Here is a 54,079-nt window from a genome sequence, read left to right on the forward strand (position 1 = left end):
TCATCACCGTGGTGACACCGATCTCCTTGAGACGTGCAATCAGCCTGAAGATCTCCCGACGTACAACAAAGACGGCGTCGTACTGCTGAAACACCGCCGTGATCGAGTCGATCGCGACCCGTTTGGCCTTGTATTTGCGGATGGCGTAGTTGATCCGCTCGATCAGGCCTGAGAGATCAAAACTTCCCGCCACATCCTGACCATCCGGATCCGGCGAGGCGTCGAGAATGAACAGCTTGTCCTGCTCAACCATGTCCTGCAGGTTCCAGCCGAAGCTGGCGGCATTGCGAAGGATGTCGAGGGGAGACTCCTCGAAGGTGACGAAGATGCCGGGCTCGTCGAAATGCTTGATTCCATTGTGAAGGAAATGCAGCGAGAACACGGTCTTGCCGGTGCCGGACGTTCCGCTGATCAGCGTGCTGCGTCCAATCGGCAAACCGCCCTGACAGACGTCATCAAAGCCCTCGATCCCGGTCGGGAGCTTTTGTACCTGCATCTGAGCAGGGCCACTGGCGGGGGGGAACTGCATGCCTACACGCTCACGATCAGACGCTAGTGAGAAGTCCACAACGGGAGCTATTGATCACCATCTCGCTTAAGAATCACCGGGAGATGTGTCGTCCTCGTCATCAACGGTGTCGATCAAACCGGAGTTGAGCGGGCTATCCGCCAGTTCGTCGTAAAGCAGATCAAGACCGATCAGCACCCGTTCCCGGTCGGAAAGATCGCCGATGATGCGACGCACAGGTGGCGGGAGAATCTTGGAAAGCGTTGGCGTGGCCAGGATTTTGTCCTCCTCCGCCAGCTGCGGATTCTTCAGCACGTCGATCACCTTGAGGGCATAAACGCCGCGAAACTCGGTTTCAAGGATGTTGCGCAGGGTTTTCAGCGCCCGCATCGAGTTGGGCGTGTTCCCTGCCACGTAGAGCTTGAGGATGTAGGTCTTGCGGGGGCTCATAACGACATCTCCGGGGCATCGGGGGGCTCGATCTCCCGGCGGGTGCGGCCAGAGGCTGACCCGGACAGGGGGATGTCCGGCGGAATTGAACGCCGGTACATCTCACACAGATGGGCCATTACATCGAGAAGCGCAAGGCGGTAATCCTGAAGAAAGTCGTTCTTATGCCCCTCAAGGCGAAGCTGTTTCCAGAACTCGTCGATCAGATCAACGTGGATTTCCACGGTTCGCGTGATCGGCAGATCACTGAAGAAGGCCGTGTTCACGAAACTCTCCAAGGCCTGGTTGGCAGCAGCCGGATCTCGGAAATAGCTGATCAGCAGATCGCGGTAGGTGCGCTGCAACGACTGAAGCAATTCCTTGCGTTCATCCGGCGAAAGGCTGCCCAGGAATCGCGATGGATCACGTTTGTAGAAAACCCCCAGATAACCGAGCCGTTCCTGGAGGCGACTGGAAAGCTTCCAGACCTCACCGGTCCCATTGTCGTCCTGACGGCCATCCATCCGCCCCTGGCGCAGGAACCGGGAAATCGATGCATCGATGTTGTAACCCAGCTGTTCCAGCTGATCGGCCGGTAAATGCAGTTCCTCGGAGTGGTAGTCCACATGGCCCTTCACCTCACCCACCACCACGGCGGGGAAGAGCAAGCCGGAGCTGACGAGCTGCTCACGGGTGACTGGGTCCAGCAGAGGCTGTTCCACCACCACCGCGTCGATGTACTCCTGCCGTCGCTCGATCAGTGCCGCCAGACCTCCCTCCTCGGCAAGGTCAACGACGATCGGCTTGTAGCGGTTTCCCGGCAACCACTGACAACAGGTCTGGACCAGCTCAGGGGTCCTCAGCAACAGAGCAACGGTTAGGGCCGGCCGGGCCATCCTTGGGCGGAGTTCGACTCAATACGTGAATCTTGACGAAGGGGCGCTCGAGGACCGAAGATCTTTGTTTGTCTTTCGATTGCGGCTCAGGCCAAATCGGTTCCCTCCGAGCCTGACCGCGTCTCCTAACCATGGCCGACACCAAGCCCTCTGCTGAGGACACCAACGCTGCAAAGGCTTCTTCCAAAGCAGCTGCCAAGACTGAATCAACAGCCGCTGGAGAATCAGCCGACGCTTACGCGATCGTTGAAGCATCCGGCACCCAGATGTGGCTTCAGCCCAACCGGTACTACGACCTCGACAGGATCCATGCCGAGGTTGATGACACGGTCACCCTGGAGAACGTGCTGCTGGTGAAGAACAGCAAGGGCACAACCCTCGGTCAGCCTTACGTCAAGGACGCCAGCGTCTCCCTGAAGGTGATGGCCCATCGTCGTGGCGCCAAGATCATCGTTTACAAAATGCGCCCCAAGAAGAAAACCAGGCGCAAGAATGGTCACCGGCAGGAACTCACCCGTGTGATGGTGGAGTCCATCACCGTGGGCGGTAAGTCGATCAGCTGACGCTCCCAACATCTGTTTCTCCTTCCTCTCAATCCCTTCCTCCCCATGGCACACAAGAAAGGCACAGGCTCCACACGCAACGGCCGCGATTCCAACTCCAAGCGCTTGGGAGTGAAGGCCTATGGCGGTGAAACGGTCTCTGCCGGCTCAATTTTGATTCGTCAGCGCGGCACATCCGTGCTGCCTGGGGTCAACGTTGGCAAGGGCAAGGACGACACCCTGTTTGCCCTCACCGATGGCGTGGTGAAGTTTGAAAGCATTCGCCGCGGCCTGCGCAACCGCAAGCGCATCAACATCACTCAGGCTGTCTGAGCCAGCGCCTCAGATCCCTGGCAATGCCTTGTGTCCATGACGCCTTGCCCGCGTCAGCACAATCCACAAACCGATCAGATTGAGCCCCAGCACGATGGCGTCGCTGGGGCTTTGTTGTGTGATCAGTTCGAAGACTTCATAGGGCAGGGGCAGCGCCATCAACACCACCAGCAACCAGTCACCCCAACGTCGCTCATTCCAGGCCGCCCAAGCTGCCAGATACACCAGCAAGGCATAGGTGCCGGTGATTAAAGCAATCGCCCGCAAAGAATCCGGCCCAAGATTCAGTGCTCGCTGAGCAAGGTGGGCCAGCACCATGCGATCACCATCCACCAGATCATCAGCAAGCAGTGCCAGTCGACCCATGTCCTGACTGCTGATCGCGGCCGCCACACTCACCAGCAGCAAAAGCGTGGCCACCACCACCTTCTTGATCACGATCAAACGGATGAGAAGGCCCTGCAGTTTCATCTCATCCAATCGGCTGGTACGTGCGGGTCGTGATCAACAGCGGATGGAAGATCTCCAGGAATCGACTCTGCAGGGTTTGAAAGAACTGCTCCACAAGCCCTGGATCATCGAAATGGAAGGGGTACTGACCGAGATGCCCCTTGAAGAAATACCAGTTCAGCAAGGCCACTGATCCCGTCTGCATGCGGCTGTGGAACTCCAGGAGTTGCGCAGAGGGGTCGGGCAGATGTTCCAGCACATCCAGACAAACCAACGTGTCGAAACGAACGGCCGCCGTCTCGGCAAGGTCGCGATGGGTAGAGAGTTTGTGGCTGATCCCCAGGGCATCCGCCCGTTGTTGCACAAAGGACCGGTTATGGGGATTGAGATCCACAAACCAGACATGGTCCACCTGCGGCAGCAACGCAGCTGACAGCGCATGGGTGCCGATCCCCCCGCCGAAATCAAGAACCTGTCCCCGCGCGAACATGCCTTGCAGGCGAAGGGTATCGGCGATGTAGTCAGCACTGCTCAGGTGCCAGGCGGCCAGCTCGAGCAAATGCCCGGTCCCGACGGTGTCCTCGTAAAAAGCCGTGGCGTCCTCGGCGCGGAAGGCACCGGGATGCAGATCCGCCAACTCCTCCGTGCTGCTGGGCAGCCGCTGATCGACATCCTCGATCGACAAATTCAGATAGCTGCCGAGGTGCGCCTTGAGATTCAGGCCGTCATCAAGAAAGGCTGAAACATCCACCTCACGACTGCTGCACAGCTGCGGCATGGCATCACGACAACCAGCGCGTCACTGTCGCATCCGGCCGGGTGCAACAGTCGACATGACGACTCATCAGCGGACGTGAACGGTCCTTTCGGCTTTGTGGTGATCGACAAACCCGCTGGAATGACATCCCACGACTGCGTCAGCCGCCTGCGGCGCAGCTATGGGCTCAGACGCGTCGGCCATGGTGGGACCTTGGATCCATCGGTCACCGGTGTCCTGCCGATCGCCCTTGGGCAGGCAACCCGTTTGCTGCCCTACCTGCCAGGGGAGAAGACTTATCGCGGAGTGCTCCAGCTGGGCACCATCACCAGCAGCGACGACCTCGATGGAGAGATCCTGAGCAAGGCTCCTTGGCCCCGTATGAACGGCAGCGAACTCAATCACGCGCTGGACGGATTTCGCGGAGACATTGAGCAGAAGCCGCCTCAGGTGTCGGCGGTTCACGTGAATGGCGAACGAGCCCACAGAAGAGCCCGCCGTGGTGAGCAGATGGACCTTGTGGCCAGACCGGTGACCATTCATGACCTCAACCTGCTCGATTGGGATCCAAGCAGCGGGCAACTCTCCATTGAGGTTCACTGCTCGGCTGGGACCTACATCCGGGCCCTGGCCCGGGACCTGGGGGAGGCCCTCGGTTGTGGTGGTTGCCTCCGCCATCTGCGCCGAACCCAGGCCCTCGGCTTTCACGACCATCAGGCGGTTCCGCTTCCGGAGAAGGACAGCGACCCGCCACCACCCCTTTCACCGGCAATGGCACTGACACATCTGCCGTGCCGCCAGCTCAGCGCAACCGAAGAAACAGACTGGCGCTGTGGCCGTCGGGTGTCGATCGCCGAAGGAAGCGAGAGCGTCCTACTGGTTCTCAATCACGACCGAAGCCTGGCAGGGATCGGCCTGCGGGACTCCGAGGACCTTCTGAGGCCGAAAGTGGTCTTCAATGCCATCGGATGAGCGCATCACGCTGATACTCCCCTAAAGCATGTAGGTCAGAGAGACGAGCGCAGAAGCGGGGCGATCAATGAACAACCCATTTCACAACCATTGATCAACAACAGGCGATAAATCCAAGCAGGAGCGATTCAAACACCTTGAAAGGTCCGGCCTCAGACGCACAGCAAAAAGAAGATCATCAGCGAACAAGCCCATCGCTCAACAACATGAATTCCCAAAAATGAAATACTGCTGCGACTGAATGCGCTGCCGACGACCGAGAAAATTCACCACAGGTGGCCTCAACCTCTGAAAAAACGTTGATTCAGCCAACATTGACGAACAAGAGATGATTATGAACCTGGCAGCCAAGAGACAGCCAGGGCAAATATGCCCACAAACAAACACCATCAATCAGCGATAACGGTGTGAAGATCACATCATCATCGCTGAAACATTTCCTGAAGAAACGGCGTCAAGGTATCAGATTTTTGATCCGATACCTTGACGGCCAAATTCGATTGATTCGGTAGCCTTCAATCTCATGTTGACTGTGACGCTCTTCGATGGCTGGCCACAGCAAATGGGCCCAGATCAAACGCACAAAAGCGGTGGTCGACGCCAAACGTGGTGCCGTGTTCACACGCCTGGCCCGTGAAATCAGCGTGGCGGCTCGCGCTGGGGCGGATCCAGCCGGCAATTTTCAATTAAAAACAGCGATCACCAGGGCCAAGGCCGCCGGGGTGCCAGCGTCGAATATCGAGCGCGCCATCGCCAAGGGATCCGGCCAGGGGGGCGAAGGCAGCCAGCTGGAAGAGGTGCGTTACGAGGGGTATGGCCCGGGTGGTGTGGCAATCCTGGTGGAGGCTCTCACCGACAATCGAAATCGCACCGCAGCGGACCTGCGACTGGCCTTCAGCAAAAACGGAGGCAATCTCGGTGAATCGGGGTGCGTCGCCTACCTGTTTGAACATCGCAGCGAGGTCCTGATCTGTACAGATGCCGCCCAAGAAGAGCAGCTGCTCGAAAGCCTTCTCGATCTGAACGCGGATGGCTACGAGCTGGTCGACGAGACGTCTGAAGCCATCGTCTTTGGGTCCTACACAGCCCTGGAGGCTCTCCAGGATGGCTTGCGGCAGCAGGGATGGACGATCAGCGAGTGGTCACACTGCTGGCATCCACTCAGCAACATCGACATCGAGGATCCGGATGTCTCCGAGCAATGCCTGAAGCTACTCGCGGTACTGGAAGGTCTTGATGACGTTCGCAGCGTCAACGCCAACCTCGGCGTCTTTCTCGAGCCATGATGCCGGTACGTGGGTCCATATCATGCGCAGTCTTCTTCTAGCCGTTGCGATTGGCGCGTCCGCAGCATTGGCAGGCTGTCAGAGCTCGTCGAACGATCTCTCCTCGAACTCCGCGACACAGACGGACGGAGAGCCAATGCTTCGCATCACGCTGGACGTCGAGGAACCGGTGAAGAGCATGGGAGTGCTGCAGACACCCTCAAGCAATCACGCCTTCAATGTTGGTTACGGCAAATACGGCATCGCCTGCGAAGGGAGCACGTTCACCGAAGGCGTCACTCCAATTGGGCGTTTTCGCGTCAATGCAATCCTCACGGACGACAACTTCGCCATGGATCCGGAGCTGATCGAGCAATCCGGAAAAAGCGAGGAGTTTTTGAAAACGACTCTGTTCAGCAACATGAGCAGCATCGACTTCAAAGGGGATGGTGAAACCGGTGAATACGGCAGCGGCTACATCAGCCTGGCGCCGGTTCCCGAGACGCCTCAGCCGTTCGAATTCAACGAGTACGCCGGCACGTTTCGCTGGTACAGCTTTGCCATTCACGGAACCAACAACGACATACGCGTGGGCCGGAAAGTGACCGGGGGATGTCTCAACGTGAAAGCGTCAGACCTGGAGGTCCTGCTGGACAGCGTTGAACTTGGCGATTTGGTCGAGATTACAGCCAATGGTCCCTGCCAGCCCGGCTGAACAGCATTGGAGATTTCAGCAGAATTCCTGCCAGACCGCTCGTAGGTCGTCGGGTTCCAAGGTGAGGAAGTGAATCTTGGCCTCGTTCAACGCCGCCTTGAGTCGGTATTCCTGCCGGCAGGGAAGAAGCTCCTCCACGCGATCGAGAAGTTGCATGTACATCGCCAGTGTTGAGACATTCACGGCAGTCGTCGGCTGATTCCTGCAATGTGACGCTGAAGAACCAACGACACATCACCCGAATAGGGATTCATGATTCCTCCTGATCGGGCCGGCGGATCATCTTTGCCAGCATTTCCAGACGGGCGTTCTCGGATTCGGAGGCCCGACTGGCCATCCAATTGCTGGCCGCCTTCTGCTGGGCAATCTGTTGAACCAGAAAAAGAGCGGTCTGACGAAGTTCGTCGATGTCCTGACAGTCGCGGATAAAACGACTCAGACGTTCCGTCTCGAAGCTCTGTTCGAGGCCTCGTTCGAGGGGATCGATACTCAGGAGTCGAAAGCGATTGCAGCGACGTTAAGGATGCTGAAGTGCCTCTGCGTCCGCCCACAGACAGACCTGGCGATGGCTTCCCAGCCAACTTGCTGGCAGGCGGTCGTCCGGGTGCTCCAACGCCAGCAGCGCATGAAGAACAGGCGCCTTCGAAGCACCGGTTACTACGAGGTGAATGTCCTCCGCCATCAGGATTTCATCAAGCCCGAGGGTGATCGCGCGCATTGGAACTGTGGCTGAATCGCCCCCGAACATTCCGGCGTTCTGCTCCCGCGTGGAACCTGAGAGTGTCACGACGCGACAACGGGTTCGGGGACCGCAGGGGGGCTCGTTGAAGCCGACATGGCCATTGCTCCCCAAGCCCAGCAATTGCAGACCAATCCCGCCGGCAGCCTGCAGGGCCATGCGGTAATCCTCTGCTGCCGTCTCCCCATCCTCTGCTGTGCCATCGGGCAAACGCAGCGATGGTGCTGGAAGCTGTAACGGCCCGCCCAGATGCGTCTCCATGAAGCGCCGATAACTGCGTGAATCAGCTGCCGGGAGCCCCTGGTATTCATCCAGATTGAAACTGCTCCAGCCTGCTCGCAGGGTAGCCAGATCGGTTGGATCCCAGGCGGACAGCCGCTGCACCAGGGCTGCATAAAGCGGTTCCATCGTCCGGCCGGTGGCCAGTCCCAATGGCTTGCAACGCCCAGGCGACGCCAACCGCTGGCGGAGCTTGCTCTCCAGATGGGACGACAGGGCCTCGATCAATGCAGCTTTCGTCGGCCGCTGCTCCAGCCGGTGGGGGAAACCCTGCACGTGCCCTGGCGGCTCAACCTCTCCAGAGTGGCGCGATAGGAGGCTGCTGCGCCATAGATGGGTCGTGAGACGTCCTGAACGGAACAACTTCAGCACCCCGGTAGTAGTGCTGAAGAATCGAGCGGAAATCGGCTCCCTGCTCCGCCAGACCGTGGGCACCCCACTGACTCATGCCAACGCCATGGCCATAGCCCTGGCCGCGTACGAGCAGCTGATAGCCAGCCGTAGATCCGCGCTGGATCCTCATCGGCAGCAACGATGGTGCAGCCGATCGCAGCACCGGGGTGGTGGCAGCCCCCTTTAATGAGCCCTTCAAAGCCACCGACGTGGTGATCCGATCAATCCGGGAGCCAGCAGATGCTGACGCCGTTGCCGGTGGAGCAATCGCTGGAAGAGGCTGCAAACCAGGCAGCTCCTGATCGCTCACCATCTCAAAGTTCACCAGGGTGCTCTTGAGACCGAGCCGACGTCTCAGTTCCGGGCCTGTCAACAAAAGAACGCCACGGGGGCCAAGGATGCGCGCCTGACGAACCCGACCGCTGCCGCTGCGACTCAGCACCTCAACTGAATCAAGACCACCGGTTTCAGGGAGGCGTCGGCGAAGGCTGACGGCATCGAAACGCTCCTGCCAGCGATGCACAGGACTGTGCTGGTCGTGATCGGGAACACTGACCAAATACGGCAGCTGTTGGCGCCACACCATGGCGCTCGACTCCGTGACACCACCGGCGCTGCTGTGAAACACCGCATCGATCAGCCGTCCTCGATGCACCAACACAAGGGACCGTGTGCTCCGCACCGCTTCCCGGGTGCTGTCGGTTTCGGACTCCACGCCGCGATACACCTGACTGGCCACCGTGGCCTTCACATCCCAGCCCTTGCCACTGCCGCGCTGCCGGAGGGCGTAGGTCCGCGCCGCAACAGCCTGGGCCTGCAGAGCTGCCAGCGGCCACTGATGCGGCATCTCGCTGCCGACGACACTGGCGAGATAGGTCTCAACCCCCAGCTGATTCACAACCTGCAGCTGGCCGGCGTGCGCCTGAATCAGCAGGGTTCCCCGATAGCGGCGCTGACCAAGCCAGATGCCACGAGGGTCATCGTTCTCCACACGCACCACAGCACCTGGGGCGAGCCGGCGGTGATCCAGCTCCAGACGTTGCAAGCGCTGCTCGGCGCCGCTGAGACCACGCACCCGCATCGGCTCGCCACCATCCGCACGCAGCATCAGCCGGGGGGCCTGCTTGAGCAAGACCCGCATTTGCGGTTCTCTCAAGGCGGTGACGGCCACCCCCGGCAGCATCACCACGGCAGCGAAACCCGCAACAGCAGCGGCACCGAATAAAGGAGCGGAACGCACAGCGATGAACTCGACGCACCAGTGTGACGTGATCGCCACGGGTCAGCCAGGTGGCAGCATGAACACTGAGGGTCAGCGGCCGTGCAGGTCACTTTTCTCGGCACCAGCTCCGGCGTCCCCACTCGGGCCCGCAACGTTTCTGCGGTAGCGCTGCGTCTTCCGCAGCGGGCCGAGATGTGGCTGTTCGACTGCGGCGAAGGCACCCAGCACCAGTTCCTACGCAGTGATCTGCGGCTCTCCCAGTTGCGCCGGATCTTCATCACCCACATGCACGGCGACCATGTGTTCGGCCTCCCGGGCCTCTTGGCCAGCCTGGGACTCTCGGGCAACAGCAATGAGGGGATCGACCTCTACGGACCAGATCCCCTCGAAGGCTTTCTCCATGGGGCACTGCGCAACAGCTCCACCCGGATCGGCTACCCCCTGCAGGTTCATCGCAGCCGACCAGCCGCTGAGACAGGAACCCTGCTGTATGAGGACGATGAACTGCTGGTGCGCTGCACCCCACTCACTCATCGCGTCCCGGCCTATGCCTACCGGGTGGAACAGAAACCCCTGGCCGGACGCTTCGACGTGGCCAAAGCCAAGGACCTTGGCATTCCCCCCGGACCGATTTACGCCCAGCTGAAACGCGGCGAATCAGTCGAGCTGGACGACGGCCGCGTGATCGATGGTCGCGATCTGTGCGGGCCGGATCGCGACGGCGTGAGCATCGTGTATTGCACCGACACGGTGTTCAGCGAAGCGGCGGTCAATCTGGCGCGGGGGGCGGATCTGCTGATCCATGAATCCACCTTTGCCCACGAGGAAGCGGAGATGGCCTTTCAGAAGCAGCACTCGACAAGCACGATGGCGGCTCAGACCGCCGCAGAGGCCGGCGTCGGTCTCCTGGCACTCACCCACCTCAGTCCCCGCTATGCCCCAGGCAATTCGGTGACCGCTGACGACCTGCTGGCGGAAGCTCAGGCGATCTTTCCCAACACGGTTTTGGCCCGGGACTTCATGCAACTGGACGTGACGGCCCGCTGCAACAGTTCGTGATCCCGACGCGGAGGGTCACTCCCCCGTGATACAAGAGCTTGGTGCTGTGCACCCGTCAGATCCCGGCATCCTTTATGGACTCTTTCCTTTCCCTTCTGCGACGGTCCCTGATGGGGCTGCTGATCCTGGTGCCGGTAACCATCGGCCTGGCGTTCACCAGTCCTGCCGAAGCCGCCCGATGGGATGCGGAGACCCTCACGGTCCCCAACAATCCAGACGGTGTCCAGGTCACCTTTTCAGAGCAAGAAATCAATACCGGTCGCAAGGTCTTCAACACCAGCTGCGGAACGTGTCACGCCGGGGGCATCACCAAAACGAACCAGAACGTCGGCCTCGATCCTGAAACCCTCGCTCTGGCGACACCGCCGAGGGACAACGTCGACGCGCTGGTGGATTACATGAAGGATCCAACCTCCTACGACGGCGAATACAGCATCTCGGAGCTGCACCCCAGCATCCGCAGCGCTGAGCTGTATCCCGCCATGCGCGATCTCACCGATGAAGACCTGCGCTTGATGGCTGGCTACATCCTTGTAGCTCCAAGAGTCCAGGGCACCGCCTGGGGCGGCGGCAAGATCTACTTCTGATTCCCGGCGGCGGGCAACACGTCCGTTTCCTGCGATGGAGGCATGCCGTTGTCTTCCTCCATAGATCGGGGATGGCGGCTGTACCACCACTCCTGAAATTCTCTGGCGAATTGCTGAGAGAAGAGGGTCAACACGGTGGATGTTGGCCTTGATCCAGGCTGAAGCAGTTCCACCGCATAGGAGGGGGATCGACGTGCTGCCAGGTCGGGCACGAAACGTCGGCCCACCCGACGCCAGCTGGGTTCTTTACTGCGCCAGGCCAACCTGCAACAGGGCCAGGGCAATTCCTCACGATCGAACAGGCGACAGCAGGGCCCCAGCACTCTGAAGCTGTATTGGCCCCCAGGGCTGGTATGGATGCTGCCGGCGGCCAGCAGAGCATCAACGACAGGACGGCTCACGGCTGGCGGAAGGTGAACGTGACTATGGAAGACGGACAGCCAATAAAAAACCACCCCGAAGGGTGGTGCTGCCGGGGGGAGACGCAGCTGAGCGAACTACCCCGGATGGCAAGAACTCAATAGAGCTCTTCTTCAGCGTGCGTCTTGATTGTGCAATCGGAGGTGGGGTAGGCCACGCAGGTGAGCACGAAACCGGCTTCGATCTGGTCGTCATCCAGGAAGCTCTGGTCGGACTGATCAACAGTTCCAGCGGTGATCTTGCCGGCGCAGGTGGAGCAGGCTCCAGCGCGACAGGAATAGGGGAGGTCGATGCCCTGCTCTTCAGCGGCATCGAGGATGTACTGGTCGTCAGGCACTTCAATGGTCTTGTTCAGACCTTCGCTGTCGTTGACCAGGGTGACCTTGTAGGAAGCCATGGATGGTTGATTACGTACAGGTGCCCGGAATGCCGAGCCTGCAGGACTGGACTTGTCTACTTCAATCAGACCCCAATGCAGTCGGTTCACCAGCCAGTGCAGGCAAGGTCCAATCGGAGGGGGTGCACCGATAAGCTCAACTTATGCTCGAAGTGCTGCTGCGGCTGACCTCCAGCAATCCCCAGCGTCCCTGCTCCGCTTCCCTGATCACCCGCCAACCCAAATCGCTCAAGACCCGCTTCAAGCGTGGCGCCTGATCCACAAGCAGGCCACTGAGCAGGGCCCGCCCCTTTGAAGAAACCAGACGCTCAAAGCCCGGAGCGAGCGCCTCGATCACCGGCGCCAGGATGTTGCACAACAGCAGATCGACCTGGCGACCTTCAAGCAGCTGCAGAAGCTCATCCAGGGAACCCAGAACGACTCTCAGCCGCGCCGCCTCCCATTCGTTCAGGGCGCGATTGTCGGTTGTCGCTCGCACGGCCAAGGAATCGGTATCAGCACTGACCACGGCCTCAGCGCCGAGTCCGAGGGACGCCAGCCCCAGCACACCGCTGCCGCAGCCAAGGTCCGCCACCAGCTCACCGACCGGTGGCCTGGCCTCCAGAGCCTCCAGGCAGAGGCGCGTGGTGGGATGACTGCCGGTACCGAAGGCACTGCCTGGATCCATCCGGATCACCAGTCGCTCCCGGTGCTCCGGCGGTGCCTCCAGCCAGGCAGGCAGGATCAAGAATCGGGCCCCGACGGGATCTGGCTGCCAGTGCTGCTTCCAGCTCAGACTCCAGTCCTCATCAGCCACCTCATCCCATCGTCCCTCGGGGAATGCCATGCCGAAGGGCTTGGCCAAAGCGGCCAGGGTGAGGATCAGCTGACTGCGATCGGTGGACGACCATTCCGGCTGCGGCAGCCAAAGCAGCAATGTGACTTGATCGCGTTGCTCAGGAGCGTGCTGCAAAGCATGGCGATGGAGACCGAGGTCGCTCAGCTTCCATAACAGCGATTCCTCAAGCTCAGCGGGACAGGGCAGCGCCAGACGCCACCACATCAAAGCGTCACCGGATGCGCTTCCTGAATGCCTTCAACCGCCTTGATGGTGTCCAGAACAGTGCTCGGGACAGGGTCATCGATGCTCAGCATCATCACTGCATCGCCTCGAACGATGCGCCGCCCCACCTGCATTGATGCGATGTTGACGTTGTGCTCACCCAGCAGTGATCCCAGGTGCCCGATGATTCCGGGCATATCCCGGTGACGGGTGAACAGCATGTGGCGGCTGGGTGACACGTTCACCGGGAATTCATCGATGCTGGTGATGCGCAGCTCTCCATCGCTGAACACAGCTCCGGTCACGCTGTGACCGCCCTGAGCTCCGCGGGAGGTGAGTTGCAGGGAGCCACCGGCGAAATCCCGGCTCGATTCGTCCTTCACTTCCAGCACATTGATCCCGCGGGCTTTGGCTTCCAGAGAGGCATTCACGTAGTTGATGCTGTCCCCCAGGGCTGAACTCAGCATTCCCTTGAGCGCCGCAATCACCAGCGGCTGGGAGGGATGGTTGGCGAATTCACCCTGAAGACGAAGCTCCAGTTCCTGCACCTGACCGCCAGCCAGCTGACTGACCAGGAGGCCCAGCGTTTCCGACAGCTGCAGATGGGGCTTGAGCCGTTCCATGATCTCCGCGCTCAGGCCGGGAATATTCACGGCACTGCGGGCCGGCAGCCCGAGCAGGACATCGCGAATCTGTTCCGCCACATCGATGGCGACATTTTCCTGGGCCTCTTCGGTGGAGGCTCCGAGGTGGGGGGTCAGCACCAGGCCCCGTTCCACGGATCGCAGAGGTGAATCGGCAGCCAGTGGTTCGCTTGCGTATACATCCAAGCCGGCACCAGCGATGACGCCGTTGTCCACCGCTTCAGCCAGATCCGACTCGTCGACGATTCCCCCACGAGCACAGTTGACGATCCTGGCGGTCGATTTCATCGAGCGCAGCAGCTCGGCATTCACCAGGTTTTCGGTGTCAGGGGTGCGCGGGATATGGAGGGTGATGTAGTCGGCCGTCCGGAACAGCTCATCCAGCTGAGTGAGGCTGACCTGCATCTGCTTGGCGCGATCGGCGGCGATGAAAGGGTCGTAGGCGATCACCTGCATCCCCATGGCACGCGCCACACGGGCAACGTGGGAGCCGATCTTGCCGAGGCCGACCACGCCGAGGGTCTTTTTGTAGAGCTCGTTGCCGACGTATTTCTTTCGATCCCACTTTCCGTCTCGCATTCCCGCGTGGGCCTGCGGAACATGGCGAGACAGGGACAGCATCATGGCCAGCGCATGCTCTGCTGCCGCAATCGTGTTTCCCTCGGGTGAATTCACCACGAGCACGCCCCGCTGGGTAGCGGCGGGAACGTCAACGTTATCGACGCCGACTCCAGCTCGACCAATGATTTTGAGCTGGCTGGCGGCAGCGATCACATCGGCTGTGACCTGGGTACCCGATCGGATCATCAACCCGTCGTATTCGCCGATGATTCCGATCAGTTCTTCCGGGGAAAGACCGGTGCGCTGATCGACCTGAGCCACCTGGCTGAGGATGTCGATTCCGGCCTGGTCGATGGGATCGGAAACCAGAACTTTCGTCATGAAAGGGCGCAGCACTGCCGCGCCGAACTTTAGAGAGCAGACCAGGAGACCCCCCGCACTTCAGAGGACAGGGTTCAGAATTCAGGGGTCTGGTTGTGAGCGGATGGCGATCTGCGTGGTGGTTCTTTCCGATGCCGATGCGGCAGAGCGTTTGACGCAGTGGTTGAAGGACACCGACCTTCCCCTGATGCAGTGCCTCACCATTCCGCCCAACAGCGATGTCATCGACCAGGTGGAACTGCTGAGTCCCAACCTCACCCGGCAGCGACGACAGAAAGCGATGGCTCGCTGGCTGATGCCCTTCGGGTTTCTCGCCGGGCTGACCTTCACGAAAATCACCACACTCACAACCTTCGACAGCTTTGGACCATGGGGCCAGCCGGTGATCGGGGGCCTCCTGGGCATGGGCTCTGGCCTGATGGGCAGCTACGCCGCCGCTGCCAGCGTCAACTCCGAAAACGAAGACGGGGTTCGCATCCTCCGCAACCGACGGGAGGAAGGTCGCTGGCTGCTTCTGATGGAGACACCAAGCGGCATCGATCTCCCTTGGCAAACCGTGCAACGCAGTCGGCCGTTGCAGGTGGTTCGTCTGAGCGAGCAGTGAACCTGCCGCGCAACGAACTGCTGCGGGGGAGCGGTGATCCTCCGCGCTTCAGTGCCGTGATTGATCTCGCCGAACAGGTGCTGCGCACCTGGCAACAGGGCTGGACAGAGTTTCTCGATGCCCCCATCCAGCAGGAGGTTTTGACCAGGCTTGGAGGCCTGAGCGAGCTGCGTTGGCAGCGTCATGGTGGCCATCCAGGGGCGGAGCGATGCCGGCTGCTCTGTCAACGATCCGATAAGGAGGATGTTGATCAAGAGGATGTCGATCAGGAATCGTTGTCCATTCCAGTGCAGGGGCTGCTGGTCGAGGGAAATTTTCTGTTCGATCCACTCAGGCCGGAGGACCTGCGTCAGGCCCTGCAGGAGATGGGTGCCTCACCGGGAGAGCTTGGCGATCTCTGGGTACGCGGTGACCGAGGCGGCCAGGGATTGTGCAGCCTGGAGTGCGCACAAGCACTGAACGGCAGCATCGGCGCCGTGCGGGATGTGCCAATCCGCTGCGAAGCCGTGACCATCGATCAGCTGCAACTGCCCGCACAACGCATCGCAAGGGTGTTCGCAAGCGTGGAGGCTTCCTGCCGGCTGGATGCGATCGCCTCCGCTGGATTCGGGATTTCAAGGGCCAAAGTCTTGGCTCAAATCAAGTCCGGGCGTCTGCGCATGAACTGGGGAGCGATCCGGCAGGCCAGCCGCGAACTTGCTGTGGGCGATTCCCTCCAGCTGCAGGACCGTGGAACCGTTGAAGTGCTCTCTGTTTCACGCACCAAACGGGACCGCTGGCGAGTGGAGATGCGTCGATCGTGACACGACCACTGACTGCTACTCTCCATAACCGGTCAGAGATCGCACCGAAACGGAGCGAAGCTTGATCTGATCGGGCGATTAGCTCAGGGGTAGAGCACTACATTGACATTGTAGGAGTCACTGGTTCAAATCCAGTATCGCCCACTTCCCAATCAGGGATTGGTTTTTTGTGGATCGCGCGGTTGTCGTAGGGCTCGGTCGCTCCGGCATGGGCGCCGCCAAACTTCTTCACTCACAAGGCCTGCCAGTCAGCGTCATTGAACGCGGGGACGATCCACTGGTCGAAGAGCGGGCGGAACCACTCCGTCAACTGGGGATCGAAGTAGTCCTGGGCCTGCCGCTGCTGCCGGAGAGCTTCGATCGCTGGCGCGGAGCGCTGGACATGGTGGTGATCAGTCCTGGAATCGCCTGGGATCATCCAACCCTCGAAGCCCTGAGACATGAAGGAATCCAGGTGCTCGGGGAGATGGCCATCGCCTGGCGCGCCCTGACCCACATCCCCTGGTTCGGGATAACGGGCACCAACGGAAAAACCACCGTGACTCATCTGCTCAGCCATGTGCTCCAGTCCGCCGGTCTGAGCGCTCCCATGGGGGGAAACATGGGGATCTCAGCCGCTGAGATGGCGCTGCAGCTCAGGCAACCGGATGCCATTCTCCCCGACTGGCTGGTGATGGAGCTGAGCAGTTATCAGATCGAAGCAGCCACAGAAATCACTCCCCGCTTCGGCATCTGGACCACCCTGACGCCGGACCATCTCGAGCGTCACGGAACGGTGGACAACTACCGGGCGATCAAACGTGGATTGTTGGAACGCTCAGGACTGGCCATCTTCAATGCCGATGACCCCGATCTGCGCCGGCATCGCAACAGCTGGGACCGCGGCTTCTGGGTGAGTGCCGATGGGCCTGAGCCGGGTGGATGCCCCGCTGATCTCTGGATCGATGACGAGGGACTTGTCTGTGACCAGGGAGGCCCTCTGTTTTCCGCAAACGTCCTGGCGATGCCTGGACGTCACAACCGCCAGAATCTGCTGTTGGTTGCCGCTGCAGCCCGAATGATCGGTCTCAGCGGCAATCAGATCGCCTCGGGCCTGGCCAGCTTCCCTGGGGTTCCCCACCGTCTGGAGCGGATCGGATCTCGGAACGGTTGTTCGATGTTCAACGACAGCAAAGCCACCAACTACGCCGCCGCTGAAGTTGGCCTCAAAGCCATGGATGCACCTGTGGTCGTTCTCGCTGGCGGACAGACCAAGCGGGGAGATGCCGATGGCTGGCTGAAGCAGCTCCATGCCAAGGCCTGCTCCGTGGTGCTGTTCGGGAGCGGCGCCGATGAGCTTCACACCCTGATTGCTTCAAGCGGCTACGACGGCCCGCTGCATCGCTGTCCAGATCTAAGCCATGCGGTCCCTGTGGCACTCGATGAGGCCGATCGCCTTGGGGCCATCAGCCTGCTGCTCTCTCCGGCCTGCGCCAGCTTTGATCAATACAAGGATTTCGAAGCCCGAGGCGATCACTTCAGGGATCTGATTCAACACACGATCTGACACCTTTGGGCCGAATCGAGCAGGCTTTCAGCAAAACGATCTCGCCGGACCGATGATGGGTTGAATAACGCCACTTGTATCCACAGTCATGGCCTTCTGGCTGATGAAAAGCGAACCCGACGCATACGGGATCGATCAGCTGAGAGCCGAGGGGACAACCCTTTGGGATGGAATTCGTAACTACCAGGCTCGCAACTTCATGCGCAGCATGCAGCCCGGTGATCGAGCTTTTTTTTATCACTCCAATTGCAAACCACCTGGCATCGTCGGCCTCATGGAAGTGATCGAAACAGGCCTCATCGATCCCACTCAATTTGACCCGAACGCGAAATACTTCGACGCCAAGTCCCGAGAGGATGCGCCGCGATGGGATTGCGCTCGCCTGCGATTCCTCGGCGAGTTCAACACCATGCTCAGCCTTGACCAGCTCAGGGAGCTCTACAGCGTGGAGCAATTGCCCGTCACCAAGCGCGGCAACCGTCTCTCAATCCTGCCGGTCCCTGAGGAGACAGCCGGCGACTTACTGAACAGGCTTGGTGCACTCCACTGACACCGAAACCAAACGAAGGCATGAACGACTGCCGTTGCTGACCTTGTTACCGAGGTCATGGATGGCCTTCGGACGGGCGCCTTGGCGATGTGTTGGTTTGGCCGCCCTCGTTCTGATCAGTGGCGCAGGACTGGCCGTGATCGGACAGGACCTGCGTCAGTTCGACAACGCCTGGCTTGGGCGACTGGGCGATCTCACTGTTCTGCTCAGCCTGGTGCTTCCGCTCCTGCCGATGCTGGCTCTGCTTCAGCTGGCCGACAGCTTGCTGCCAGCCGGGGAGTCCTCCAGGCTCACGATGCCCTGGCGCTGGATCCTGCGTCAGAGCTTGGCGCTGCTGTTGCTTGAGGCTCTGGTGATGCTGGGAGGGATCGCAGCGATCCAGAGCCTCAGCTGGGCTCTTGGTCAGATCAGCACCACCCTGGCTGGCTTGTCGGTGATCCTCGGTGGCGCTCTGTTGCTGAGCTGGATGTTCAGCCAGGTGCTGGCGCTACCCCTGCTGATTCACCACCGCCACCGGGCCCTTCAGGCGATGGACCACAGCCGTCAGCTTGTGGGTGGCAATGCCCTCAAGGTGCTGGCTCTGCTCGGACTGATCACAGGACTCAACCTCCTGGGACTGATCGGGGCCAGCCTTGGCCTGCTGCTCAGCCTCCCCTTCAGCGCCCTGGTTCTGATGGCCTGCTGCCGCACTCAGACACCATGGAGGAGTGATTCACGTCGGAACATGTTGCCCACATAGACGCGGGTGATCTCTCTTGACTCAATGCCGTTCTGGACGAGGAATCCCGCCAGTGCCGCCTGAACCAGTCGGTATTGATCCCAATTGGGATGGCACTCAATGAACCGTGTCATCGCCTCCTGCAGGGGCGCTGGCATCTCCGCTTGAAAACTGATCAGACCATCCTCTGCGTGGGCATCTGAATCCGAACCTTTCTGCATCTCCTCGCTCTGGAACGCACACCAGTTCTCCACATGACAGAGACCACGTCAAGAGCGCCCCAAATCGGTGGTCCCCGACCTTCTCCAACTGAGATCGCAGTCGTAGCAAGCTTGCAACAGAACGGATGTGAGCTGTTGTCGAAACGGCTCATGCCGCTGCTGCCGCGTCAAGAGTGGACAACACATTCGAAGCGTTTTCCACAGCTCTCCAGCACAACGACGCTTAAGAGGACTCAGCCTGTGGAAACGATGTGCAAAGGCCTTGATTTCCCTGCGGAACAATCGACCGGCTGAAAACGATCAGGTTCCCTGATCAATCCTGCGAATCCAGAGCCGATCTCATTGCGGCGACGATGGCCATGGCAGCAGGAGATGGCCAGTGGCCTTCGACACCTCGCCCTTGGCTCCCCGTCAAAACCAGAGAGAGCTGCCAGTGATTCCGATCGCCCTCCAGGGACGCCCACCAGACACCACGCTCCATCTCAAGATCGATGGATTCTTCCTCCATCAGCTGGTCAGCGAGGGAACGATGTTGATCTTCAAGGGCGCTCAACAAGCCCACAAGATCTCTCCACTCAGGATCTGTGAGCTCGAAAGCCCAGGTCTCCCCTCCAATCAAACACTGGTAATCAGCTCGGTTCGGGTCCCGGGCAAAACGCCATCCAGGACCCTCCTGTTGGATCACCCAGGAAGCAAATCGGGCTGATCCTGTTCGTCACTCAGTTCAACGATCGCTCGCTGCACCGGCTTGACGCTGGATTCCTCCAGCAGCCCATCAAAATCATCGAACCGTCGCTGCTTGGCTCGGAAGGCGATCCGAACGGTGGTGAGATATCGATTGCTGGACTGTCGAATCAGGCTTTCACCACGCTTGGCCAGATCCTTGGAATCAATGCCGGCCGAGTTCATGGCTGATCGAGCAAAGGGGAATCCAACATCTTAAAGCTCTCCTTTCAAGCCAACTGATCACTGCGAAAAGGAACATGCATCGGATAGGTCCTCTGACGCTCTCCAGGGACTCTGAGAACGATCTGGCGACCCAGGCCGAGGGCTGCCAGTGGTAACCGCAGGTAGGCCAGCAGATCACTCACCTCCTCGAGGTGCGCCACATCCAGGCACTCGATGCGGATACTCCCCCAGCTGCGACGCATGCGACAGTCCCGAATTGGTTCCAGCAACTCCTCAAGACGAGGATCTTCCCGATAAAACGAGAAAATCAGTTGCTGCAGACGATCCATCCGAGCCAGTCCCCATAATCTCAACCTGACTTCAACGTGCCCACTGGCAGGGCTGGAACCGCGTGGGAGAAGAAAAGCTTCAACTTTCCGATTACAAAGGCACCCTGGCGATCGATCTAGGCAGCACGACCACCGTGGTGGCATTCCAGGGCGAACAGCAAGCCACGCCAGACCTTCTTGATCTTCCACCGATCAGCCGGCGTCCTGGAGAAATCCCCAGCCTGGTCTGGTCGGCGTCCGGACTGCCCCTCATCGGCCGCCAGGTAGTGGAAGCCGGATTGGCCGATCAGGAGGATCCGCGCCTTGCCAGGGATTTCAAACGGGAAATCGGAGCCTCCTCAGACGATCAACGGGCGCAACGAGCGGGCGAAGAGCTCATCAAACAGATCTGGTCCCGTTTGCCAGAGGATCTCAACGTGACCCGGCTGGTTCTCACGGCCCCCGTCGAGCGCTACCGCCGCTACCGCGATTGGCTGCTGCACGCTTGCTCCAACTTGCCTGTTGAGGACATCGCTTTGGTGGATGAGCCCACGGCTGCGGCCATGGGGGCCGGTCTTGCCCCTGGGTCGCGCTTGCTGGTGGTGGACCTGGGCGGCAGCACCCTGGACCTGGCTCTTGTTGCCCTGGAGGGCGGCCAGGGCCGGGCCGCGCCGATCGCCCAGCTCTTGCGCCTGGGAGGGCAATCCCTGGCGGAGACGAGTCGCCAGAAATTGCGCACGGCCAACGTTCTGGGCAAGGCGGGGATCCGCATCGGAGGCCGCGATATCGATCGCTGGATCGCCAAACGCTGTTGTCCTCAACTGACCAGCTCGCCGGCTCTTTTGGATGCGGCGGAACGACTCAAGTGCCGCTTAAGCGATCAAGCCCTGGCGGACAGAGACCTGATCAAGGAGTTGTGGGTCAACCCGGACGACGGCAGCCAGAAGAGTCTGGAGCTGACTCGCTCCGACCTGCATGATCTGCTGGAGCAGCAAGGTCTTGCGGAGGCCCTGGAACAGCTCCTGGAGACCACCCTCGCCGGAGGACGACGTCACAACTGTGACCTCTCAGACCTCGTTGGCGTGGTGGTGGTGGGAGGCGGGGCCCAGATGCCCTGGCTGCGGCAATGGCTAAAGCAGCACACCGCACCGGCCGCTCTGCTCACTCCACCGCCTGTGGAGGCGGTGGCTCTCGGCGCCCTGAAGCTGACACCAGGCGTCACGGTGAAGGATGTCCTCCATCACGGAGTCTCCTTGCGCGTGTGGGATCAGCGAGGTCAGTGCCATCGCTGGCATCCGCTCTTCGTGGCAGGACAGCCCTGGCCGAGTTCGGAGCCACTTGAGCTGCGGATGGCAGCGAGCTGTGAGGATCAGCAAGAGCTTGAACTGATGCTGGGCGAACCCTCGACAGAGGGTCGACACGATGTGGTTTACATCGACGGCTTACCGACCCTGCGTCGCCTCGATGCCGGTGAGGTGACCCATCAGGCCTGGACCGATAGCGTTGCGATTCTGCCGCTGGATCCTCCTGGACAGCCTGGCGAGGATTGCCTGCGACTGTTATTGCGCATCGATGAAGAGGCTCAGCTTGTTGCGGAGATCTCCGATCTCCGCACCGGTGACGACCTCAGCTCGCGCCCCCTCGGCACGGTTCGGTGACTGACATCCGCTGTGAAGGCCGTCCACCAGAGGTGGGGCATCGGCATCTGGATTTATAGAACTGTCTGAGAATTGATTCAACCCATTTGGCGCCGCGTCGCCTTCTGCTTCTCCGCCTCTGGCTTGTGGCCACGATCGGCGTTGTTGCGGCCATTGCCGGTTCAGCCTGGTGGTGGGAAAAACAGCTCCCTGGAAAGCTTCAGCAGGCTGCCCAGGAGGGTGATCTCGAAGCCTGTCTGAACTACGGCGAACAACTGTCGGCGTTGCGCTGGCTGGGATCAGGAGCTCCTGAGGAACAGGCATTGTGCCGACGCCAACAAGCCGAAATCCTCTGGAACGACGGCCAGAGTTCCGCAGCGCTCAAACTGCAGACCCAGCTGATCGAGTCCGGGCTTGGAAATGCTGAGAGTCAGCAGCAGGATCGCGACAAGCTGGCGCTCTGGCAGGAACAACTTCGCAACCGCGCCCTTGTGCTGTTCCGCGATGGAGACTTGGAGAAAGCGCTCGAGACTCTCTCCCCCTTGACGCCTGCCAGCTCACCAGGCAGCAGCGCCCTCAGTGACACGCTCAAGGAAACCTGGAACCGCAACCGTCTGAACCACGAGCGGATCAAGGAGCTGGTCGAAGCAGAGCGTTGGTGGGAAGCTCTCGACAGTCTCAATCGCCTGGACCATCCCTGGTGGCAACAGCAGGCCAAGAGTCAGCGTCAAACCGTTGAGACCGCCATTGCAGAGCTGCGTGCCACGGAGGAGCATCAGCAGCATGGGGAATCGGGTCCTGAAGTGATTGCAGGTCCAGAACTCGACACTGCCGTTCAGTCGTCACTGGATGCTGGGAACGACCCATGGGATGCCTTCCTTTCGGCCTGTGACCAGCTGGGGGGACGGGTGGTGGAAGACGGCCCTGAGAGTTTCTGCCGTCGCATAAGCGACGGCAGCCCGTGACAAAATGCCTGCACGGTTGATCTGGTTTTCATGCAGGCGGGTGACAAGGTGACGGTCGCGTCGTCGGTCGTGGTCTTCAACCACCCCGAACATCGAGGCCAGGCCTTCGATATGAAGGGGGCATCTGGTGAAGTGTTCAAGGTGCTTGATGAGTGGAAGGGACGACCAATCAGTCCCACGCTTCCGGTGATCGTGGCGTTCGGCCGCTACAAGGCGCATTTCCGCGCTGACGAGCTCACTCCCGCTGGTTGAGCCGTTTCAGGAACACGCCTTCCTCACCATCAACATCGCGCAGGCGCAGCTCGATTGATTCACTGCGCCTGGTCGGAACAACCCGGCCACAGAAATCAGGCTGGATCGGCAACTCGCGATGGCCGCGATCCACCAACGCCAACAACATCACCCGCTGAGCCCGTCCCCAGCTCTGCAACGCTTCCAGTGCTGCCCGAACTGTCCGGCCGGTGAAAATCACGTCATCCACCAGCACGACCTGCCGCTCTTCAACACTGTTGGGCAGGGTGGTCAACTGGGGCAGGCGTGTTCCGATGCGCTCCAGATCATCGCGATGAAAGGTTGGATCGATCGAACCCTGGGCGATGGCATGGCCGCTGAGGCGTTCGAGTTCCAAGGCCAAAACGCGAGACAGCTGGACCCCACGCGTGGGGATTCCCAGCAGCATCAGATTGCGGCTGTCATCGACCGTTTCAAGGACCTGCGTGGCTAGGCGAACAAGGGTGCGCCCCAATTCGCGATCGGACAGGATTTCGATCCGGTCGTCCTCAGACGGGGCACTCATGGTTCAGCGCAGTTGTGGTGATCTCCGGAAAGAAACGTTCCAGGGCAGATGGAGCGGTAAATTGATTCTGCATAAGTGCTAATGAACCGACGGTTGCGGTGAACGTAAACAGCAGCACTTCGAACGGTTCCAATCACTCCGGATCGACTGCGCCTGTCGTTCTCACCATCCTCGATGGATGGGGTCACCGAGATGCAAACGAGCACAACGCCATCCGTCAGGCTCAAACGCCGGTGATGGATGCTCTCTGGCACGCCTATCCCCACACCTTGATTGAGGCCAGTGGCGCGGAGGTTGGACTGCCTGATCAACAGATGGGCAACTCCGAGGTGGGGCATCTGACCATCGGCGCCGGTCGGATCATCCGTCAGGAGTTGGTGAGGATCAGTGATGCCGTGGTGAACGGCCAGCTGATCCAGACCCCAGCCCTCACAACCCTTGTGGAGCGAGTGAATGCCCGCGGTGGGCGGTTACATCTGCTGGGCCTCTGCTCCGACGGGGGCGTTCACAGCCACGTAAACCATCTCTGTGGTCTGATCCACTGGGCGAAGCAGCTCGGGGTCGCGCATCTGGCGATCCATGCGATCACGGACGGACGCGACACGCCGACACAAAGCGCATCAGAATTTCTCAATCAGGTCGAGACCACCATCGCTGAAGCCGGCATCGGCGAAATCGCGAGCCTGTGTGGTCGCTACTGGGCCATGGACCGGGACAAGCGCTGGGAACGCGTCGAAAAGGCCTACGACCTTTACACCGACCCACAGATTCCGATCAGCGATCTCAACCCTGGCGAGGCCCTTGCAGCCAGTTACGCCAGCGGAGTCACCGACGAATTTCTAGAGCCCGTGCGCTTCAGCTCCACGGTGATGCAGGACGGTGATGGCGTTCTGATGTTCAACTTCCGCCCGGATCGGGCCCGGCAGATTATTCAGGCGCTCTGCCTGGAGCAATTCGAAGGCTTCCCAAGACGACACACCCCAGATCTCGACGTTGTCACCTTCACCCAGGTGGAACAGAACCTGCCCGTCGACGTGGCCTTCCCACCAGAACCGCTCGATCACTTGCTCGGGCAGGTGGTGTCCGAAGCGGGCCTACGTCAGTACCGCACAGCGGAAACAGAGAAGTACCCGCATGTGACCTACTTCCTGAATGGTGGCATCGAGCAACCGCTGGCCGGAGAGGATCGTCACCTGGTGCCGTCGCCACGCGTCGCCACCTATGACCTCTCACCAGCCATGTCGGCCAGTCAGCTAACCGACAGCTGCATCGACGCAATCAGGAAAGGCATCTATTCCCTGATCGTGATCAATTACGCCAATCCCGACATGGTGGGGCACACCGGCGTGATGGATGCCGCAACAGAGGCCATCAGCACGGTTGATGCCTGCATCGGCCGTCTTCTCGATGCCGTCGGACGCCAGGGTGGGACCTTGCTGATCACAGCCGATCACGGCAACGCCGAACTGATGCAAGGATCTGATGGACAAGCCTGGACCGCGCACACCACCAACCCTGTTCCTGTGATCCTGATCGAGGGAGAGCGACGCAAACTGCCAAACCACGGCAATGCCATTTCCTTGCGCAGCAATGGAGGACTGGCAGACATTGCCCCGACCCTCCTCGAAATCCTTGATCTCAAAAAACCAGACGCCATGACAGGTTCCAGCCTGATCGAACCGATGCCTAGCGTCGACAACACGCCCCTATCCGCTCGCCTTCCCCTCTCCGTCTGATCCAATGCTGACCATCGTTCTTTCTTGGGTCTGGGTTGCCAGTGGCATGATCCTTATTCTGCTTGTGCTGCTGCACAGCCCTAAAGGGGGTGGCATGGGGGGCCTTGCTGCCAGCGGCAGTTCCATGTTCAGCAGCGCCAGCAGCGCGGAGGCGACCTTGAACCGTTTGACCTGGACCTGCTTGGCCGTCTTTCTTAGCCTTGCTGTGATTTTGAGTGCCGGCTGGCTGAGCTGAGTTAATTTCAGAGCCTGAACAAGGAGATCATGTTGAATTGATGTTTGATAACGGCAAATTTTTTATTCTTGGAGTCGGAGCTCAGAAGGCAGGAACAACATGGCTTGCAAACCAGCTGGAGAAAGCAAGTTTTTTCAGCAACGGAGGAATCAAAGAATTCCATGTTTTCAACAAACTATTCACCCAAAACAAGACAACCAACAACAAATTTAAAATTGCCAAAAAAGCCAATATCAATAGACACATCAAGCGCCGACTCAAGCAAGACAAGGATCTTCTTATCAGTCAAAAAGTGCTGATGAGGCTCTCGCCAGCGGCCTATTTCGACTTTTTTGACTATCTCTACCTCAGGCAGCCAGACGTGTCGCATGTTGGTGATATCACACCCGCATACTCAACATTATCGATTGACAGATTCTCATTAATTCGCGACGGCCTTATAGAGAAAAAGTTTCACCCCAAGATCATCTTCTTGATGCGCGACCCGGTTGAGCGCGTCTGGTCGCAGCTGAGAATGAACAATCGCTTCAAATTTGAGCGCACGAAAGTAAAAGCAACACCCCAAGAAGAGTTCAAAAAACTTCAAAATTTCTACAAATCAAAGTCCTGCATCAACAGAACTCAATACGAAATCATTTCAAGAAAGCTGGAGAGCGTCTTCAATCCTGAGGAAATTTATTACGGATTTTATGAAACACTGTTTACAAAAGCTGAGATCAATCGGCTGACCAATTTTCTCGAATGCCCTGCAATATCGCCGGAGTTTGGTGAAGTTGTTCACGCATCACCAAAATCCAATGTTGAACTCGAAGGCTTGAACGAAGTCCTTCAGGAGATTCGCGAGTTCTACGCGCCCACCTACACCTGGGCGCGTAGAAGATTTAATGACTCCTTACCAAAGTCCTGGGTCACATGAACTCATAATTTTCTGCATGGCTACGATCAAGATCCAAACGAAGCAAAAACAAAAAAATCTAAAAGACAGACTCAGATTAGAAAACAATTTTCACTACAAACTTATCGCGACCTGCGACTCACAAACTAATTATAAAAAGATATAGGGTAACAACAATCACCAGGCTACTTAATAAAATTAGAGACATTAAATCAACCCCTTTGGCCTGACTAGGCAGATTTTTCAGGCGCACGCTCGCCATAAACGGTCGGCTGACAAAAAAGGAGTGCCCCTAACATTGAACAGAAAAAGCGAAATCCATACCAAATGATCTAAGATCCTCTAAGTAAAGTCCGCCTCATGCGAGAAAACAAGAAGCTAAATATCAAACTTATTGCCATTGCAAAAAATGAAGCCCCTTATATCGCCCCATGGGTTTTTCACCATTTTCGGATAGGCATAGATAGCATCGAGATTTACATTAATAATACAGACGATAATAGCGTAAAAATATGCAAAGGCATCAGAAAAGTCGAGCCCAGATTCAATTTTGTAAGAGCTGATAAAATTTTTAAAAAATCTCTTGCAAAAAAGCGTTCTTTTCAAATCACGGCATACAACAGGGCGTTGAAAAAAGCTCAAAAATCCAAAGAGTCCATCACTCATTTACTTATTCTTGATTTAGATGAATATCTGACACAAAGAAATCTAGACGGGAATTTCAAGAAGTTTTTACGGCGATCCCTAGATTCCGATGTAGTTTCATTTTTGTGGTACTCAGACGACTTTGGAAACAGAAAAAAAGCATTTGGAAATATTTTCGATAATCCTACAACTCTCTACAGGATGGATCACGTAAAGTCAATTGTAAAAATTAGCCCTAAATTAAAGTCTTGCAGCCACCATAATTTCATATTCGAAGATCAAAGCAATCCCAAAAATACATTTTCTTCTTTGCGCAAAGTTCAACTAAGCGATGGGGACAATTCATCCTTTAATAGATGTAAAATCAACAAAGACTTCCTCGACAGACTCAACCCAAAAACTCCTGAGAAATGGTTTGTATTGCATCAAATATATCGATCAGAGCCTGAATATCTTGCCTCACTATGCAGAGGGAGGAAGCACAATAATGATAATAGCCTCCTAAAAGTTAATCGCTGGGGACGGCAACCATATCCATACTACAAATCAAAGAGCTTAAGAATACGGATACAGCCAAAGAAATTAGAAGCGTACAATCATGACTTCCGGCAATTTACAAAAAAAACTAAAATGAAAAGAAAACTGAGGCGTGCACAGAGAATGGTTCTCGCAACCGCAAAACATCTTGATCAGCTCATCAAAGAAGATTTAACAATAATATCTACATATAAAAATATTTTTAGCGGCACAATATATGATAATTAATGCGTAATCGCATCTCCCAGCAGACACCTGTTAATAAGATTGCGAGCGCTGTATTATTTAAAACAACAATCCCTGTCCCTGTCACTAGTAAACTCAGACTTGCAAGGGCTAGCAAGCACTTGCATCAATCGCTTAACGCCAGTCCGAAAACAAATGAACATATTTATCAATAATATCACATGCATCAAATTTACTCGGATCAACATTGAATAGCGCAGAACGTCCGATCATTTCGTCTGGAATAATTAAATCACTAAATACATCGTAATACTCCCGGTCTGCATAGTCATCCCATAGAACTTGCATAGACTTCTGACAATATAAAAGAGCAACTAAAAAACATGCTGCTCGCCAACGGCCATCTATAAAAACAAATTTAGGGCATTCACCACGACCCCTTAAAATATGCCATGGCTTTAACATGCAACGAACAAATTTCTGCATCCTTACAACACCAATACCCTCTAAATCAGTATCTGGATACCCCCATTCCTTAGTCAAGCCAACATCCAAGTGAACTGGAACAATTCTGTTCATCAGTCCCAAATTATTAATATTTAACAAGAGTCTCGCGAGCCATGCGGAGTCAGTTTCGCAGCAATAAACTCGATTATTTGGATTGCTTTGGAGAGCCAAAAGTGTAGAGCCCCCACTGCCAAACTCAAGAATTGTCCCTCCAATACTTTTATAAGTATGCTCTAGATAAACTTTTGTCTTTTCATCCAGTGTCAGCTCAAATGATTCACTCATCAAAAAAGACGCCCCTTAAGTCCTTCTAACAATAATACAATAATCTCTAATAATTCAACTCAAAAAAATTCCCCCGCCAACTCTGACAGGGGAATTTACTAATACTCGAACTTATATCAATAGTCGAAGTCACCGCCGCCCATGCCGCCGCCGGCAGGAGCAGCTTCCTTCTTCTCGGGCAAATCAGCCACGATGCACTCAGTGGTCAGCACCATGCCAGCAATTGACGCAGCATTCTGCAGACCGGAGCGGGTCACCTTGGCGGGGTCAACGATGCCGGCACCCAGCATGTCGACGTAATCGCCGGTAGCGGCGTTGTAGCCCTCGTTGATGGCCCGGGACTTGACGTTCTCGGCCACAACAGCGCCATTGGCACCAGCGTTCTCAGCGATCCGCATCAAAGGAGCGGTCAGAGCCGCAGCCACGATGTTGGCACCGATGAGTTCTTCACCGGAGAGGTTGCCGTTGGCCCACTCCTCTAGGGAAGGAGCAAGGTGAGCGAGGGTGGTTCCACCGCCAGGGACGATGCCCTCTTCCACAGCCGCCTTGGTGGCGTTGATGGCATCCTCAAGACGAAGCTTCTTGTCCTTCATCTCGGTTTCAGTGGCCGCGCCCACCTTCACCACAGCCACGCCTCCGGCCAGCTTGGCCAGACGCTCCTGCAGTTTCTCCTTGTCGTAGGTGGAGTCGGTCTCGTCCATCTGCTTTTTGATCTGCTCGCAGCGGGCGCCTACAGCCGCCTCGTTGCCTTCAGCAACGATCGTCGTGGTGTCCTTATTAATGGTCACCCGACGAGCCGTACCGAGCATCTCAAGCTTGGCGTTCTCCAGCTTAAGGCCGGCATCCTCAGTGATCAGCTGACCGTTGGTCAGAACAGCCATGTCTTCCAACATGGCCTTACGGCGATCGCCGAAACCAGGGGCCTTAACGGCGGCCACGTTCAGCACACCGCGCAGGCGGTTCACCACCAAGGTCGCGAGGGCTTCCTTCTCGATGTCCTCAGCAATGATCAGCAGAGGCTTGCCGGTGCGAGCAATCTGCTCAAGCACAGGAACCAGGTCCTGAACCAGGCCGATCTTCTTGTCGGTGAGCAGGATGTAGGGCTCGTCCAGGACGGCTTCCATCCGCTCGGTGTCGGTGGCGAAATAAGGGGAGATGTAGCCCTTGTCGAAGCGCATGCCCTCGGTGACCTCAAGTTCGGTCTCCATGGATTTGCCTTCTTCCAGGGAGATCACACCCTCTTTGCCGACCTTGTCCATGGCACTGGCGATCATGGTGCCCACCTCTTCGTCGTTTCCGGCGGAGATGGTGCCGACCTGAGCAATGGCATTGCTGTCAGCGATGGGCTTGGCCTGCTCCTTGATCTTGCTGACCAGGAAATCGGAGGCTTTGTCGATGCCCTTTTTGAGCGTGATCGCGTTGGCGCCAGCAGCGACGTTGCGAAGACCGGCCTTCACCATGGCGTGAGCCAGGACGGTGGCGGTGGTGGTGCCGTCACCGGCGGCGTCGTTGGTCTTGGACGCAGCCTGACGAATCAAGGCAACACCGGTGTTCTCGATGTGATCCTCGAGTTCGATCTCTTTGGCGATGGTGACGCCGTCGTTGATGATCTGGGGGGCTCCGAATTTTTTCTCGAGCACCACGTTGCGGCCCTTGGGCCCAAGGGTGACAGCAACTGACTCGGCCAGAATGTCAATCCCTTTTTCGAGAGCGCGACGGGCGTTCTCGTTGTAAATAATGCGCTTTGCCATGGAGAAATTCCTTGGTGATGAAAGTGTTTTGAAGTCCTGGTGCTCTGTCGTCTGCAACTGAACAAAGCCGTACTCACTCGACTCAACTCAGACGTTGCTTGTCCTGACAACAGATCTTGAGCAATCAATGCCTGGACGATTGATCCTTCAACGAACGATCAGTTGACGACCGATCAGTTGACGACAGCCAGAATGTCCTTTTCGGTGAGTAGCACGTACTCGTCGCTGCCGAGCTTGATATCGGTACCGGCGTACTTGCTGTACAGGACTTTGTCGCCAACACCGACTTCAGGGGCCTGACGACTGCCGTCGTCATTACGCTTGCCTGGGCCGATCTGAACCACTTCGCCCACCTGGGGCTTTTCCTTGGCGGTGTCAGGAAGCAGGATGCCGCCCGCGGTTTTTTCCTCAGATTCGGAGACCTTGACGAAAACGCGGTCACCGAGAGGCTTCACGGTGGAGACGCTGAGAGATACAGCTGCCATGAGTTCTTTCAGAAGCAGGGAATGGGCGCCGAAGCGCTTACATCGACACGAGCTAGCACTCAAAGCCGACGAGTGCCAACGTATGAAGGCGAGGGGCCCCAAGGCCAGCGGCCATCTGTGCGGTTGACCGAACCGGACCGTCCCGATGTTTCACACCGCCACACAACTGAGCCGGTGGTATGTTTGCGCCGCTCTAAAGGCCACGAGCGCGCTGCGCCTCAACCCAACTCTTCCTTACTTATGGTCGCTTCTGCTCCTGCATCCGCCGGCACCAAGGGCGTGGTTCGTCAGGTGATTGGCCCGGTTCTGGACGTGGAATTCCCAGCCGGGAAACTGCCGAGGATCTACAACGCTCTCAGGATTGAGGGCAAAAACGCCAGCGGCCAGGATGTCGCCCTCACAGCAGAGGTGCAGCAACTCCTCGGCGACCATCGCGTGCGTGCCGTTTCCATGAGCAGCACCGACGGTCTGGTGCGTGGCATGGAGGCTGTCGATACCGGAGCTGCCATCTCCGTGCCCGTCGGTGAAGCCACCCTTGGTCGCATCTTCAACGTTCTGGGAGAACCCGTTGATGAGCAGGGCCCTGTCAACGCCACGGCGACGGCTCCGATTCACCGCGAAGCACCAAAGCTGACCGAGCTGGAAACCAAGCCAAAGGTTTTTGAAACAGGGATCAAGGTGATCGACCTGCTGGCGCCCTATCGCCAGGGAGGCAAGGTCGGTCTGTTTGGTGGTGCCGGTGTGGGCAAAACCGTGCTGATCCAGGAACTGATTAACAACATCGCCAAAGAACACGGTGGCGTCTCTGTTTTCGGCGGCGTGGGCGAGCGGACCCGTGAAGGCAACGACCTTTATGAGGAATTCAAGGAATCCGGAGTGATCAACTCCGAGGATCTCTCCAAATCAAAGGTGGCCCTCTGCTATGGCCAGATGAACGAACCCCCCGGCGCTCGGATGCGTGTGGGTCTCTCGGCGCTGACCATGGCCGAGCACTTCAGGGACGTCAACAAGCAGGACGTTCTGCTGTTCGTCGACAACATCTTCCGCTTTGTGCAGGCGGGCTCCGAGGTTTCGGCTTTGCTGGGACGTATGCCCTCCGCCGTGGGATACCAGCCCACCCTCGGTACCGACGTCGGCACCCTGCAGGAACGCGTTGCATCCACCCTCGAGGGTTCGATCACATCAATTCAGGCTGTCTACGTGCCTGCTGACGACCTGACGGACCCTGCTCCAGCCACCACCTTCGCCCACCTAGACGCGACCACGGTTCTCAATCGTGCTCTCGCCTCCAAGGGCATCTACCCCGCTGTGGACCCCCTGGACTCCACGAGCACAATGCTTCAGCCAGCCGTGGTCGGAGACGAGCACTACAAGGTGGCCCGCAATGTCCAGTCCACCCTGCAGCGCTACAAGGAGCTTCAGGACATCATCGCCATCCTTGGCCTCGACGAACTGTCTGAGGAAGACCGTCAAACCGTTGATCGCGCCCGCAAGGTCGAGAAGTTCCTCTCTCAGCCCTTCTTTGTGGCTGAGATCTTCACCGGTATGTCCGGCAAATACGTGAAGCTGGAAGAAACCATCGCCGGTTTCACCCAGATCCTGGCCGGTGAGCTGGATCATCTGCCCGAACAGGCCTTCTACCTGGTTGGCAACATCGATGAAGCCAAAGCCAAGGCCGAGAAGATTGCAGCAGAGGCCAACTGATGAGTGGTTCCCTCACCCTCCGCGTTCTTTCCCCCGACAAGAACGTTTTTGATGGCAGCGCTGATGAGGTGATTTTGCCCAGCACCACTGGGCAGCTGGGCATTCTTCCCGGCCACATTTCCCTCCTCACCGCCATCGATGTGGGTGTTCTTCGGGTGCGTGCAGACGGTGGCTGGAATTCCATCGCCCTGATTGGAGGCTTCGCTGAGGTTGATGCCGACGAAGTGACGGTTCTGGTAAACAACGCAGAACTCGGCAGCACGATTGATCCCAGCGTCGCTGAAAGCGAACTCCAGGCTGCTTCTACAGCCGTTACCGGCATGGAAGGCCAACCTGCATCACCTGAGAAGGTGAAAGCACAACAGCAGTTAAGTCTGGCCAAGGCCCGGGTTCAAGCCAGCAAATCCAGCGACTGATCCAGCTGGGCTCCATTGATGACAGAACCAGAGCCAATGGCTCTGGTTTTTTTATGGGCAATCAGGTCACACACATCTCTGAAAGACAAAAAAAAATGACCCGCCAAGGCGGGCCATTGGGCTGACCAATGAGTCAGATCAGATCAAGAATCAGGCAGTGCCACAGAAGGTGACATCGGGGAATTTGAGTTTGGCTTCATCAAGAGTCTTGCCTTTGCCCTCTTCCTGCCAGTAGTTGATCACTTCGGTGGCTTTGTTGAGCACTTCAACGCGCTCGTTGTCGGTGATCCAACTTTTGCCTTCCAATTCTGTTTTCAAGGTTTCCCAGGCATCTTCCCGAGGCCAGAAGAAATAAGCCGTGAGGGGGCTGGGACCACCACCCACGATCTGGTCAACAGCCAAAGCTACATTGTCCGGCAACCAGAGAATCTTCAACAGGAAGCGGCCCTCGTCAGCCTTGGGGGTGTAGCCGGAAGGGACTCCATCCGCGTCGATCGTTGCTGAGGCCAACGCCGCCGCTCCACCACGGAGAACGGGACGAGCTTCTCCCTCTCCGGCGGCCTCACCAGCTGGTTGCTTGGCAGGCTCCTTGTCCGCTTCAACAGCGACAGCTGGACTGGCCTCCACGGCCGCGCTGGCGGCCTCCTGTTCACTGGTTGCTGCGCCTTCGGAGACCGTCATGTATGTGCGCTCGAGGAATCAGAACAAACAACTAACCTACCAGCCGCCCCAGCCGTTCTTCTCCTGAAACCCTCCCTCCTGTTGTTCGACATCGACGGTGTCATCCGGGATGTCGCAGGCAGCTACAGACGGGCGCTGCAGGAAACCGTTCATCACTACTGCGGCTGGAAGCCGAGCCCGAACGACATCGACGTCCTCAAGTCGGAAGGGCTTTGGAACAACGACTGGGATGCCAGTCTCGAGCTGCTGAGGCGTCGGGGCTGCAGCGTGCCAATGCGCAGCAGCCTCGTGCGTGTGTTCAGCGACTTCTACTTCGGTGGCAATCCCGATGGTGATCCCGCCAACTGGAGCGGTTTCATCAGAGATGAGCCGTTGTTGGTGGCGAAATCCTTCTTCGATCAGCTCCAGGCCCAGGGGCACCGCTGGGGATTCGTCAGCGGTGCCGAACCGGCGTCCGCCCGATTCGTCCTCAGCCAACGTCTAGGTCTGGTCGATCCACCCTTGATCGCCATGGGCGATGCACCCGACAAACCGGATCCCACCGGCTTGATTCGCATGGCCAAGCAGCTGGCCGCCGGCGAAGTGCCCCGCTGGATCGCTTACATCGGCGACACGGTGGCCGATGTGCACACGGTGCTCAATGCCCGCGAGCGGCAACCGGAACTTCCCTGGCGCAGCCTTGCTGTGGCCCCACCGCACATCACAGATGTGACGAGGTATCACCAGCAGCTGCAGGACGCCGGCGCCGACCGCATCGTGGACGCAACCCGGGAGTTGCTCCCAATCCTTATGGAAGGACTGACCCCATGACCGACGCAGCCTCTCAACGAAATAGGGGATTAATCCCACTGCTGCTCCCGATCCTGGTTGGTCTTGCTGCTCTGGCTGCAATCGAATTCAGCGGCGTGATGGGCTGGCTGCTGGTACAACCCACCTCCGTCGTGCTCGGCGGACTGATTCTGCTCAGCGGCGTGGTGCTATTGCTCTCCCGCAGCGTGGCCAACCAGGCTGACCGGGTATCCGAGCTGATCGGACAGCCCTACGGAACCCTGGTGCTGACAGCGGCCGTGATGACGATCGAACTGGCCCTCGTCGCCAGCACGATGCTCACCGGCGAACGCAACCCGACCCTGGCCAGGGATTCAATGTTTTCGGTGGTGATGATCGCCCTCACTGGAGTGACCGGTCTCTGCAACGTGCTGGCAGCAGTACGCCGCGGTGCCCTTTGCGACGACGGCAAGGTGGACACCAGCCAGATGGTGGGTCCCAACCTGCTGGGTGCCCTCACCTACTTCGATCTGATCAGCACCATGTGCGTACTGGCCCTGGTGATTCCCAATTTCAGCCGCAGCACCACGGAAGCGAACTTCAGCACTCCGGTGAATGTGGTGCTGTCCGTGGTGGCACTGGGGGTGTACGCCGTTTTTCTCACCGCCCAGATGGGGCGCTACAGCAACCTCTACACCGAACGCGAGAACCTGATCATCCGCGACGATGACATCCTCGAGGCTGAAGAGCCTGGCCTGCCGCTGTGGAAAGCCGCCACGTTGTTGGTGGTCGGCCTGCTGGTGGTGTGCCTGATCGCTGAGTCGATGGGCCAGCTCATTGAAACCGGCATCACCGACCTGGGGTTGCCCAGCTCCCTGGCCGGCGTGCTGGTGGCCATGTTGATCCTGGCGCCGGAAGCACTCAATGCCGTGCAGGCGGCTTCGCAGGGGGAAGTGCAACGCTCGATCAACACGCTGTATGGCTCCGTGGTGGCCACCGTGAGCCTCACGGTGCCTGCTGTGCTGGTTCTTGGGGTCATCACCAACACCGACGTCATCCTGGGGCTGGAGCCCTTCGAGATGGTGCTTCTGGCCCTCACCTTGATTCTGAGTTACCCCCACGCTCGACTCACCGGCATCGAAGGCTTGATGAAGCTGGTGATCTTTCTGTTCTGGATCCTGCTGCAGGTGGCCTAGGGACGCTCCATCGCTGCCAGGCTCTTCTGCGCCGCGGCTGTCATCACCTCACAGCCCCCGTTGACCACAGCCACATCGTCCTCGATGCGAATCCCGATTCCCTTCCAGCGGTCATCGATCGCCGGCTGACCCTCCGGCACCGCCAGACGATCGCTCACGTAAAGCCCTGGCTCAACGGTAAGAACCATCCCCTCGGTGAGGTTGGCTGGCTTCTCACCCAGCCGATAAGCCCCGACATCGTGGACATCCAGTCCCAGCCAGTGACCGGTTCGATGCATGTAGAGATGGCGGTAGTCGCCCCGTTCAATCACACCCTCGGAATCACCACTGAGCAAGCCCAGCTCAATCAGGCCGTCCACCAGCACCGTCAGTGCCGTGAGGTGAACCTCCTCAGCCGTCCCGCCGGGACGCACCGCATCGATCGCCGCCTGCTGGGCTGAAAGCACCAGGCTGTAAAGGTCTCGCTGCTCAGCGGTGAAGTGGCCGTTGATCGGAAAGGTGCGGGTGATATCGCCGTTGTAGTAGTCCGAGATCGAACAACCGGCGTCGATCAACAACAGATCTCCATCACGCAGTTCTGCCGAGTTGGCCGTGTAGTGGAGAACACAGGCATTGTCTCCGCCGGCAACGATCGATCCATAAGCCGGACCACGGGCACCGCTGCTGCGGAAATGAGCTTCGATCGCGGACTGAATCTGGGCTTCATTCATCCCGGGTTCGGTGATCGAGCGGGCCAGTTCATGGGCCTCCGCCGAGAGACGACAGGCCTCCCGCATGCGATCCAGCTCGTGGGGTTCCTTGCACAACCTCAGACGGTGCAGGATCGGACATGGAGCCACCAGGCCGAGGGCGGCACTGCCGGATCGCGAAGCGCGATCCAGCTGACGCCCCCAGGTTTGCAACACCAGCGGCTCCACCTGCGGATGACGACCAACACGAAAAGCGATTGCGTCTGCTCCATCAAGAAACTCGGTGAGCCGTCCCTGAAGCTGATCCAGCGGGTAAGCGATGTCAGCCCCGAACCGCTCAACCGCACCTTCAGTGCCCCAACGAAACCCGGTCCAGACCTCGGCGGCAGGATCCTTGGGATGCACAAACAGCACGAAGCGCTCTCCTTCCGGCCGATGGGGAAGCAACAGCGCCACAGCATCCGGCTCATCAAAACCGGTGAGGTAGAAGAAATCGCTGTTCTGGCGAAAGGGCCACTCACAATCCGCGTGATGGGTGGCCAGAGGGGCAGCGGGAATCACGGCAGCGGCTGACCCCAGCTCCGCCATGAATCGCTCACGGCGTCGGCCATAAAGAGCTGGATCCATGGCCATCACGCCCGCATCAGTTGATCAGGATGGCAGCTCGAAGCTCCTGGTTGCCTGACGTCGATAACATGAGCTTCACGGAAATCAGCAATGGGCTCTGACCTGTTGGTGCTGCTGCTGCTGGTGGTCGTTGTGCTGCTCGGCTCTGCACTCTGCTCAGGAGTGGAAGCGGCAATGCTGACGGTCAGTCCGATCCGCGTTCACGAATTGGCCGCGCGCCGTCAGCCGGTTGCGGGTGCGCGGCGCCTGGCGCAGCTGCGTCAGCGCCTGGGAAGAACCCTCTCGGTGCTGGTGATTGCGAACAACGGCTTCAACATTTTCGGCAGCCTGATGCTCGGTGGTTACGCCGCCTGGGTTTTTGAGCAACGAGGCATTGGCGGTATCGCCCTGCCACTGTTCTCTGTAGGCCTCACCGTGCTGGTGATGCTGCTTGGCGAGATCTTGCCCAAAGCGCTCGGCAGCCGTCTGGCCCTGCCGGTTTCACTGGCGAGCGCCCCGGTTCTCCACTGGCTCGGCCTGCTGCTCAAGCCACTGGTGTTACTGCTGGAACGGCTGCTGCCAGCGATCACCGCGGAAGCCGAGCTCTCAACCAATGAAGACGAGATCCGCCTGCTGGCCAGACTCGGATCCCAAAAAGGCCAGATCGAAGCGGATGAGGCCGCGATGATCGGCAAGGTTTTTCAGCTGAATGACCTCACAGCACGGGACCTGATGACGCCGAGGGTGGCAGCGCCAACCCTGGATGGAGCCCTCAGCCTGGAGGCTCAGCGCCAGCTGTTGTTGGACAACAACGCTGCCTGGTGGGTGGTTCTGGGAGACCAGGTGGACAAGGTGCTAGGGGTGGCCAGTCGAGAGCGCCTGCTCACGGCCTTGCTCGAGAACCGAGGACTGCTGACCCCTGCAGATCTCAGTGAAACGGTGGATTACGTCCCCGAAATGATTCGTGCCGATCGATTGCTGACCGGTTTTCGCCGGGACAGCAGCGGAGTACGCGTCGTGGTGGATGAGTTCGGCGGCTTCGTTGGCGTCATCGGTGCGGAATCCGTTCTCGCCGTGCTGGCGGGGGGGTGGCGCAAGCCGGCAGCATGAGGCCCATGAATCAGGTTGTGATCCCACCTCCAGCCAGCATCGATCGGTGCTGGCAGCTGCTGCAGCGCTGGCGCGGTGAGTTGCAACTCACACGACGCGAACAGGGCGTGCTGGCGGGATCCCTGGTGGTGCTGGACCGTCAACTGCTACGGCTGAGGCAACGTCGGCTCCGCATTGCCGTCTTCGGTCGAGTCGGTGTCGGCAAATCCAGCCTGATCAATGCCTTGGTCGGGACGGATGTAATGGAGACGGATGTCGCCCACGGAAAGACAAGGCGGCAACAGGCCGTGAACTGGCCGATCCCCATCCCAGGACTGGATCAGGTCGAACTGGTCGATACCCCCGGCATCGATGAAATCCAGGCCGCGGCCCGCGCCCGTCTGGCTCGTCGAATCGCCATGGACGCGGATCTCGTGCTTCTGGTGATCGACAGCGACCTGACGCGCACGGATCAGGACGGCCTCAAGGTGCTGCAGGATTCCGGCAAACCTGTCCATCTGGTCCTCAACCGGAGCGACCGCTGGCAAGCCGACGAGATCACAGAGGTGCTGAGCAGCATCCGCTCGCGCCTGAGCTCTGACATTCCACTGACAGCCGTCGCCGCTGCTCCTCGACGACCCGTGATTGACGAGGATGGGCGCGTCCGCAGTGAGCCGGTTGCCGCCAGGGTTGAGGCCTTGCGGGTTCGACTGCTCGAAACGCTCGAAACGGAAGGATCACTGCTGCTGGCCTTGCAGTCGTTGAGTCAGGCGGATCGGTTCCAGCATGCGCGGCAGCAGCTGCGTCTGCAGCAGCACCGACGGCGAGCCCAGGGACTGATCGGACGCTTTGCCGCAGCCAAGGCGACAGGGGTGGCTGCCAATCCTGTGATGGCTCTCGACCTGGCGGCGGGGCTGGCCTGCGACACAGCCCTTGTGATGCAACTGTGCCAGCTCTACGGCCTGCCGTTGGCGCCATCATCCGCGCGTCAACTGTTGCGGCGCCTCTCCCAGGACAACGCCCTCCTGGTCGGCATCCAACTGGGACTGACGGCGTTGAAGCAGGGTCTGATCCTGATGGCACCCATCAGCGGTGGCATGAGTCTTGCCCCCGCCGCGCCCGTTGCTCTGGCTCAGGCAGCTTTGGCCGTGCACACCACCAGACGAACCGGCCAGGTCGTGGCCGAGGAGCTGATGCGTGGCCTGCATCGCTGCGGCGGGCAGCCAGGCGCCCTTCTGATGCGACTGAGTCAGAGCGATCCGGTCGTGCGCTACTGGATGGAGCGCTGGGGTGGACGGCCCCCGCAGACCTTGCAGCCGCTGCTGCCCTGAGCTGACATGGCCCTGACCCTCGCGCTGCTCGGCACCAGCTCCGACCCACCCACGAAGGGGCATCAGTGCCTGCTGGAGGGATTGCTTGCCCGTTTCGACAGGGTCGCCACCTGGGCCAGTGACAATCCGATGAAATCCCACGGTGCCCCACTGGATCTGCGCGCGTCCTTGCTGCAGGCCCTGGTCAGGCAGATCGGCAGTCCACGCCTGGAGCTGGTTCAGTCTCTGAGCAGCCCATGGGCGATCACCACGGTGCAGCGGGCAGCCGAACGCTGGCACGACTGGGAACTCGTGTTTGTTGTGGGCAGTGATCTGGCTGCACAGATCCCTCGCTGGAAGCAGGCCAGTGCGTTCCTGGAGGCCTGTCATCTCGCCATCGCCCCCCGTCAGGGCTGGCCTCTGTCCCCCAAGGCCACAGAAGAGCTGCGCCAGATGGGCGGCCGCCTGGAGATTCTCGATCTGGACGTTCCAGCCACTGCCAGCTCGAACCTGCGTCAGCAACCGCAGCCGAGTCAGATCCCAGGGCAGGTCTGGCCTCTCCTGCTGGAGCATCAGCTTTATGGCCTCACCCCACATCACTGCTGATGCGTCTTGCCCTGGCCCAGCTCAATCCTCTGGTGGGTGACCTTTCAGGGAACACCAGGATGATTCTCAAGGCCTGTGAGCAGGCTGAGGCTGGCAAGGCGGATCTGCTGCTCACGCCCGAACTGTCCCTCTGGGGCTATCCGCCGCGGGATCTGCTGCTGCAACCGGAACGCCTGAACCAGCAGAAAGAAGTCCTGGATCAGCTTTGCAGGGATCTTGATCAGCGGCATTCCGACCTGACCGTTCTCGTTGGTGCAGCGATTGCCATCCAGGACGGTCGTCGACCGGCGCTCTACAACGCCATCGTCCAAGTGAGCCGCCAGGGATGGCGGCCCGTTGCCCACAAGCAGCTGCTTCCCAACTACGACGTCTTCGATGAACGCCGTTATTTCAGACCAGGCGAGAGGAGTTCCAGCCTGGTGCTGGACAACGGCCTCCGACTCGGGCTCACCATCTGTGAAGACCTCTGGGTGGACACCGAGCTGCAGAGAGAACGGCTGAGCGGGCCAGACCCTGTAGCCGAACTGATCAATGACGCACCGGATCTGCTGATCAACCTGGCTGCCTCTCCCTTTGACGCGTCGAAGCCGTCGCTGCGTCAGCAACTGGCAGCACGGGCTGCAGTGCGTCTGAATTGCCCGGTCGTCTACTTGAACCAGGTGGGCGGAAACGACGAGCTGATCTTCGACGGTGGCAGCTTTCTGCTCAATCCCAAGGGTGAACACCTGCTGCAACTGCCGTTTTGCAAGGAGTGGTTTGAGATCTGGGACAGCGAACCATCGCACCAGCCGGCACTGCCACTGCCATTGCCACTGCCACCCTCAGATCCCAGAGGCCTTCTTTTTCGAACCCTCGTTTTGGGCGTGCGGGACTACGCCTCCAAGTGCGGTTTTAAACAGGCTCTGCTCGGCCTCAGCGGCGGCATCGATTCAGCCCTGGTCGCTGTGATTGCAACAGCAGCACTCGGACCCGAGGCCATCACCACCCTGCTGATGCCATCGCCCTGGAGCTCCCGTGGCTCCATCGACGATGCCAAAACCCTGGCGAGCCGCCTTGGCATCGCCAGCCAAACCGTCCCAATCGCTTCGCTAATGCAAAGCTTCGGCAGCTCGTTGGCACCGGCCCTGGATGGGGAACCCCAGGGAGTCACAGCTGAGAACCTGCAATCTCGAATTCGAGGCACCCTGCTGATGGCCGTGGCCAACCAGCAGGGACAGCTGCTGCTCACCACAGGCAACAAATCGGAACTTGCCGTCGGGTACTGCACGCTCTACGGCGATATGAATGGCGGCCTAGCCGTGATTGGCGATCTCTACAAAACCACGGTCTTCGCTCTCTGCAACTGGCTGGATAGCGATGACTCCAGTCGCTGTCGCGATGATTTCGGGCTTGCGAGCCAGGGAGAGCTGGTCGGCGAAGCGATCAGAACCAAACCTCCCAGCGCGGAACTGAGACCTGACCAGAAGGACAGCGATTCGTTGCCGGATTACGGGGAGCTTGACGCGTTGCTGAAGCTGCTGATCGAAGAACGGCGTTCTGGCCAGGCGCTGATTGCAGAGGGCTTTTCGCCAGCGTTGGTGGAACGGGTAGAGAGGATGCTGCGTCGAGCCGAGTTCAAGCGCCGCCAGTCACCACCGCTGCTCAAGGTGAGTCCGCAAGCGTTTGGCACCGGATGGCGGCTGCCGATTGCAGCAGCGTGAATTTTCTGGCAGCGATGGCGCTGCAGCGCCAGATTGAAGAGATCCCCCGATGAGGGTCACCGGCCCATGGCAGCGTCCGTTCTGACGGCCCCGATGGCCAGCATCGGCGTACCCAAGGAAATCAAAGCCGACGAACAACGGGTGGCGCTCACTCCGGACGCCGTTCGTGAACTGGTCAGTCAGGGCCTGGAGGTCCGCATTGAAAGTCGGGCCGGTGATGGCGCGGGGATCAGAGATGAGGCGTTTGCGGCGGCAGGTGCTCAAGTGGTGTCCCGGGACGACGCCTGGGGCGCTCACCTGGTTGTGAAGGTGAAGGAACCACAGCAGGAGGAGCTGAGGTTCCTGCGGGACGACATGGTGTTGTTCACCTACCTGCATCTGGCGGCTTACCCGAGCGTCGGGGAAGCTCTGCTGAACGCAGGGACGACGGGGATCGCCTACGAAACGGTCCAGCTCGAGAGCGGCAGTTTGCCCCTGCTGGCACCGATGAGCGAAATCGCAGGACGTCTTGCCGCCCAAGTTGGTGCCCATCTGCTCGAGCGACCCCACGGCGGGCGAGGTGTGCTCATGGGCGGCTGCACCGGCGTACAACCGGCACGAGTGGTGGTGCTTGGAGCAGGCACCGTTGGCTGGAATGCGGCACGACTGGCTGCTGCCATGGACGCAGAGGTCTTGCTGCTGGATCGCTCACCCGAACGCCTGCGCAGCCTTGAGGCCGATCGCCGCGGCCGTCTGATGAGTGTGGTGAGCAGCCGAGGCCTGTTGGAACGGCTTGTACCGTCCGCTGATCTCGTCATCGGTGCTGTTCTGACGCCAGGAGGGCGGGCCCCCACCCTGGTTGATGAAATCCTGGTGGAGCAGATGCGACCCGGCTCGGTGATCGTGGATGTGGCCATTGACCAGGGCGGCTGCGTGGCCACAAGCCAGGAGACCACGCACACCTCCCCGACGGTTTCGATCCATGGGGTGCAGCACTACGCCGTTGGCAACATGCCGGGAGCTGTGCCCTTCACCTCCACAGAAGCCCTGGTAAGTGTGACCTTGCCATACATCATTGGCATCGCTGGCCGGGGACTGGAGGAGGCCGTGACGGACAAGCCCGAACTGCTCTCCGGTCTTAACACCGTTCAGGGCAGCGTCTGTCACCCCGGCGTCGCCAAAGCCCTGGGGCTACCGCCCCGTCATCCGATGGCCTGCCTGCGCTGAAGCGGACGCATCAGGGACTCCGGTGCCAGCCCCTCCCGCAGCGCCATCACCAGCCCAGCAGCCTCGGCGTAACTACCTGCATGCAGAACATCCGGCGCCATCGCCAGGGCATCGGATGTGACAGAGAGCACGGAGCGGTTCTCCACCGTGATCACAGGCACCTGACGTTCCAGACAGGCCAGAACCGCTTCGCCACCGAGGGCCCCCTGGGGCACCACAACAGCACCGAGCTGATCCGCCATGAGATCGTCTGGTCGGCAAGAGCCATCGACCACCAAATCCGGGGCCCGGCTCAGGCCAACCAGAACACAGGCCAGGAAGGTGTGTCCGAGCTCTTCTGCCACAGCACGGGGGTCCACTTGAGGGTCAAGGGGAAGAGGAGCCAGAGCAGGCGCATGGGCGCAGGGCAACTGCAGATGACGAACCAGCAGATGACTGATCACCGCCTCAGCTCCTGCCAGGCCGTCCACACCACTGCCCTGCCGATAAGCGGCAAGTGCTGCTGTGTCGACCTCATCGGGGAAGCGAGCAACAACAGCAATCGCTGAAGCACCAGCCCGTTTGAGACATTCGCCAGCACGCAGAAGAGCATCAGGTCGTCCCAACCGACCCCAACTGGCACCACTGCCTCCTGTCTCCAGCGTCACCTCCAGCGGTGCATCCGATGTAATCACCGGTCCGATGTCCAGCCCCAGGGAGGCGCGGCAAGCTTCCATCAGCTGCCGATGCCGAAGGGTCAGATCCGCTTCAATCCCCGCATCGAGCAACAGTCCAAGGCGTTGTCGCCTCACTGGACGGAGTTGCCAATCTCCAGCAGCAAAACGGTCGAGCGCATACCCCTCGACGTAGTGAATCCTGTTGTCCAACCAGTAGAGCGACGCCCCATTCATCACGTTGGGGTGGGTGATCAGACAACCACTGGCCGACGCCAGAAGCCGGGCACTGGGGATTGCATCACCGGCATAACCGCCGATCTCACAACCGATTCCCGTCGGCACGACCATCAAAGTCGGCATCGGCGCAGGGATCATTCCGTCGTGACCGCTTCCAACTGGAGGATCCTCTGGCCATCCGCATCCCGGGTCACAGCTGTCAGAGCCCAGCGAAGCCAGTGATCCTGGTCAGCGACCTCACGCTTGATCAAGGACCTCAAGCCTGAGGCAGGGATGTTCAGCGGCCAGCGCAGCTCCAGGCGAAGGGTCCGCAGGATCATTTCTGGTACTGACCGAACTGCGCTTCATAGAGCGCATCCTCCTGACCAGCCCTGAGTGTGAGATCAGCGCGTGGGTAAGCCACACAAAGCAAGGTATAGCCCTGTTCCTGCAGATCAGACTTAACCCCCATGGCGTCGGGTTGTTCAACACGTCCCTCCGTGACGACGGCTGCACAAGTGGTGCAGACACCCGAGCAGCAGGAACTGGGAAGCATCACACCGGCAGCTTCAGCAGCGTTGAGCACCGTCTGATCAGAACGGCAAAGGAAGCTTTGAATCTCGCCTTCAAACTCCGCCCGGATGGTGTGGGTCGACACTGCCGCTGCGGTTTCAGTCATCTGATGCCCATCGCTGATCAGATGTATTTTCCCAGAGAGCCCGCCATCTGATGTGAGCGACCTGATCATTCACATCGGTGCCGCGAAATGTGGATCAAGCAGTATTCAGGCCATGCTGAGAAAGGCATGCCGAACATCAACTGACCCAACGATTAGCTTCGTCCGACTGAAGCCCACCGACCTGATCACACGGTTGAATCGATCCGATAGGAACGCCCTTCAAACGTGTGAATCAATCCTGAAAGAGCTCGCAAAGGCCGATGTGGCGGTGGTGAGTCACGAGTTTCTCGAGAAAAACAACGTCGCCGTCTACAACATCTGTCGGGTTGCTGAACATGTGGGATATCAATCGATTCTCATCATTGGTTACACAAGACGGCAAGACGACTGGCAACGTTCCAACTTCAACCAGTGGAATTTCAGAAACACCAAACAACTTAAAAGAGGTGCTCAAGCCCTCCACAATGAAGGTTGGCATTGGCGTTTGTTCAGCGCCTATGAGCGCTGGCTCATCACAGGGCTGATCAACCAGGAAGGACCTGATTGGAGTGCTCAGGCTGAACAACTTCAATCCACCTGTCACTTGATTCAGATTCCCTGCACTCTCGCTTCAAGTCCACTCAGCAAGTCCAACAAACCCGAATATCTCCTTCAGCACTTCAACCAAACCTGCAAACTTGGGCTCAGTGCAGCGTTCTTAAAAAAGTGCAAGCCTTCAAAAAATACGTCTTTTTCAGAATACATTACAGAAACGATTGCAGAGTCAATCCTGCTTGACGAGGGCGATCAATTTCCAATCACGCCCCATCAACAAAACGGCCTACTGAAACGCATAAGCGCCCACTTACCGAGACGCATTCCCGAAATCAATCCAGACTTCACGTCGACCATCGAGGGACACTACCTAGCACTATTCAAAGGTTCGAATCAGAAATATTGCGACCAAACGAAGACAAGCTTTGAGGAGCATTTCTCACCAGGGGATACATCTCAAACGGGAGTGCATGACGATTTCATCTCTTTGATCGATCAGGAAAACAGGAGGCGTCAGCAACACATGATTGAGATCCTGGAGTCAAGAGCCATCATCAAAGCCATGGCAACGCGAGCCATCCTTCAAACACTTTGCGAAATGAACAACGATCCATCATGAGCCACAGGCAGAAAGGGAGAAAGACAATGCAGCCAAACACCAAGCACGAGAACCATTGCACACGCCATCATCATGTGCGCACATCGTTAAAAGGCCCCATTAATAGAGGCTCAGCCAGCCAATATTCCCTAAAGACTGAGACAACATCGATAGATGGGCTTTACCGGAAAAACAAACTGGTGAATACAGACTGATAGATGTCTAAGAGTTATCAAAGCAAACGCTTCAAACGAACCATGCCGATGTACGATTAGAGAAAATTGATTCTTGAGAGTCCAATGTCAAAAAGCCTGCAGGGTTCAAGTGACTTTGAGCTTACTCTGAATAAGGACAGTGTTAAGCAGGGAAAATCTTTCAAATCCCAGATCAAGTCATCCAGTGCCTATGGAGAGGATGATATTTTCTGGACATTCAGTGGTGACGGAATCACAAGAAATGATTTCAAGAATGGGAGCCTTCAGGGTCAGTCGACGCTTAAAAAAGACGGCTCCAATAAGCAAATCTTTGAAATTGCTGCCAATAGTGAGCGCACACAAAACACCACACTCGACGTTGACTATTTTCTCGACTCGAAATTTAAAACCAGGGTTGCTGGCGACTCAATCGCTATCGTTGCAAAATCATATGATCCCGACAAGGATTCAAGCAAACCATGGTCAATGAATGCCGCGAGGACACAAGTCAAAGAAAATGTACTCGTCCAATTTACGATTAATAATGGCACCCCTGATGAGACAGTTTTTTATACCTTAAGCGGCAAAGGAATCGACAAAAACGACTTTAATCTCTCCTATGCCCGCATGAGTGGCAAAGCGAAGATGGATAGCACTGGGAAGGCACAAATCCCTTTGATGGTACGCGATGACCACAAAACTGAAGGCACTGAAGATGTCACCGTTAGCATCTTTGCCGACAAGGCTTACAAGAAAAAATTGTCGTCTAAAGAAATACCAATTCTTGATACGTCCATCGAAACGCCAGAGCAAGGCCCCACAAAGTCAAAAACTCCTTCTGGAAAACAACCCGTTTGGAGCAACAAGACCGACAAAGGAACTTGGTTCACACTCTCACCAAGTCGCACAGAGATCCGTGAAAACACATCAACACGTACCAGGATTGATTCAAACAACAAAGGCGGATTAGTTCTTTATTACAAAACAGGCGGCAATAGTATCGATCAGAACGATTTTGATCTCTCTTATGCCAGAACTTCAGGCGAAGTGATTCTGAACAGCAACGGCACTGCTTTTATTCCACATCTCCTCAGAAACGATAACAAGACGGAAGGCACAGAAAATCTTACGATTTCATTGTACCGGGATAAAAAATTTAAAAAAGGAATCGCTTCGACAACAGTGCCGGTGCTTGACACTTCAGTTCAAACACCCGAGAAATCTCCAACCACATCAATCAATCCCAATACCAAACAACAACAGTGGGGTGGAGGTGTTCTGGGAGGCGACTGGTTCACACTCTCTCCAAACCGTAGCGATTTTCAACGCGGAGAAAAAGTTTCAACACGGGTTGATTCTGATGCCCTGCCTGGAGAAGTGCTCGACTGGAGACTGAGCGGACCGGACATTGATGGAACTGATCTTGATCAGTCCAAAGGGAGTGGGCTAACAGGAACCACTGAGATTTCTAAAAACGGATATTCTTCGATTGAACATTTTTTCAGGTTTGACAATTCAACCAATGAAAATACCGAAGCAACCATCGATCTATTCAGAAAAAATAGCACAACGAAAGTCGCAACGACGTCGTTTGAACTGATCGCCACACCCGCTGAAGCTGAACCCAACAAAACAGTCATTGATGAAGGTAAAGCGATGAAATTCAAGGTCTTTACCAGAGGTGTTCCTTCAGGTGAAAATATTTATTGGGATGTCACCGGTTTGAATATTACGGATGGTGATTTTGTAACACCACGTTCTGGAGTTGTTACACAAGATTCCACTCAAAAATTCCAAATCAACTTTGAAGCTGCAAAAGATTTACTGACTGAAGGCACGGAATATTTCAAGCTGAATCTCTATAGCGATGCCGGCCGTACTGGTCTCATCGGGGCATCAGATGAAATTACAATTAACGACACATCAACAACGCCACAACAGACCTACGACTTGATTTCAAGCGCAGCGACAGTCAAAGAAGGCAAAGGTTTCAAAATGAAAGTCAAGACAAAAAATGTTGACCCTGGTGAAATTATTTATTGGAAAGGTTCTGGCCCAGCAGCAGATGAAAATATTGCCTACTTTGAAGATACTGGTCTTACCTATGGAACAGCCATGCTGGACACCTCAGGAAATGCAATCTTGCAATTTAGAACCAACAAGAAAAGCATGACAAGCAGCTCTGCGGCATTTAATTTCTCGATATTCGAAACATCAAATTACATCACTCCAATTAGCGGAACAGCCAGCATCACCGTTCTAGACAATTAGTACCTGAAAGATATCAATACAAAGCCGGACCCCCTGATCGGCCGGCTTTGTTCTCGATGCTAGCCTCACTGATCAGTACCGTTAAGGAGGTCATAACCAGAGAATCGTATGAACAGGGACAACTGTGTTTTCGAAGCTCCCAGAAATTGGCACCTTTGGGATGAAGCGAGAGACTGAACCACAAGACCACACGTCCAAAACAAAACAGTGACTTGTCATTGGAGAACATTTTTGCTACAGCAGAAGAACGTCGCCAAATTCTTAAATGGAAGTTCTCGATTTTGGGCCCTACCAAACATTACCTTTAGGCACCCCTAAAAAGGGACAAGCAATTCGTTGAGGGTGGCTTTGGCTTTTATGCAGGAGCAGGAAACGATGTTCTGACCAATGGCAGCTATCAGATTGAAACCGAATCAGCTTTGGGAGGAAAATCAACCATACCTTCCATTCTCTCAGGAGGTCTAGGGAACGACACTTATGATCTCCTGACCGATCAAGAATGGGGATTCGTCGCCGATGCAGGGGGCGGCAAAGATACCATTCGATTTGGAATGGGGAAATTCAGCGATCTCAACCCAAAGTCCAAATCCTTGAATTCTGTCGTCAGTACCATCCTCATCAATGATCGCGATGTGATGATCTCCACAACCAATCTCGACACTGGCGTCAGAGATTTTGGAATGATCTTCTCGGACCCTTTCGGAACTCTGGTCCCCGAGAACAAGCTCGAGAAAGTGAAATTCGGCAAGAAAAAATACTCATTCAGAAAGTTCCTTAAGAGCCTCGAGAAGAATGCTGAAAAATCACCTAACTTTTACTCCATTGATACGGCCACTTTTTCAGAGTTGGGCGAAGCTGGCTTACTGGATCTGACTGGTTTCCCCGACACAAATGTTCTGGACAGTGGCGAGTACATTCAAATCGCTCTTATCAACAATTCATTGGTGGTCTAACTCAAAGCCAATAAAAAGCCGGCCCAATGGGCCGGCTTTTGTGGTTTCAAATTAACAACAAGGATCAGCCAGCAACGGCTGAACCACCAACAACCTCAAGAATCTCCTGAGTAATCGCCGCCTGACGCGCCTTGTTGTAATCCAAGGTCAACGTCTTGGCGAGTTCCTTGGCATTGTCACTTGCATTGTTCATGGCCGTCATCCGACTGGCCAGCTCAGATGCCGCTGATTCCTGCAGGGAACGCAAAAGCTGATTCTGCAGGTAGAGAGGCAGCAATGCATTCAACAATTGCTCAGGGCTCTGCTCAAACACGATGTCCGAAGGGATTTTCGGTTCCGTGTTTGCAGGCCCGGCACCAGGTTCCACCGTCAAACGACCATCCTTGGTGGTGAGACGGAAGATCTCATCGTCGGGATCGGCAATGTCCTGGGGATCAAGCGGCAGCAGCGTCTGAACCACCGGCTTACAACTCACCAAATTGATGAACTTGGTGAAAATAATTTCTACACGATCACTACTCTGGGCAATGAATTCAGCCAGAAGGTCGGTGGCGATGGTATTGGCTTCATCAGCCGTCGGTACCTGCTCCAAGCCAGCAAACGTGGCTTGAATCGGATAATTGCGGTTGGAGAAGTAACTGCCAGCCTTTCGGCCGATCAGCACCAATTTCACATCAAAGCCTTTGCCTTTGAGCTCAGCAAAGCGTTGCTCAGTGCGTCTGATGATGTTGGAGTTGTATCCACCACAGAGGCCTCGATCACCGGTGCAGGCCACCAAGGTGACGCTCTGCACTGGCCGTTGCTCCATCAGAGGAGCTGCAGCATCTTCCATCTGCATGCGGGACTGGAGATTCTCCAGCACGCGCGCCAATCGATCCGCGAAGGGACGACTGCGCAACACCTGCTCCTGTGCACGACGCACTTTGGCTGCAGCAACAAGGCGCATGGCCTCGGTGATTTTTCTGGTGTTCTTGACCGATTTAATCCGGTCGCGGATCTCTTTGAGATTTGCCATGTCGGCGACTTCAGCTGGCCGAAGCCACGAGGTTGGACACGACTTCGTTGATGGCGTCCTTGAGGATGGCCTCAGCCTCAGGGCTCATCACCTTTTTCTCCTGAATTTCATTGATGAACTCAGGCTTGTTGGACTTCAGGTACTCGCGCAGCTCACGCGAGAAATCAACAATGCTTTCGACCGGGACATCATCGATGAGGCCTTTGACGCCGGCGTAAACAATGGCGACCTGCTCAGCAAGGATCAGCGGGCTGAACTGGGGTTGCTTGAGCAGCTCACGCAGACGCTTGCCGCGGCCGAGCTGCTTCTGAGTGGCCGCATCAAGATCGGAAGCGAACTGCGAGAAGGCAGCCAGTTCATCGAACTGAGCAAGCTCCAGCTTCAGGGTTCCGGCAATCTTCTTGATCGCCTTGGTCTGGGCGGCACCGCCCACCCGACTCACGGACACACCCACATTGATGGCCGGGCGCAGACCGGAGTTGAACAGGTCAGAACTCAGGAAGATTTGGCCATCGGTGATCGAAATCACGTTGGTGGGGATGTACGCCGAAACGTCACCGGCTTGGGTCTCGATGATGGGGAGAGCGGTCATCGATCCTTTGCCCATGGCATCGGAGAGCTTGGCGGCACGTTCAAGCAAACGGCTGTGAAGGTAGAAAACGTCTCCGGGATAGGCCTCACGACCGGGCGGACGACGCAGCAGCAGGGACATCTGGCGGTAAGCAGCCGCCTGCTTGGACAGGTCGTCGTAGATCACCAGGGTTGCCTTGCCCTTGTACATGAAGTACTCGGCGATCGAAGCACCCGTATAAGGAGCCAGGTACTGCAGGGCAGCGGGCTCAGAGGCGTTCGCGGCCACCACCACCGTGTAATCGAGAGCGCCACGTTCGCGGAGCACTTCAACCACGTTGGCCACTGATGCCGCTTTCTGGCCCACGGCAACGTAGACGCAGATCATGTCCTGATCCTTCTGATTCAGGATCGTGTCGATCGCGATAGCGGTCTTGCCGGTCTGGCGGTCTCCGATGATCAGCTCCCGCTGGCCACGACCGACGGGGATCATGGCGTCGATGGCGGTGATGCCGGTCTGCATCGGCTCATGCACCGACTTCCGCTGAATGATGCCCGGAGCCATCGACTCGATCAGGCGCATCTCTGTTGCAGCGATGTCGCCCTTGCCGTCGATGGGCTGACCCAACGAGTTGACCACCCGTCCGAGGGTCGCTTCTCCAACGGGGACTGAAGCGATCTTGCCGGTGGCTTTAACGGTGCTGCCTTCCTGAATGCCAAGGCCTTCGCCCATCAGCACGGCGCCGACGTTGTCGTCTTCGAGGTTGAGGGCGATGGCTTCGGTGCCATCTTCAAACTCGAGAAGCTCACCAGCCATGGCCTCTTGCAGGCCGTAGACACGGGCGATGCCGTCTCCCACCTGGAGAACGGAGCCAACATTGCTGACGGAGACAGACTTGTCGTAATCCTCAATCTGCTTTTTGAGGATGGCGCTGATCTCGTCGGGACGGATGGAAACCATGGCGTTTGCCCCAAGCGGGGAAGAGTTGAGGAAGGAGCGAAAAGAAAGGGGAGTGGACTCAGCTCGCCTTGGCGAGCGCCAGACCGAGGCGGCGAACCTGTCCTGACAGGCTGGCATCGATCACCTGAGAGCCAAGACTCACGACGAAACCGCCGATCAGACCTGGATCAACACTGAGGTCGATATCGACCTTCTTGGTACCGGCCATGGCCTGCACCTTGCTTGACAATGCGGCTTGCTGCTCCTCTGTGAGAGGTTGAGCTGAACGCACGTGGGCCAACGTGATGCCCTGCTGCTGGCGGTAGAGCTCGAGATAGCGAAGCATCACCGCATCGAGCGCCTGAAGGCGCTGACGATCTGCCAGCACTTTGAGCAGATTCATCAACGATGGTGTGACCTGATCACCAAGCAAGGCATCAAGAGCTTGCTTTTTGCCTGAGGGCTCGAGCACCGGCGACACCATCGCGTCACGAAAATCAGCTGAGCTCTCCCACACACCGAGAAGGTCCTTGCATTGCTCAGCAACCGTCTCGGACTCCTTGCGTCCTTCGGTGATCTGAAGCAAGGCTTCGGCGTAGGGCGTAGCCAGTGAATTGAGAATCGGCATCAGGCGTCCCTCAGATTGGCGATGGAAGCATCCAGCAGCTTGCTTTGGGCCTTGTCATCAAGACGGCCCGGCAGGTCTTTGAGAACCTTGCTGATGGCTGCGGTGGCGGCTTCGCGGCGAAGAGCATCGTTGATCCGAATGGCCTCGGCGTCGGCATCCGCAGAGGCTCCCTGTTTGATGTTGGCCATCACAGCGATGGTGCGTTGCTCTCCCTCAGCACGGATGGAAGCCGCGCGGGATTGACCATCCAGACGAATCTTTTCAGCCCTCTTATTGGCCTCAGCCAGATCAGCCTGTGCTTTGGCGAGCTCGTCAGTGGCCGTTTTCAGGCGCGTTTCAGCGTCCTGCAGATCCTGGAGGATGGCTGTGCGGCGCCGCTCGAGAATGCCGCCAAGGAATCCACTGAGGAACTTGACCAGAAGAACAATGACGATGGTCAGGTTGACCAGATTCGTCTCGAAAATGTTGAAGTTGAATCCGAAACCTTCGGAAGCCAGCAGGGGTAGGAAGGTCATCAGGCAGTGAGCAGTCGGTTAATGATCTGATCGCTGAGCTGGTCAACCCGGCTCTGGAGTTGTGAACGAGCCTGATTGCGCTCGTCATCCATCTCGCGGCGGGCAGCTTCCTTGGTGCTGTTCGCTTCCAGCTCTGCCTGGGTAATCGCTGCGCGGTAAAGGCCGTCAACTTCTTGTTCGGCCTCCACCACAGCAGCCTGAGCCGCTTGACGGGCCCCTTTCAGCTGCTCAGCCAGGTCGGCTTCCAGACGTTGAATCTGGGCAAGCTTCTCCTTGGCATCAGCTCGGCTGGTGGAGATATAGCCCTCTCGATCCTCCACGACCTTGCCGACCGGACGGAAGAAGAGAACATTGAGCAGGTAGGTGAGGACAACCACCTGAACCGCCATCAGCGGAAGGGTGGCATCGAGGTCGAAAAGACCTCCCTCAGGAACACCTGCTTCAGCAAGCAGAAGCCAGGTCATGGAAGGGTGCGCTGGAAAGGGATCGGTACAAGACGGTCAGAAGGGGGGAACGAACCCCCCGCCCTGATCAGCCGGCGAAAGGGTTGGCGAACAGAAGCACCAGAGCCACCACCAGGCCGTAGATGGTCAGCGATTCCATGAATGCCAGGGACAGCAGCAGGGTTCCGCGGATCTTGCCTTCGGCTTCGGGCTGACGGGCGATGCCTTCAACAGCGCCGCCGGACGCGGTGCCCTGTCCGATACCAGGGCCGATAGCGGCCAGGCCAACTGCCAGGCCTGCAGCCACAACGGAAGCAGCGGAGGTAATGGAATCCATGTTTGGTGGGGTTAGGGGAAGCGCGTGGAGCGCTGAACTGAATTGGGTTGGGGATCGGTTCCCCCCGCGCTGGGACACCCCTTCAAGGAGTGGGCCCGATCAAGCGTCGGACCTACGCGCGGTTTTGTTTAGCAGATCGCCTCAAAAGGCGAAAGAGTTTTGAAAATTAGTGGGCCTCGTGAAGTCCTTCTCCGATGTAAAAAGCGGCGAGGGTGGCAAAAATAAGCGCCTGAATCGCACTGGTGAAGAGCCCCAAAAGCATCACGGGCAGAGGCACAATCAAAGGCACGAGATACACCAGAACTCCCACAGCTAATTCGTCAGCCAGGATGTTTCCGAACAAACGGAAAGAGAGCGACAGAGGCTTGGTGAATTCCTCGATGATCTTGAACGGGAGCATGATCGGAGTCGGCTCCACATACAGCTCGAAGAAACGCAGTCCCTTGCGGCTCAAACCGGCGTAGAAATACACCAGAGACACCAACAGAGCCATCGCCACCGTGGTGTTGATATCTGCGGTTGGTGCACCGAGTTCTCCTTCAGGCAGCTCGATGATCTTCCAGGGGATCAAGGCACCGCCCCAGTTGCTCACGAAGATGAACAGGAACAACGTCCCGATGAACGGAAGCCAATCCCGATAGTGCTTTTC

The 54,079-nt window shown here is 57.8% G+C and carries 64 protein-coding genes and 1 tRNA gene (2 of these 65 only partly in view); 32 read left to right on the forward strand and 33 right to left on the reverse strand.

Going from position 1 to position 54,079, the window contains the following annotated elements:
- The 3 genes from kaiC to SYN9616_RS0108595 form a co-directional block, all read right to left on the reverse strand.
- Nucleotides 1–529, reverse strand: the 5' end (the start) of a protein-coding gene (gene kaiC, locus SYN9616_RS0108585) for a circadian clock protein KaiC (RefSeq protein WP_028952717.1). 1,010 nt of this gene lie to the left of the window's left edge; 529 of the gene's 1,539 nt are visible here — the first part of the coding sequence; its start codon is at nt 527–529; the stop codon falls past the left edge of the window.
- A gap of 66 nt (nt 530–595) precedes the next feature.
- On the reverse strand, nt 596–958 hold the full coding sequence (gene kaiB, locus SYN9616_RS0108590) for a circadian clock protein KaiB (RefSeq protein ID WP_028952718.1): 363 nt from the start codon (nt 956–958) through the stop codon (nt 596–598).
- On the reverse strand, nt 955–1,833 hold the full coding sequence (locus tag SYN9616_RS0108595; RefSeq protein ID WP_028952719.1) for a circadian clock protein KaiA: 879 nt from the start codon (nt 1,831–1,833) through the stop codon (nt 955–957). The genes kaiB and SYN9616_RS0108595 overlap by 4 nt, the downstream gene beginning before the upstream one ends.
- A 131-nt stretch (nt 1,834–1,964) precedes the next feature.
- Between SYN9616_RS0108595 and rplU the strand changes: the two genes are divergently transcribed.
- On the forward strand, nt 1,965–2,396 hold the full coding sequence (gene rplU / locus SYN9616_RS0108600; protein ID WP_028952720.1) for a 50S ribosomal protein L21: 432 nt from the start codon (nt 1,965–1,967) through the stop codon (nt 2,394–2,396).
- Nucleotides 2,397–2,441: 45 nt separating this feature from the next.
- The gene (gene rpmA, locus SYN9616_RS0108605; protein ID WP_028952721.1) at nt 2,442–2,708 is read left to right on the forward strand and encodes a 50S ribosomal protein L27; all 267 of its coding nucleotides are present in this window, start codon (nt 2,442–2,444) and stop codon (nt 2,706–2,708) included.
- Between the two features lie 9 nt (nt 2,709–2,717).
- Here rpmA and SYN9616_RS0108610 read toward each other — a convergent pair whose 3' ends face one another.
- Together SYN9616_RS0108610 and SYN9616_RS0108615 are read right to left on the reverse strand one after the other, a co-directional pair.
- Nucleotides 2,718–3,179: a DUF2127 domain-containing protein gene (locus SYN9616_RS0108610; protein ID WP_037990850.1), complete on the reverse strand. Its 462-nt coding sequence runs from the start codon at nt 3,177–3,179 to the stop codon at nt 2,718–2,720.
- A 1-nt stretch (nt 3,180) separates the two neighbouring features.
- Nucleotides 3,181–3,936, reverse strand: a complete 756-nt coding sequence (locus SYN9616_RS0108615) for a bifunctional 2-polyprenyl-6-hydroxyphenol methylase/3-demethylubiquinol 3-O-methyltransferase UbiG (RefSeq protein WP_028952723.1) — start codon at nt 3,934–3,936, stop codon at nt 3,181–3,183.
- Nucleotides 3,937–4,011: 75 nt separating this feature from the next.
- Between SYN9616_RS0108615 and truB the strand changes: the two genes are divergently transcribed.
- From truB to SYN9616_RS0108630, 3 genes are all read left to right on the forward strand, one after another.
- A complete protein-coding gene (truB, locus tag SYN9616_RS0108620; RefSeq protein WP_028952724.1) occupies nt 4,012–4,887 on the forward strand; it encodes a tRNA pseudouridine(55) synthase TruB in 876 nt (291 codons plus the stop codon).
- A gap of 545 nt (nt 4,888–5,432) precedes the next feature.
- Nucleotides 5,433–6,173 (forward strand): YebC/PmpR family DNA-binding transcriptional regulator, encoded by a 741-nt coding sequence (locus SYN9616_RS0108625; protein WP_028952725.1) that lies wholly within the window; start codon nt 5,433–5,435, stop codon nt 6,171–6,173.
- A gap of 22 nt (nt 6,174–6,195) precedes the next feature.
- On the forward strand, nt 6,196–6,867 hold the full coding sequence (locus SYN9616_RS0108630; protein WP_028952726.1) for a L,D-transpeptidase: 672 nt from the start codon (nt 6,196–6,198) through the stop codon (nt 6,865–6,867).
- Nucleotides 6,868–6,882: 15 nt separating this feature from the next.
- Here the strand turns inward: SYN9616_RS0108630 and SYN9616_RS17315 are convergent, their stop codons facing one another.
- The 4 genes from SYN9616_RS17315 to SYN9616_RS0108650 form a co-directional block, all read right to left on the reverse strand.
- Entirely contained in the window at nt 6,883–7,050 is a 168-nt protein-coding gene (locus tag SYN9616_RS17315; RefSeq protein WP_156918738.1) for a hypothetical protein, read from the reverse strand.
- A gap of 67 nt (nt 7,051–7,117) precedes the next feature.
- On the reverse strand, nt 7,118–7,360 hold the full coding sequence (locus SYN9616_RS17960; protein WP_037990852.1) for a hypothetical protein: 243 nt from the start codon (nt 7,358–7,360) through the stop codon (nt 7,118–7,120).
- Nucleotides 7,361–7,384: 24 nt separating this feature from the next.
- Nucleotides 7,385–8,161 (reverse strand): 6-phosphogluconolactonase, encoded by a 777-nt coding sequence (locus tag SYN9616_RS0108645; protein WP_028952727.1) that lies wholly within the window; start codon nt 8,159–8,161, stop codon nt 7,385–7,387.
- A gap of 13 nt (nt 8,162–8,174) precedes the next feature.
- Nucleotides 8,175–9,461 carry a SpoIID/LytB domain-containing protein gene (locus tag SYN9616_RS0108650; protein ID WP_084218397.1) on the reverse strand — a complete coding sequence of 429 codons (1,287 nt, stop codon included), beginning with the start codon at nt 9,459–9,461 and terminating at the stop codon, nt 8,175–8,177.
- Between the two features lie 138 nt (nt 9,462–9,599).
- Here SYN9616_RS0108650 and rnz point away from each other — a divergent pair, with 138 nt between their 5' ends.
- Both rnz and psbV read left to right on the forward strand, forming a co-directional pair.
- Complete coding sequence (rnz, locus tag SYN9616_RS0108655; RefSeq protein WP_028952729.1) at nt 9,600–10,559, forward strand: ribonuclease Z; 960 nt, start codon at nt 9,600–9,602, stop codon at nt 10,557–10,559.
- A gap of 74 nt (nt 10,560–10,633) precedes the next feature.
- Nucleotides 10,634–11,146 carry a photosystem II cytochrome c-550 gene (psbV, locus tag SYN9616_RS0108660; protein ID WP_028952730.1) on the forward strand — a complete coding sequence of 171 codons (513 nt, stop codon included), beginning with the start codon at nt 10,634–10,636 and terminating at the stop codon, nt 11,144–11,146.
- On the opposite strand, the gene SYN9616_RS0108665 is transcribed toward psbV, so the two are convergent.
- From SYN9616_RS0108665 to serA, 4 genes are all read right to left on the reverse strand, one after another.
- Complete coding sequence (locus SYN9616_RS0108665) at nt 11,137–11,547, reverse strand: hypothetical protein (RefSeq protein WP_028952731.1); 411 nt, start codon at nt 11,545–11,547, stop codon at nt 11,137–11,139. The genes psbV and SYN9616_RS0108665 overlap by 10 nt on opposite strands.
- Before the next feature lie 116 nt (nt 11,548–11,663).
- Entirely contained in the window at nt 11,664–11,963 is a 300-nt protein-coding gene (locus SYN9616_RS0108670; RefSeq protein ID WP_028952732.1) for a ferredoxin, read from the reverse strand.
- Between the two features lie 136 nt (nt 11,964–12,099).
- Nucleotides 12,100–13,005: a 50S ribosomal protein L11 methyltransferase gene (prmA, locus tag SYN9616_RS0108675; RefSeq protein WP_028952733.1), complete on the reverse strand. Its 906-nt coding sequence runs from the start codon at nt 13,003–13,005 to the stop codon at nt 12,100–12,102.
- A complete protein-coding gene (gene serA, locus SYN9616_RS0108680) occupies nt 13,005–14,591 on the reverse strand; it encodes a phosphoglycerate dehydrogenase (RefSeq protein WP_028952734.1) in 1,587 nt (528 codons plus the stop codon). Before serA ends, prmA begins: the two co-directional genes overlap by 1 nt.
- Nucleotides 14,592–14,694: 103 nt before the next feature.
- Here serA and SYN9616_RS0108685 point away from each other — a divergent pair, with 103 nt between their 5' ends.
- From SYN9616_RS0108685 to SYN9616_RS0108710, 6 genes are all read left to right on the forward strand, one after another.
- Nucleotides 14,695–15,195, forward strand: a complete 501-nt coding sequence (locus SYN9616_RS0108685; protein WP_028952735.1) for a hypothetical protein — start codon at nt 14,695–14,697, stop codon at nt 15,193–15,195.
- Nucleotides 15,192–15,998, forward strand: a complete 807-nt coding sequence (locus SYN9616_RS0108690) for a photosystem II S4 domain protein (protein ID WP_028952736.1) — start codon at nt 15,192–15,194, stop codon at nt 15,996–15,998. Before SYN9616_RS0108685 ends, SYN9616_RS0108690 begins: the two co-directional genes overlap by 4 nt.
- A 72-nt stretch (nt 15,999–16,070) precedes the next feature.
- Nucleotides 16,071–16,142, forward strand: a tRNA-Val gene (locus SYN9616_RS0108695).
- A gap of 25 nt (nt 16,143–16,167) precedes the next feature.
- Nucleotides 16,168–17,544, forward strand: coding sequence for a UDP-N-acetylmuramoyl-L-alanine--D-glutamate ligase (gene murD, locus SYN9616_RS0108700; RefSeq protein WP_028952737.1), 1,377 nt, complete (start codon nt 16,168–16,170; stop codon nt 17,542–17,544).
- A gap of 88 nt (nt 17,545–17,632) precedes the next feature.
- The gene (locus SYN9616_RS0108705; protein WP_028952738.1) at nt 17,633–18,094 is read left to right on the forward strand and encodes an EVE domain-containing protein; all 462 of its coding nucleotides are present in this window, start codon (nt 17,633–17,635) and stop codon (nt 18,092–18,094) included.
- Entirely contained in the window at nt 18,078–18,833 is a 756-nt protein-coding gene (locus tag SYN9616_RS0108710) for a hypothetical protein (protein WP_369791928.1), read from the forward strand. The genes SYN9616_RS0108705 and SYN9616_RS0108710 overlap by 17 nt, the downstream gene beginning before the upstream one ends.
- Here SYN9616_RS0108710 and SYN9616_RS16515 read toward each other — a convergent pair.
- The 4 genes from SYN9616_RS16515 to SYN9616_RS0108730 form a co-directional block, all read right to left on the reverse strand.
- Entirely contained in the window at nt 18,785–19,033 is a 249-nt protein-coding gene (locus SYN9616_RS16515) for a DUF2811 domain-containing protein (protein WP_071991510.1), read from the reverse strand. The genes SYN9616_RS0108710 and SYN9616_RS16515 overlap by 49 nt on opposite strands.
- Before the next feature lie 313 nt (nt 19,034–19,346).
- The gene (locus SYN9616_RS0108720) at nt 19,347–19,718 is read right to left on the reverse strand and encodes a DUF1818 family protein (protein ID WP_028952740.1); all 372 of its coding nucleotides are present in this window, start codon (nt 19,716–19,718) and stop codon (nt 19,347–19,349) included.
- The gene (locus tag SYN9616_RS0108725) at nt 19,715–19,942 is read right to left on the reverse strand and encodes a DNA-directed RNA polymerase subunit omega (RefSeq protein ID WP_028952741.1); all 228 of its coding nucleotides are present in this window, start codon (nt 19,940–19,942) and stop codon (nt 19,715–19,717) included. The genes SYN9616_RS0108720 and SYN9616_RS0108725 overlap by 4 nt, the downstream gene beginning before the upstream one ends.
- Nucleotides 19,943–19,986: 44 nt before the next feature.
- On the reverse strand, nt 19,987–20,271 hold the full coding sequence (locus SYN9616_RS0108730; RefSeq protein ID WP_028952742.1) for a hypothetical protein: 285 nt from the start codon (nt 20,269–20,271) through the stop codon (nt 19,987–19,989).
- Between the two features lie 62 nt (nt 20,272–20,333).
- On the opposite strand from SYN9616_RS0108730, the gene SYN9616_RS0108735 reads away from it, so the two are divergent.
- The 3 genes from SYN9616_RS0108735 to SYN9616_RS0108745 all read left to right on the forward strand — a co-directional run bounded on the left by SYN9616_RS0108735 (nt 20,334) and on the right by SYN9616_RS0108745 (nt 23,104).
- Complete coding sequence (locus SYN9616_RS0108735; RefSeq protein WP_028952743.1) at nt 20,334–21,908, forward strand: Hsp70 family protein; 1,575 nt, start codon at nt 20,334–20,336, stop codon at nt 21,906–21,908.
- Nucleotides 21,909–21,994: 86 nt separating this feature from the next.
- The gene (locus SYN9616_RS0108740) at nt 21,995–22,852 is read left to right on the forward strand and encodes a hypothetical protein (protein ID WP_028952744.1); all 858 of its coding nucleotides are present in this window, start codon (nt 21,995–21,997) and stop codon (nt 22,850–22,852) included.
- 30 nt (nt 22,853–22,882) lie between these two features.
- Nucleotides 22,883–23,104, forward strand: a complete 222-nt coding sequence (locus SYN9616_RS0108745; protein ID WP_028952745.1) for a ferredoxin-thioredoxin reductase variable chain — start codon at nt 22,883–22,885, stop codon at nt 23,102–23,104.
- Here the strand turns inward: SYN9616_RS0108745 and pyrR are convergent.
- The gene (pyrR, locus tag SYN9616_RS0108750) at nt 23,088–23,648 is read right to left on the reverse strand and encodes a bifunctional pyr operon transcriptional regulator/uracil phosphoribosyltransferase PyrR (protein ID WP_028952746.1); all 561 of its coding nucleotides are present in this window, start codon (nt 23,646–23,648) and stop codon (nt 23,088–23,090) included. The two genes, SYN9616_RS0108745 and pyrR, sit on opposite strands and share 17 nt — an antisense overlap.
- Before the next feature lie 98 nt (nt 23,649–23,746).
- Between pyrR and gpmI the strand changes: the two genes are divergently transcribed.
- The 4 genes from gpmI (at nt 23,747) to SYN9616_RS0108775 (ending at nt 27,924) form a co-directional block, all read left to right on the forward strand.
- Entirely contained in the window at nt 23,747–25,384 is a 1,638-nt protein-coding gene (gene gpmI / locus SYN9616_RS0108755) for a 2,3-bisphosphoglycerate-independent phosphoglycerate mutase (protein WP_028952747.1), read from the forward strand.
- 4 nt (nt 25,385–25,388) lie between these two features.
- Nucleotides 25,389–25,619 carry a preprotein translocase subunit SecG gene (secG, locus tag SYN9616_RS0108760; protein WP_028952748.1) on the forward strand — a complete coding sequence of 77 codons (231 nt, stop codon included), beginning with the start codon at nt 25,389–25,391 and terminating at the stop codon, nt 25,617–25,619.
- 40 nt (nt 25,620–25,659) lie between these two features.
- Nucleotides 25,660–26,535, forward strand: a complete 876-nt coding sequence (locus SYN9616_RS0108765) for a sulfotransferase domain-containing protein (protein WP_028952749.1) — start codon at nt 25,660–25,662, stop codon at nt 26,533–26,535.
- A 339-nt stretch (nt 26,536–26,874) separates the two neighbouring features.
- A complete protein-coding gene (locus SYN9616_RS0108775; RefSeq protein WP_028952750.1) occupies nt 26,875–27,924 on the forward strand; it encodes a glycosyltransferase family 2 protein in 1,050 nt (349 codons plus the stop codon).
- Nucleotides 27,925–28,056: 132 nt separating this feature from the next.
- Here the strand turns inward: SYN9616_RS0108775 and SYN9616_RS17320 are convergent, their stop codons facing one another.
- The 3 genes from SYN9616_RS17320 to groES all read right to left on the reverse strand — a co-directional run bounded on the left by SYN9616_RS17320 (nt 28,057) and on the right by groES (nt 30,910).
- On the reverse strand, nt 28,057–28,674 hold the full coding sequence (locus SYN9616_RS17320; RefSeq protein WP_156918740.1) for a hypothetical protein: 618 nt from the start codon (nt 28,672–28,674) through the stop codon (nt 28,057–28,059).
- Nucleotides 28,675–28,790: 116 nt separating this feature from the next.
- Entirely contained in the window at nt 28,791–30,425 is a 1,635-nt protein-coding gene (gene groL / locus SYN9616_RS0108780) for a chaperonin GroEL (protein ID WP_028952751.1), read from the reverse strand.
- Nucleotides 30,426–30,598: 173 nt separating this feature from the next.
- A complete protein-coding gene (gene groES, locus SYN9616_RS0108785; RefSeq protein WP_028952752.1) occupies nt 30,599–30,910 on the reverse strand; it encodes a co-chaperone GroES in 312 nt (103 codons plus the stop codon).
- A gap of 240 nt (nt 30,911–31,150) precedes the next feature.
- Between groES and atpD the strand changes: the two genes are divergently transcribed.
- Complete coding sequence (gene atpD, locus SYN9616_RS0108790; protein WP_028952753.1) at nt 31,151–32,614, forward strand: F0F1 ATP synthase subunit beta; 1,464 nt, start codon at nt 31,151–31,153, stop codon at nt 32,612–32,614.
- Entirely contained in the window at nt 32,614–33,030 is a 417-nt protein-coding gene (atpC, locus tag SYN9616_RS0108795) for an ATP synthase F1 subunit epsilon (RefSeq protein WP_037990855.1), read from the forward strand. Before atpD ends, atpC begins: the two co-directional genes overlap by 1 nt.
- Nucleotides 33,031–33,180: 150 nt before the next feature.
- On the opposite strand, the gene SYN9616_RS0108800 is transcribed toward atpC, so the two are convergent.
- Entirely contained in the window at nt 33,181–33,711 is a 531-nt protein-coding gene (locus tag SYN9616_RS0108800; protein ID WP_028952755.1) for a 30S ribosomal protein PSRP-3, read from the reverse strand.
- A gap of 81 nt (nt 33,712–33,792) precedes the next feature.
- Between SYN9616_RS0108800 and SYN9616_RS0108805 the strand changes: the two genes are divergently transcribed.
- Both SYN9616_RS0108805 and SYN9616_RS0108810 read left to right on the forward strand, forming a co-directional pair.
- Nucleotides 33,793–34,521: a TIGR01548 family HAD-type hydrolase gene (locus SYN9616_RS0108805; RefSeq protein WP_232200225.1), complete on the forward strand. Its 729-nt coding sequence runs from the start codon at nt 33,793–33,795 to the stop codon at nt 34,519–34,521.
- The gene (locus SYN9616_RS0108810) at nt 34,518–35,675 is read left to right on the forward strand and encodes a calcium:proton antiporter (RefSeq protein WP_051410997.1); all 1,158 of its coding nucleotides are present in this window, start codon (nt 34,518–34,520) and stop codon (nt 35,673–35,675) included. Before SYN9616_RS0108805 ends, SYN9616_RS0108810 begins: the two co-directional genes overlap by 4 nt.
- Here the strand turns inward: SYN9616_RS0108810 and SYN9616_RS0108815 are convergent.
- Nucleotides 35,672–36,997, reverse strand: a complete 1,326-nt coding sequence (locus SYN9616_RS0108815) for an aminopeptidase P N-terminal domain-containing protein (RefSeq protein ID WP_037990857.1) — start codon at nt 36,995–36,997, stop codon at nt 35,672–35,674. The two genes, SYN9616_RS0108810 and SYN9616_RS0108815, sit on opposite strands and share 4 nt — an antisense overlap.
- Nucleotides 36,998–37,081: 84 nt before the next feature.
- Between SYN9616_RS0108815 and SYN9616_RS0108820 the strand changes: the two genes are divergently transcribed.
- The 5 genes from SYN9616_RS0108820 to ald all read left to right on the forward strand — a co-directional run bounded on the left by SYN9616_RS0108820 (nt 37,082) and on the right by ald (nt 42,881).
- Nucleotides 37,082–38,080: a CNNM domain-containing protein gene (locus SYN9616_RS0108820; protein WP_028952758.1), complete on the forward strand. Its 999-nt coding sequence runs from the start codon at nt 37,082–37,084 to the stop codon at nt 38,078–38,080.
- Nucleotides 38,081–38,085: 5 nt separating this feature from the next.
- Nucleotides 38,086–39,390: a GTP-binding protein gene (locus SYN9616_RS0108825; protein WP_028952759.1), complete on the forward strand. Its 1,305-nt coding sequence runs from the start codon at nt 38,086–38,088 to the stop codon at nt 39,388–39,390.
- Nucleotides 39,391–39,396: 6 nt separating this feature from the next.
- The gene (locus tag SYN9616_RS0108830) at nt 39,397–39,975 is read left to right on the forward strand and encodes a nicotinate-nucleotide adenylyltransferase (protein WP_028952760.1); all 579 of its coding nucleotides are present in this window, start codon (nt 39,397–39,399) and stop codon (nt 39,973–39,975) included.
- The gene (locus SYN9616_RS0108835) at nt 39,975–41,675 is read left to right on the forward strand and encodes an NAD+ synthase (RefSeq protein ID WP_028952761.1); all 1,701 of its coding nucleotides are present in this window, start codon (nt 39,975–39,977) and stop codon (nt 41,673–41,675) included. Before SYN9616_RS0108830 ends, SYN9616_RS0108835 begins: the two co-directional genes overlap by 1 nt.
- A gap of 66 nt (nt 41,676–41,741) precedes the next feature.
- Nucleotides 41,742–42,881, forward strand: coding sequence for an alanine dehydrogenase (gene ald, locus SYN9616_RS0108840; protein WP_028952762.1), 1,140 nt, complete (start codon nt 41,742–41,744; stop codon nt 42,879–42,881).
- On the opposite strand, the gene SYN9616_RS0108845 is transcribed toward ald, so the two are convergent.
- Genes SYN9616_RS0108845 through SYN9616_RS0108855 form a run of 3 tightly spaced genes read right to left on the reverse strand, consistent with a single transcriptional unit; the run spans nt 42,857 to nt 44,432 of the window.
- On the reverse strand, nt 42,857–43,912 hold the full coding sequence (locus SYN9616_RS0108845) for a DUF3326 domain-containing protein (RefSeq protein WP_028952763.1): 1,056 nt from the start codon (nt 43,910–43,912) through the stop codon (nt 42,857–42,859). The two genes, ald and SYN9616_RS0108845, sit on opposite strands and share 25 nt — an antisense overlap.
- Nucleotides 43,909–44,094 (reverse strand): hypothetical protein, encoded by a 186-nt coding sequence (locus SYN9616_RS15575; RefSeq protein ID WP_037990859.1) that lies wholly within the window; start codon nt 44,092–44,094, stop codon nt 43,909–43,911. Before SYN9616_RS15575 ends, SYN9616_RS0108845 begins: the two co-directional genes overlap by 4 nt.
- A complete protein-coding gene (locus SYN9616_RS0108855) occupies nt 44,091–44,432 on the reverse strand; it encodes a 2Fe-2S iron-sulfur cluster-binding protein (protein ID WP_028952764.1) in 342 nt (113 codons plus the stop codon). Before SYN9616_RS0108855 ends, SYN9616_RS15575 begins: the two co-directional genes overlap by 4 nt.
- 52 nt (nt 44,433–44,484) lie before the next feature.
- Between SYN9616_RS0108855 and SYN9616_RS0108860 the strand changes: the two genes are divergently transcribed.
- The 3 genes from SYN9616_RS0108860 to SYN9616_RS0108870 all read left to right on the forward strand — a co-directional run bounded on the left by SYN9616_RS0108860 (nt 44,485) and on the right by SYN9616_RS0108870 (nt 48,982).
- Complete coding sequence (locus tag SYN9616_RS0108860; protein ID WP_028952765.1) at nt 44,485–45,585, forward strand: hypothetical protein; 1,101 nt, start codon at nt 44,485–44,487, stop codon at nt 45,583–45,585.
- A 278-nt stretch (nt 45,586–45,863) separates the two neighbouring features.
- The gene (locus SYN9616_RS0108865) at nt 45,864–48,029 is read left to right on the forward strand and encodes a hypothetical protein (RefSeq protein WP_028952766.1); all 2,166 of its coding nucleotides are present in this window, start codon (nt 45,864–45,866) and stop codon (nt 48,027–48,029) included.
- 419 nt (nt 48,030–48,448) lie between these two features.
- Nucleotides 48,449–48,982: a hypothetical protein gene (locus SYN9616_RS0108870; protein WP_028952767.1), complete on the forward strand. Its 534-nt coding sequence runs from the start codon at nt 48,449–48,451 to the stop codon at nt 48,980–48,982.
- 64 nt (nt 48,983–49,046) lie between these two features.
- Here SYN9616_RS0108870 and SYN9616_RS0108875 read toward each other — a convergent pair whose 3' ends face one another.
- The 7 genes from SYN9616_RS0108875 to atpB all read right to left on the reverse strand — a co-directional run.
- On the reverse strand, nt 49,047–49,997 hold the full coding sequence (locus SYN9616_RS0108875; protein ID WP_028952768.1) for a F0F1 ATP synthase subunit gamma: 951 nt from the start codon (nt 49,995–49,997) through the stop codon (nt 49,047–49,049).
- A 10-nt stretch (nt 49,998–50,007) separates the two neighbouring features.
- Nucleotides 50,008–51,528, reverse strand: coding sequence for a F0F1 ATP synthase subunit alpha (gene atpA / locus SYN9616_RS0108880; RefSeq protein WP_028952769.1), 1,521 nt, complete (start codon nt 51,526–51,528; stop codon nt 50,008–50,010).
- Between the two features lie 58 nt (nt 51,529–51,586).
- The gene (gene atpH / locus SYN9616_RS0108885; protein WP_028952770.1) at nt 51,587–52,135 is read right to left on the reverse strand and encodes an ATP synthase F1 subunit delta; all 549 of its coding nucleotides are present in this window, start codon (nt 52,133–52,135) and stop codon (nt 51,587–51,589) included.
- A complete protein-coding gene (locus SYN9616_RS0108890; RefSeq protein WP_037990862.1) occupies nt 52,135–52,650 on the reverse strand; it encodes a F0F1 ATP synthase subunit B in 516 nt (171 codons plus the stop codon). The genes atpH and SYN9616_RS0108890 overlap by 1 nt, the downstream gene beginning before the upstream one ends.
- Entirely contained in the window at nt 52,650–53,114 is a 465-nt protein-coding gene (locus SYN9616_RS0108895) for a F0F1 ATP synthase subunit B' (RefSeq protein ID WP_028952772.1), read from the reverse strand. The genes SYN9616_RS0108890 and SYN9616_RS0108895 overlap by 1 nt, the downstream gene beginning before the upstream one ends.
- Nucleotides 53,115–53,181: 67 nt before the next feature.
- Entirely contained in the window at nt 53,182–53,430 is a 249-nt protein-coding gene (gene atpE / locus SYN9616_RS0108900; protein ID WP_006851467.1) for an ATP synthase F0 subunit C, read from the reverse strand.
- A gap of 166 nt (nt 53,431–53,596) precedes the next feature.
- A protein-coding gene (atpB, locus tag SYN9616_RS0108905; protein ID WP_028952773.1) for a F0F1 ATP synthase subunit A crosses the window boundary here: on the reverse strand, nt 53,597–54,079 show its 3' portion. The gene runs 243 nt beyond the window's last position; the window shows 483 of its 726 coding nt (coding positions 244–726); the start codon falls outside the window, past its right edge; its stop codon occupies nt 53,597–53,599.

Origin of the sequence: Synechococcus sp. CC9616, assembly GCF_000515235.1 — a bacterium.
In the GTDB taxonomy this organism is placed as follows: Bacteria; Cyanobacteriota; Cyanobacteriia; order PCC-6307; family Cyanobiaceae; genus Parasynechococcus.

What these genes read in the sequence shown, in the direction of transcription:
- kaiB (WP_028952718.1), bottom strand. Translation starts at nt 958, where the DNA reads ATGAGCCCCCGCAAGACCTACATCCTCAAGCTCTACGTGGCAGGGAAC.
- SYN9616_RS0108595 (WP_028952719.1), bottom strand. Translation starts at nt 1,833, where the DNA reads ATGGCCCGGCCGGCCCTAACCGTTGCTCTGTTGCTGAGGACCCCTGAG.
- rplU (WP_028952720.1), top strand. Translation starts at nt 1,965, where the DNA reads ATGGCCGACACCAAGCCCTCTGCTGAGGACACCAACGCTGCAAAGGCT.
- rpmA (WP_028952721.1), top strand. Translation starts at nt 2,442, where the DNA reads ATGGCACACAAGAAAGGCACAGGCTCCACACGCAACGGCCGCGATTCC.
- SYN9616_RS0108610 (WP_037990850.1), bottom strand. Translation starts at nt 3,179, where the DNA reads ATGAAACTGCAGGGCCTTCTCATCCGTTTGATCGTGATCAAGAAGGTG.
- SYN9616_RS0108615 (WP_028952723.1), bottom strand. Translation starts at nt 3,936, where the DNA reads ATGCCGCAGCTGTGCAGCAGTCGTGAGGTGGATGTTTCAGCCTTTCTT.
- SYN9616_RS0108625 (WP_028952725.1), top strand. Translation starts at nt 5,433, where the DNA reads ATGGCTGGCCACAGCAAATGGGCCCAGATCAAACGCACAAAAGCGGTG.
- SYN9616_RS0108630 (WP_028952726.1), top strand. Translation starts at nt 6,196, where the DNA reads ATGCGCAGTCTTCTTCTAGCCGTTGCGATTGGCGCGTCCGCAGCATTG.
- SYN9616_RS0108650 (WP_084218397.1), bottom strand. Translation starts at nt 9,461, where the DNA reads ATGCTGCCGGGGGTGGCCGTCACCGCCTTGAGAGAACCGCAAATGCGG.
- psbV (WP_028952730.1), top strand. Translation starts at nt 10,634, where the DNA reads ATGGACTCTTTCCTTTCCCTTCTGCGACGGTCCCTGATGGGGCTGCTG.
- SYN9616_RS0108670 (WP_028952732.1), bottom strand. Translation starts at nt 11,963, where the DNA reads ATGGCTTCCTACAAGGTCACCCTGGTCAACGACAGCGAAGGTCTGAAC.
- prmA (WP_028952733.1), bottom strand. Translation starts at nt 13,005, where the DNA reads ATGTGGTGGCGTCTGGCGCTGCCCTGTCCCGCTGAGCTTGAGGAATCG.
- serA (WP_028952734.1), bottom strand. Translation starts at nt 14,591, where the DNA reads ATGACGAAAGTTCTGGTTTCCGATCCCATCGACCAGGCCGGAATCGAC.
- SYN9616_RS0108685 (WP_028952735.1), top strand. Translation starts at nt 14,695, where the DNA reads ATGGCGATCTGCGTGGTGGTTCTTTCCGATGCCGATGCGGCAGAGCGT.
- SYN9616_RS0108705 (WP_028952738.1), top strand. Translation starts at nt 17,633, where the DNA reads ATGGCCTTCTGGCTGATGAAAAGCGAACCCGACGCATACGGGATCGAT.
- SYN9616_RS16515 (WP_071991510.1), bottom strand. Translation starts at nt 19,033, where the DNA reads ATGCAGAAAGGTTCGGATTCAGATGCCCACGCAGAGGATGGTCTGATC.
- SYN9616_RS0108725 (WP_028952741.1), bottom strand. Translation starts at nt 19,942, where the DNA reads ATGAACTCGGCCGGCATTGATTCCAAGGATCTGGCCAAGCGTGGTGAA.
- SYN9616_RS0108730 (WP_028952742.1), bottom strand. Translation starts at nt 20,271, where the DNA reads ATGGATCGTCTGCAGCAACTGATTTTCTCGTTTTATCGGGAAGATCCT.
- SYN9616_RS0108745 (WP_028952745.1), top strand. Translation starts at nt 22,883, where the DNA reads ATGCAGGCGGGTGACAAGGTGACGGTCGCGTCGTCGGTCGTGGTCTTC.
- pyrR (WP_028952746.1), bottom strand. Translation starts at nt 23,648, where the DNA reads ATGAGTGCCCCGTCTGAGGACGACCGGATCGAAATCCTGTCCGATCGC.
- secG (WP_028952748.1), top strand. Translation starts at nt 25,389, where the DNA reads ATGCTGACCATCGTTCTTTCTTGGGTCTGGGTTGCCAGTGGCATGATC.
- SYN9616_RS0108765 (WP_028952749.1), top strand. Translation starts at nt 25,660, where the DNA reads ATGTTTGATAACGGCAAATTTTTTATTCTTGGAGTCGGAGCTCAGAAG.
- SYN9616_RS0108775 (WP_028952750.1), top strand. Translation starts at nt 26,875, where the DNA reads ATGCGAGAAAACAAGAAGCTAAATATCAAACTTATTGCCATTGCAAAA.
- SYN9616_RS17320 (WP_156918740.1), bottom strand. Translation starts at nt 28,674, where the DNA reads ATGAGTGAATCATTTGAGCTGACACTGGATGAAAAGACAAAAGTTTAT.
- groL (WP_028952751.1), bottom strand. Translation starts at nt 30,425, where the DNA reads ATGGCAAAGCGCATTATTTACAACGAGAACGCCCGTCGCGCTCTCGAA.
- groES (WP_028952752.1), bottom strand. Translation starts at nt 30,910, where the DNA reads ATGGCAGCTGTATCTCTCAGCGTCTCCACCGTGAAGCCTCTCGGTGAC.
- atpD (WP_028952753.1), top strand. Translation starts at nt 31,151, where the DNA reads ATGGTCGCTTCTGCTCCTGCATCCGCCGGCACCAAGGGCGTGGTTCGT.
- atpC (WP_037990855.1), top strand. Translation starts at nt 32,614, where the DNA reads ATGAGTGGTTCCCTCACCCTCCGCGTTCTTTCCCCCGACAAGAACGTT.
- SYN9616_RS0108800 (WP_028952755.1), bottom strand. Translation starts at nt 33,711, where the DNA reads ATGACGGTCTCCGAAGGCGCAGCAACCAGTGAACAGGAGGCCGCCAGC.
- SYN9616_RS0108810 (WP_051410997.1), top strand. Translation starts at nt 34,518, where the DNA reads ATGACCGACGCAGCCTCTCAACGAAATAGGGGATTAATCCCACTGCTG.
- SYN9616_RS0108815 (WP_037990857.1), bottom strand. Translation starts at nt 36,997, where the DNA reads ATGGCCATGGATCCAGCTCTTTATGGCCGACGCCGTGAGCGATTCATG.
- SYN9616_RS0108820 (WP_028952758.1), top strand. Translation starts at nt 37,082, where the DNA reads ATGGGCTCTGACCTGTTGGTGCTGCTGCTGCTGGTGGTCGTTGTGCTG.
- SYN9616_RS0108825 (WP_028952759.1), top strand. Translation starts at nt 38,086, where the DNA reads ATGAATCAGGTTGTGATCCCACCTCCAGCCAGCATCGATCGGTGCTGG.
- SYN9616_RS0108830 (WP_028952760.1), top strand. Translation starts at nt 39,397, where the DNA reads ATGGCCCTGACCCTCGCGCTGCTCGGCACCAGCTCCGACCCACCCACG.
- SYN9616_RS0108835 (WP_028952761.1), top strand. Translation starts at nt 39,975, where the DNA reads ATGCGTCTTGCCCTGGCCCAGCTCAATCCTCTGGTGGGTGACCTTTCA.
- ald (WP_028952762.1), top strand. Translation starts at nt 41,742, where the DNA reads ATGGCAGCGTCCGTTCTGACGGCCCCGATGGCCAGCATCGGCGTACCC.
- SYN9616_RS0108845 (WP_028952763.1), bottom strand. Translation starts at nt 43,912, where the DNA reads ATGATCCCTGCGCCGATGCCGACTTTGATGGTCGTGCCGACGGGAATC.
- SYN9616_RS15575 (WP_037990859.1), bottom strand. Translation starts at nt 44,094, where the DNA reads ATGATCCTGCGGACCCTTCGCCTGGAGCTGCGCTGGCCGCTGAACATC.
- SYN9616_RS0108855 (WP_028952764.1), bottom strand. Translation starts at nt 44,432, where the DNA reads ATGACTGAAACCGCAGCGGCAGTGTCGACCCACACCATCCGGGCGGAG.
- SYN9616_RS0108865 (WP_028952766.1), top strand. Translation starts at nt 45,864, where the DNA reads ATGTCAAAAAGCCTGCAGGGTTCAAGTGACTTTGAGCTTACTCTGAAT.
- SYN9616_RS0108875 (WP_028952768.1), bottom strand. Translation starts at nt 49,997, where the DNA reads ATGGCAAATCTCAAAGAGATCCGCGACCGGATTAAATCGGTCAAGAAC.
- atpA (WP_028952769.1), bottom strand. Translation starts at nt 51,528, where the DNA reads ATGGTTTCCATCCGTCCCGACGAGATCAGCGCCATCCTCAAAAAGCAG.
- atpH (WP_028952770.1), bottom strand. Translation starts at nt 52,135, where the DNA reads ATGCCGATTCTCAATTCACTGGCTACGCCCTACGCCGAAGCCTTGCTT.
- SYN9616_RS0108890 (WP_037990862.1), bottom strand. Translation starts at nt 52,650, where the DNA reads ATGACCTTCCTACCCCTGCTGGCTTCCGAAGGTTTCGGATTCAACTTC.
- SYN9616_RS0108895 (WP_028952772.1), bottom strand. Translation starts at nt 53,114, where the DNA reads ATGACCTGGCTTCTGCTTGCTGAAGCAGGTGTTCCTGAGGGAGGTCTT.
- atpE (WP_006851467.1), bottom strand. Translation starts at nt 53,430, where the DNA reads ATGGATTCCATTACCTCCGCTGCTTCCGTTGTGGCTGCAGGCCTGGCA.